General features: G+C 70.6%; 53 protein-coding genes and 1 tRNA gene (2 of these 54 only partly in view). 35 read left to right on the top strand and 19 right to left on the bottom strand.

Annotation, left to right across the window (positions count from 1 at the left end):
* The 4 genes from groES to F6J84_RS12150 form a co-directional block, all read left to right on the top strand.
* Positions 1-222: the 3' portion of a co-chaperone GroES gene (gene groES / locus F6J84_RS12165; RefSeq protein WP_047543013.1), read on the top strand. Its footprint begins 75 nt before the window's first position; only the last 222 of its 297 coding nucleotides appear in the window; its start codon lies beyond the left edge, outside the window; the stop codon is at positions 220-222.
* Between the two features lie 92 nt (positions 223-314).
* Positions 315-1268, top strand: coding sequence for an EamA family transporter RarD (gene rarD, locus F6J84_RS12160; RefSeq protein ID WP_150974104.1), 954 nt, complete (start codon positions 315-317; stop codon positions 1266-1268).
* 173 nt (positions 1269-1441) lie between these two features.
* Positions 1442-2716: an ABC transporter substrate-binding protein gene (locus F6J84_RS12155; protein WP_150974103.1), complete on the top strand. Its 1275-nt coding sequence runs from the start codon at positions 1442-1444 to the stop codon at positions 2714-2716.
* A 439-nt stretch (positions 2717-3155) separates the two neighbouring features.
* On the top strand, positions 3156-4019 hold the full coding sequence (locus tag F6J84_RS12150) for a hypothetical protein (protein ID WP_420846199.1): 864 nt from the start codon (positions 3156-3158) through the stop codon (positions 4017-4019).
* Positions 4020-4186: 167 nt separating this feature from the next.
* Here F6J84_RS12150 and F6J84_RS12145 read toward each other — a convergent pair whose 3' ends face one another.
* The 4 genes from F6J84_RS12145 to F6J84_RS12130 are packed head-to-tail and all read right to left on the bottom strand — an operon-like array spanning position 4187 to position 8218.
* Entirely contained in the window at positions 4187-4927 is a 741-nt protein-coding gene (locus F6J84_RS12145; protein ID WP_150974099.1) for an ABC transporter ATP-binding protein, read from the bottom strand.
* Positions 4924-5919 (bottom strand): ABC transporter ATP-binding protein, encoded by a 996-nt coding sequence (locus tag F6J84_RS12140; RefSeq protein WP_150974097.1) that lies wholly within the window; start codon positions 5917-5919, stop codon positions 4924-4926. Before F6J84_RS12140 ends, F6J84_RS12145 begins: the two co-directional genes overlap by 4 nt.
* A complete protein-coding gene (locus F6J84_RS12135; RefSeq protein WP_150892037.1) occupies positions 5909-6889 on the bottom strand; it encodes a branched-chain amino acid ABC transporter permease in 981 nt (326 codons plus the stop codon). Before F6J84_RS12135 ends, F6J84_RS12140 begins: the two co-directional genes overlap by 11 nt.
* A gap of 9 nt (positions 6890-6898) precedes the next feature.
* On the bottom strand, positions 6899-8218 hold the full coding sequence (locus tag F6J84_RS12130) for a branched-chain amino acid ABC transporter permease (protein ID WP_420846158.1): 1320 nt from the start codon (positions 8216-8218) through the stop codon (positions 6899-6901).
* A 259-nt stretch (positions 8219-8477) separates the two neighbouring features.
* Here F6J84_RS12130 and guaB point away from each other — a divergent pair, with 259 nt between their 5' ends.
* From guaB to guaA, 7 genes are all read left to right on the top strand, one after another.
* The gene (gene guaB / locus F6J84_RS12125; protein ID WP_150974096.1) at positions 8478-9980 is read left to right on the top strand and encodes an IMP dehydrogenase; all 1503 of its coding nucleotides are present in this window, start codon (positions 8478-8480) and stop codon (positions 9978-9980) included.
* A 95-nt stretch (positions 9981-10075) separates the two neighbouring features.
* Positions 10076-10723: a TMEM175 family protein gene (locus tag F6J84_RS12120; RefSeq protein ID WP_150974094.1), complete on the top strand. Its 648-nt coding sequence runs from the start codon at positions 10076-10078 to the stop codon at positions 10721-10723.
* A 25-nt stretch (positions 10724-10748) separates the two neighbouring features.
* Positions 10749-11027 carry a DUF2277 domain-containing protein gene (locus tag F6J84_RS12115; RefSeq protein WP_150974092.1) on the top strand — a complete coding sequence of 93 codons (279 nt, stop codon included), beginning with the start codon at positions 10749-10751 and terminating at the stop codon, positions 11025-11027.
* Positions 11028-11076: 49 nt separating this feature from the next.
* Complete coding sequence (locus F6J84_RS12110; RefSeq protein WP_150974804.1) at positions 11077-12192, top strand: GuaB3 family IMP dehydrogenase-related protein; 1116 nt, start codon at positions 11077-11079, stop codon at positions 12190-12192.
* Positions 12193-12280: 88 nt separating this feature from the next.
* Complete coding sequence (locus F6J84_RS12105; RefSeq protein ID WP_150974803.1) at positions 12281-13033, top strand: SURF1 family protein; 753 nt, start codon at positions 12281-12283, stop codon at positions 13031-13033.
* Positions 13034-13203: 170 nt separating this feature from the next.
* On the top strand, positions 13204-13686 hold the full coding sequence (locus F6J84_RS12100; RefSeq protein WP_150974090.1) for a DUF3817 domain-containing protein: 483 nt from the start codon (positions 13204-13206) through the stop codon (positions 13684-13686).
* A complete protein-coding gene (gene guaA, locus F6J84_RS12095) occupies positions 13683-15263 on the top strand; it encodes a glutamine-hydrolyzing GMP synthase (RefSeq protein ID WP_150974088.1) in 1581 nt (526 codons plus the stop codon). Before F6J84_RS12100 ends, guaA begins: the two co-directional genes overlap by 4 nt.
* Before the next feature lie 87 nt (positions 15264-15350).
* Here guaA and F6J84_RS12090 read toward each other — a convergent pair whose 3' ends face one another.
* On the bottom strand, positions 15351-16889 hold the full coding sequence (locus F6J84_RS12090) for an OmpA family protein (RefSeq protein WP_150974086.1): 1539 nt from the start codon (positions 16887-16889) through the stop codon (positions 15351-15353).
* A 177-nt stretch (positions 16890-17066) separates the two neighbouring features.
* On the opposite strand from F6J84_RS12090, the gene F6J84_RS12085 reads away from it, so the two are divergent.
* From F6J84_RS12085 to F6J84_RS15540, 4 genes are all read left to right on the top strand, one after another.
* Positions 17067-17516 (top strand): nitroreductase family deazaflavin-dependent oxidoreductase, encoded by a 450-nt coding sequence (locus tag F6J84_RS12085; protein WP_150974083.1) that lies wholly within the window; start codon positions 17067-17069, stop codon positions 17514-17516.
* Positions 17513-18901 carry a glycosyltransferase gene (locus tag F6J84_RS12080; protein WP_150974081.1) on the top strand — a complete coding sequence of 463 codons (1389 nt, stop codon included), beginning with the start codon at positions 17513-17515 and terminating at the stop codon, positions 18899-18901. The genes F6J84_RS12085 and F6J84_RS12080 overlap by 4 nt, the downstream gene beginning before the upstream one ends.
* Before the next feature lie 131 nt (positions 18902-19032).
* Positions 19033-20124, top strand: coding sequence for a hypothetical protein (locus F6J84_RS12075; protein ID WP_150974079.1), 1092 nt, complete (start codon positions 19033-19035; stop codon positions 20122-20124).
* Positions 20125-20130: 6 nt separating this feature from the next.
* A complete protein-coding gene (locus F6J84_RS15540) occupies positions 20131-20274 on the top strand; it encodes a hypothetical protein (RefSeq protein ID WP_191905657.1) in 144 nt (47 codons plus the stop codon).
* On the opposite strand, the gene ligD (F6J84_RS12070) is transcribed toward F6J84_RS15540, so the two are convergent.
* A complete protein-coding gene (gene ligD / locus F6J84_RS12070; RefSeq protein WP_150974078.1) occupies positions 20256-21470 on the bottom strand; it encodes a non-homologous end-joining DNA ligase in 1215 nt (404 codons plus the stop codon). The two genes, F6J84_RS15540 and ligD (F6J84_RS12070), sit on opposite strands and share 19 nt — an antisense overlap.
* 194 nt (positions 21471-21664) lie before the next feature.
* A complete protein-coding gene (locus F6J84_RS12065) occupies positions 21665-22570 on the bottom strand; it encodes a Bax inhibitor-1/YccA family protein (RefSeq protein WP_150974076.1) in 906 nt (301 codons plus the stop codon).
* 156 nt (positions 22571-22726) lie between these two features.
* On the opposite strand from F6J84_RS12065, the gene F6J84_RS12060 reads away from it, so the two are divergent.
* Genes F6J84_RS12060 through F6J84_RS12050 form a run of 3 tightly spaced genes read left to right on the top strand, consistent with a single transcriptional unit; the run spans position 22727 to position 25705 of the window.
* Positions 22727-23698, top strand: coding sequence for a glycerophosphodiester phosphodiesterase family protein (locus F6J84_RS12060; RefSeq protein WP_150974074.1), 972 nt, complete (start codon positions 22727-22729; stop codon positions 23696-23698).
* 37 nt (positions 23699-23735) lie between these two features.
* The gene (locus tag F6J84_RS12055) at positions 23736-24665 is read left to right on the top strand and encodes an ABC transporter ATP-binding protein (protein WP_150974072.1); all 930 of its coding nucleotides are present in this window, start codon (positions 23736-23738) and stop codon (positions 24663-24665) included.
* Positions 24662-25705, top strand: a complete 1044-nt coding sequence (locus F6J84_RS12050; protein ID WP_150974070.1) for an ABC transporter permease — start codon at positions 24662-24664, stop codon at positions 25703-25705. The genes F6J84_RS12055 and F6J84_RS12050 overlap by 4 nt, the downstream gene beginning before the upstream one ends.
* A gap of 49 nt (positions 25706-25754) precedes the next feature.
* On the opposite strand, the gene F6J84_RS12045 is transcribed toward F6J84_RS12050, so the two are convergent.
* Entirely contained in the window at positions 25755-26513 is a 759-nt protein-coding gene (locus F6J84_RS12045; protein WP_150974068.1) for an MBL fold metallo-hydrolase, read from the bottom strand.
* Between the two features lie 161 nt (positions 26514-26674).
* Here F6J84_RS12045 and F6J84_RS12040 point away from each other — a divergent pair, with 161 nt between their 5' ends.
* Positions 26675-27823, top strand: a complete 1149-nt coding sequence (locus F6J84_RS12040; RefSeq protein ID WP_150974066.1) for a zinc-dependent alcohol dehydrogenase — start codon at positions 26675-26677, stop codon at positions 27821-27823.
* 5 nt (positions 27824-27828) lie between these two features.
* A complete protein-coding gene (locus F6J84_RS12035; RefSeq protein WP_150974064.1) occupies positions 27829-28401 on the top strand; it encodes a hypothetical protein in 573 nt (190 codons plus the stop codon).
* A gap of 9 nt (positions 28402-28410) precedes the next feature.
* Here F6J84_RS12035 and F6J84_RS12030 read toward each other — a convergent pair whose 3' ends face one another.
* From F6J84_RS12030 to F6J84_RS12020, 3 genes are read right to left on the bottom strand one after another with little or no spacing between them, the layout of a single operon-like run.
* Positions 28411-28611, bottom strand: coding sequence for a CDGSH iron-sulfur domain-containing protein (locus tag F6J84_RS12030; RefSeq protein WP_150892021.1), 201 nt, complete (start codon positions 28609-28611; stop codon positions 28411-28413).
* Positions 28608-29615: a glycosyltransferase family 2 protein gene (locus F6J84_RS12025; RefSeq protein WP_150974062.1), complete on the bottom strand. Its 1008-nt coding sequence runs from the start codon at positions 29613-29615 to the stop codon at positions 28608-28610. The genes F6J84_RS12030 and F6J84_RS12025 overlap by 4 nt, the downstream gene beginning before the upstream one ends.
* On the bottom strand, positions 29615-30667 hold the full coding sequence (locus F6J84_RS12020; RefSeq protein ID WP_150974060.1) for an iron-containing redox enzyme family protein: 1053 nt from the start codon (positions 30665-30667) through the stop codon (positions 29615-29617). Before F6J84_RS12020 ends, F6J84_RS12025 begins: the two co-directional genes overlap by 1 nt.
* A 174-nt stretch (positions 30668-30841) precedes the next feature.
* Here F6J84_RS12020 and F6J84_RS12015 point away from each other — a divergent pair, with 174 nt between their 5' ends.
* The 3 genes from F6J84_RS12015 (at position 30842) to F6J84_RS12005 (ending at position 32722) form a co-directional block, all read left to right on the top strand.
* Positions 30842-31726 (top strand): SDR family oxidoreductase, encoded by an 885-nt coding sequence (locus F6J84_RS12015; RefSeq protein ID WP_150974058.1) that lies wholly within the window; start codon positions 30842-30844, stop codon positions 31724-31726.
* A 176-nt stretch (positions 31727-31902) separates the two neighbouring features.
* Positions 31903-32277 carry a DUF7882 family protein gene (locus F6J84_RS12010; protein ID WP_150974057.1) on the top strand — a complete coding sequence of 125 codons (375 nt, stop codon included), beginning with the start codon at positions 31903-31905 and terminating at the stop codon, positions 32275-32277.
* Between the two features lie 61 nt (positions 32278-32338).
* A complete protein-coding gene (locus F6J84_RS12005; RefSeq protein ID WP_150974055.1) occupies positions 32339-32722 on the top strand; it encodes a hypothetical protein in 384 nt (127 codons plus the stop codon).
* Positions 32723-32829: 107 nt separating this feature from the next.
* Here the strand turns inward: F6J84_RS12005 and F6J84_RS12000 are convergent, their stop codons facing one another.
* Entirely contained in the window at positions 32830-33132 is a 303-nt protein-coding gene (locus F6J84_RS12000; RefSeq protein WP_150974053.1) for a hypothetical protein, read from the bottom strand.
* Positions 33133-33214: 82 nt separating this feature from the next.
* Here F6J84_RS12000 and F6J84_RS11995 point away from each other — a divergent pair, with 82 nt between their 5' ends.
* Entirely contained in the window at positions 33215-36082 is a 2868-nt protein-coding gene (locus F6J84_RS11995; RefSeq protein WP_150974051.1) for a lamin tail domain-containing protein, read from the top strand.
* Positions 36083-36190: 108 nt separating this feature from the next.
* Here the strand turns inward: F6J84_RS11995 and F6J84_RS11990 are convergent, their stop codons facing one another.
* Both F6J84_RS11990 and F6J84_RS11980 read right to left on the bottom strand, forming a co-directional pair.
* Positions 36191-36400, bottom strand: a complete 210-nt coding sequence (locus F6J84_RS11990) for a hypothetical protein (RefSeq protein ID WP_150974049.1) — start codon at positions 36398-36400, stop codon at positions 36191-36193.
* 179 nt (positions 36401-36579) lie between these two features.
* Positions 36580-36652: transfer RNA gene (locus F6J84_RS11980), tRNA-Met, on the bottom strand.
* 163 nt (positions 36653-36815) lie between these two features.
* Between F6J84_RS11980 and F6J84_RS11975 the strand changes: the two genes are divergently transcribed.
* From F6J84_RS11975 to ligD (F6J84_RS11960), 4 genes are all read left to right on the top strand, one after another.
* Positions 36816-38540 (top strand): cation:proton antiporter, encoded by a 1725-nt coding sequence (locus F6J84_RS11975; protein WP_150974047.1) that lies wholly within the window; start codon positions 36816-36818, stop codon positions 38538-38540.
* Positions 38541-38628: 88 nt separating this feature from the next.
* Positions 38629-41067, top strand: coding sequence for an ATP-dependent helicase (locus F6J84_RS11970; RefSeq protein ID WP_150974046.1), 2439 nt, complete (start codon positions 38629-38631; stop codon positions 41065-41067).
* A 20-nt stretch (positions 41068-41087) separates the two neighbouring features.
* Complete coding sequence (locus F6J84_RS11965; RefSeq protein WP_150974044.1) at positions 41088-42125, top strand: SseB family protein; 1038 nt, start codon at positions 41088-41090, stop codon at positions 42123-42125.
* Between the two features lie 53 nt (positions 42126-42178).
* Positions 42179-43207: a non-homologous end-joining DNA ligase gene (gene ligD, locus F6J84_RS11960; protein WP_150974042.1), complete on the top strand. Its 1029-nt coding sequence runs from the start codon at positions 42179-42181 to the stop codon at positions 43205-43207.
* Between the two features lie 98 nt (positions 43208-43305).
* On the opposite strand, the gene F6J84_RS11955 is transcribed toward ligD (F6J84_RS11960), so the two are convergent.
* The 4 genes from F6J84_RS11955 to F6J84_RS11940 form a co-directional block, all read right to left on the bottom strand.
* Positions 43306-44337 (bottom strand): ATP-dependent DNA ligase, encoded by a 1032-nt coding sequence (locus F6J84_RS11955; protein ID WP_150974040.1) that lies wholly within the window; start codon positions 44335-44337, stop codon positions 43306-43308.
* A 188-nt stretch (positions 44338-44525) separates the two neighbouring features.
* Positions 44526-45680, bottom strand: coding sequence for an AI-2E family transporter (locus tag F6J84_RS11950; RefSeq protein WP_150974038.1), 1155 nt, complete (start codon positions 45678-45680; stop codon positions 44526-44528).
* A gap of 492 nt (positions 45681-46172) precedes the next feature.
* On the bottom strand, positions 46173-47414 hold the full coding sequence (locus F6J84_RS11945) for an acyl-CoA dehydrogenase family protein (RefSeq protein ID WP_150974036.1): 1242 nt from the start codon (positions 47412-47414) through the stop codon (positions 46173-46175).
* Between the two features lie 119 nt (positions 47415-47533).
* Entirely contained in the window at positions 47534-48202 is a 669-nt protein-coding gene (locus F6J84_RS11940) for a TetR/AcrR family transcriptional regulator (RefSeq protein ID WP_150892008.1), read from the bottom strand.
* 101 nt (positions 48203-48303) lie between these two features.
* Between F6J84_RS11940 and F6J84_RS11935 the strand changes: the two genes are divergently transcribed.
* From F6J84_RS11935 to F6J84_RS11920, 4 genes are all read left to right on the top strand, one after another.
* Positions 48304-49899, top strand: a complete 1596-nt coding sequence (locus F6J84_RS11935; RefSeq protein WP_150974034.1) for an FAD-dependent oxidoreductase — start codon at positions 48304-48306, stop codon at positions 49897-49899.
* Positions 49900-49984: 85 nt separating this feature from the next.
* Positions 49985-51148 carry an ADP-forming succinate--CoA ligase subunit beta gene (gene sucC / locus F6J84_RS11930; RefSeq protein ID WP_150974032.1) on the top strand — a complete coding sequence of 388 codons (1164 nt, stop codon included), beginning with the start codon at positions 49985-49987 and terminating at the stop codon, positions 51146-51148.
* Between the two features lie 25 nt (positions 51149-51173).
* A complete protein-coding gene (sucD, locus tag F6J84_RS11925; RefSeq protein WP_150974030.1) occupies positions 51174-52076 on the top strand; it encodes a succinate--CoA ligase subunit alpha in 903 nt (300 codons plus the stop codon).
* A gap of 140 nt (positions 52077-52216) precedes the next feature.
* Positions 52217-52657, top strand: a complete 441-nt coding sequence (locus F6J84_RS11920) for a nitroreductase family deazaflavin-dependent oxidoreductase (protein ID WP_150974028.1) — start codon at positions 52217-52219, stop codon at positions 52655-52657.
* A gap of 204 nt (positions 52658-52861) precedes the next feature.
* On the opposite strand, the gene F6J84_RS11915 is transcribed toward F6J84_RS11920, so the two are convergent.
* Positions 52862-54319: an NCS2 family permease gene (locus F6J84_RS11915; RefSeq protein WP_150974026.1), complete on the bottom strand. Its 1458-nt coding sequence runs from the start codon at positions 54317-54319 to the stop codon at positions 52862-52864.
* Positions 54320-54409: 90 nt separating this feature from the next.
* Here F6J84_RS11915 and F6J84_RS11910 point away from each other — a divergent pair, with 90 nt between their 5' ends.
* The 3 genes in view from F6J84_RS11910 to purH are tightly spaced (at most 40 nt apart) and all read left to right on the top strand, a layout consistent with a single transcriptional unit that may run on beyond the window.
* Positions 54410-55690: a cell division protein PerM gene (locus F6J84_RS11910; RefSeq protein WP_150974024.1), complete on the top strand. Its 1281-nt coding sequence runs from the start codon at positions 54410-54412 to the stop codon at positions 55688-55690.
* Between the two features lie 40 nt (positions 55691-55730).
* Positions 55731-56321 (top strand): phosphoribosylglycinamide formyltransferase, encoded by a 591-nt coding sequence (purN, locus tag F6J84_RS11905; RefSeq protein ID WP_150974021.1) that lies wholly within the window; start codon positions 55731-55733, stop codon positions 56319-56321.
* Positions 56322-56355: 34 nt separating this feature from the next.
* A protein-coding gene (gene purH, locus F6J84_RS11900; protein WP_150974019.1) for a bifunctional phosphoribosylaminoimidazolecarboxamide formyltransferase/IMP cyclohydrolase crosses the window boundary here: on the top strand, positions 56356-56401 show its 5' end (the start). It continues 1562 nt past the right edge of the window; only the first 46 of its 1608 coding nucleotides appear in the window; the start codon lies at positions 56356-56358; its stop codon lies off the right edge, out of view.

Raw genomic sequence — 56401 nt, 5'->3', positions numbered from 1 at the left:
GGCCTGGTCATCCCCGACACCGCCAAGGAGAAGCCCCAGGAGGGCGAGGTCGTGGCTGTCGGCCCCGGCCGCATCGACGACAACGGCAACCGCGTTCCGCTCGACGTCGCCGTCGGCGACCGCGTCATCTACAGCAAGTACGGCGGGACCGAGGTCAAGTTCGGCGCCGACGAGTACCTCGTGCTCTCGGCCCGCGACGTCCTCGCCGTCGTCGTTCGCTGACGAACTCGTCGAAGGGCCCGTCCACTCCGGTGGACGGGCCCTTCGTGGTTCCTGCGACCCGCGCGTGCGCCGGCCGGACCTAGGCTGGGCCGGTGACACCGACTCCTCCCGCCGAGCAGCGCACCGCCGGCGGCCTCTACGCCTTCGGCGCGTACGCACTCTGGGGCTTCCTCCCGCTGTACTTCGTCCTGCTGGCGCCGATCGGTCCGTTCGAGATCGTCGCCTGGCGGATCCTGCTTTCGCTCGTCTTCTGCGCGATCCTCATCGCCGTGACGCGCTCGTGGCGCCGGCTGGTCGCCATCCTGCGTCAGCCCCGTCTGGTCGGGCTGACCGTCCTCGCCGGGCTGCTGATCTACGTGAACTGGCAGGTGTACCTCGTCGGCGCCCTCACCGGGCACGTCATCGAGACGAGCCTCGGGTACTTCATCAACCCGATCGTGACCGTCCTGCTCGGTGTGCTGCTGCTGCGCGAGCGACTGCGCATCGCCCAGTGGGTCGCGATCTCCCTGGCGGCGGCCGCGGTCGTGGTCATCGTCGTCGGGTACGGCGCGTTCCCCTGGATCGCGCTCAGCCTCGCGTTCTCGTTCGCCTTCTACGGGCTGGTCAAGAAGAAGATCGGGCCGTCCGTCGACGCCGTGAGCGGACTGACCCTGGAGTCGCTCTGGTTGGCCCCCGTCGCCATCGTGCAGCTCGCCGTCGTGGCAGCGCTCGGCGGCCTGGCGTTCACCTCGGTGGGGGGCGGCAAGCTGCTCCTGCTCGCCTGCGCCGGCGTCGCCACCGCGGTTCCGCTGCTGATGTTCGCGTCGGCGGCCCGCCGGGCCTCGCTCACGACGCTCGGGATCATGCAGTTCGTCGCGCCGGTGCTCCAGTTCATCATCGGCGTCTGGCTGCTCGGCGAGCAGATGACGCTCGGCCGCTGGATCGGTTTCGCCATCGTCTGGGTCGCTCTGGTCATCCTGACCGTGGACTCCGTCGTCGCCGCCCGAGCCGCCCGGCGGACGCGTCGTGAGGCATCCCGCGTCCCGGACGTCCCGGACCTGGTCTGACGCGCGCCACGCGGCGTTCGTCGGGGACGGCGCGGAAGCCGTCACGGGACCGTGACCGGGATGTATCACATCGTTAACGCACCGCAACAATGCGGTGCGCTTGGTGTGACTAGTGTGAACACACTGGTCCGGCCCCGGCCTTCGGGGCCGCGTTTCACACATCAAGGAGCACTATGAACGTCTTGAATCGTTCGCGCTCGGGCAAGATCCTCGGCGGTATCGCCGTGGTCGGTGTCAGCGCGCTCTTTCTCGCCGGTTGCTCGGGCGGAGGCGGAAGCGAAAGCTCCTCGGACGCACCCGACGCAGGCGGCGAGCTCGCTCTGAAGATCGGCACCGCGCTGCCGCAGACGGGCAACCTCGCGTTCCTGGGCCCGCCGGAGGAAGCGGGCGTCCTGTTCGCCCAGTCGCAGATCAATGATGTCTCTGCGGACACCGGGCTGACCCTGGACGTCGTCTTCGGCGACTCCGGTGACACGGACAACAAGGCGTACGAGACCGAGATCCCGCGTCTGCTCGGCGAGAACGTCTCCGCCATCATCGGCGCAGCATCCTCGGGCACGTCGCTGCAGTTCATCGACCAGGTCGTGGGAGCCGGGGTCATCCAGTTCTCGCCCGCGAACACGTCGGACGCTTTCACCACGTACGAGGACAACGACCTGTACTTCCGTACGGCGCCCTCGGACGTGCTGCAGGGGGAGGTGCTGGGCAACCTCATCGCCGAGGACGGCAACCAGACCCTGGGGCTGCTGGTGCTCAACGACTCGTACGGCACGGGGCTCGCGAAGTACATCACGGAGTCCTTCGAGGCCGCCGGCGGCGAGGTCGTCGCCGCGCCGACCTACAACACCGGTGACACCACGTTCGACGCGCAGATCAGCGAGCTGCTCGCGGCCGACCCGGACGCGATCGCGCTGATCACGTTCGAAGAGGTCAAGACCATCCTGCCGACTCTGTTCGGGGCGTTCCCGGCAGAGGACCTGTACTTCGTCGACGGCAACCTCGCGCAGTTCGGCGAGGAGTTCCCGGCGGGTTCGCTCACCGGCGCGAAGGGGACCTTCCCGGGCACGAACGTCGACGACCTCGCCGCCTTCACGACCGACCTGAACGAGTTCTGGGTCAGCGAGGGCAACGACGAGCTCACCGAGTACACCTACGGTGCGGAGTCGTACGACGCCACTATCCTGATCGCGCTGGCGAGCCTCGCTGCCGGCTCGACGGAGGGTGCGGAGATCGCGGCGAAGCTGCAGGAGGTCTCCGGCGGCTCGGGTGACGGCGAGAAGTGCACGACGTACGCGGACTGCGCCGAGATCATCCTCGGTGGCGGCACGGCCGATTACGACGGCATCTCCGGACCGATCACGTTCGACGAGGTCGGCGACCCGACCGAGGCGACGATCGGCATCTACCAGTTCGGCGAAGACAACCGCTACAGCGCGTACGAGGGCTGATCCCTCCCCGCTGAGCAGACGACGGTCCCGGTCCTCGGACCGGGGCCGTCGTCGTTCCCAGGTGGTGGGTGGTGGGTGCGGGGTGCGGGGCGGTGCGTCCCGGACAACATTCCGGAATAGCTTCCGGTTGGCCCGGCTCACGGCGGACACCGCGGGGAGGGCCGTGGGTATTCCGGAGTGTTGACCACGTAGGAGGTCATGGTGCCTCTCCTCCCGGGGCGGGGGCCCAGTCGGCCCTACGCCGGGGTCACGGCGGATATGCCGGAACAACCCCGACGCAGCGCTACGCGCCGGCGTCCGGGCCCGGGCGCGGGTCCTTTGTCCCGGAATGCTGACCGCGGATCCGGCCTCCACAGCGGGACCATCGGGGTGTCTGTCCACCGCAGAGCCCTGCCGCCGTCGGAGGGTGAGGCTACCGCGGGATGCTGCCGTGGTGCTCATGCATCCCGACCGTGTGTACGCGCACGCCGACCTGAGGAGCTGGGGACTGTCCCAGCGGCGCATCACGCACCTCGTACGCTCGGGTGAACTGCTGCGGCCGCGCCAGGGTGTATACCTGCATCCCGCTTCCTCGTCCGCGGCGACTCTGGCCGCACACGTCGGCGGTCTCGTCGGCTGCACGACACTGCTCGCGGAACGGGGGGTGTTCGTCCTGGACCGCGGGCCGGTCCACGTGCAGGTCCCGGTGCACGCGACCCGCCTCCGTTCGGCCTCCTCGGTGCGCCTGCACTGGGCGCCGCTCCACCGCAGGCCCGATCCCCGTGCGATGCACGTAGACGTGTTCGACGCGCTCCTGCAGGCGACGTCGTGTCAGCCGGCACGTGCGGCGATCGCCACGCTCGACAGTGCGCTGCACCTCGGACTCGTGCGGGCGGATGAGGTGGACGAGATCTTCCACCTGCTCCCGCTGCGTCGCCGGGCGCTTGCGCCGCTGGTCGACGGCCGGGCGGAGGCGGGGTCGGAGACGTTCATCCGGCTGCTCCTGCGTTCGCTCGGCCTGCGTTTCGAGTGTCAGGTCTGGATCGACGGCGTGGGGCGCGTCGACTTCCTCGTGGAAGGGTGGCTCGTCATCGAGTGCGACAGCCGTGCGCACCACGGTGGGTGGGAGGCGCAGGTCGCCGACCGGCGACGTGACCTGCGACTCGCGGAGCGCGGCTACGCGTGCATCCGCCCGATCGCCGCGGACATCTTCGCCGATGCGCCGACCATCGGCCGGGCCGTCGTCGCGATGCTGGCCGGCCTCGGGCCGCGGACGGTCAGCACTCCGGACCTTCGGCGTCGCCGGAGGTCCGGACAGGGTTGAGCAGGGCGGAACGTGCGGTTCTTCCGGAAGGTTGTCCGGGCACCCGGCACGCCAACCCGAGCAGGCATCGCCCTGCCAGGGCGTCCCGCGGCGCGCGCCCCGGGCGCGCACACCGGGTCCGGCGCGCCCCGGGCACACACCGCGTCCGGCACCCGCGGGCGAGTGGGTCAGGTACCGAGGGTGCCCAGGTACAGCTCGGTGACCTTGGGATCTCCCAGCAGCTCCCGCCCGGTGCCGGTGTAGGCATCCCGTCCCTGGTCGAGGACGTATCCGCGGTCGCAGATCTGCAGGCAACGGCGGGCGTTCTGCTCGACCATGATGCAGGTGACGCCGGCCTTGTTGATCTCGGACACCCGGATGAAGGCCTCGTCCTGACGCACGGGGGAGAGGCCGGCGGACGGCTCGTCCAGGAGCAGGACCTTCGGGTCCATCATCAGGGCGCGGCTCATCGCGACCATCTGCCGTTCGCCGCCGGAGAGCGAGCCCGCACGCTGCTTGAGCCGCGCGCCCAGCTCGGAGAAGATCCCCGTCACGAACTCCAGGCGCTCCTTGTACGCGGACGGGCGCTGGTACAGCCCCATCTGCAGGTTCTCCTCGATCGTGAGACTGGGGAAGACGTTGTTGCTCTGCGGGATGAACCCGACCCCGCGTTTGACGAGCTTGTCCGGCTTCTGTCCGGTGATGTCGTCGCCCTCGAGCGACACCGTCCCCGAACGCACGTTCACCTGACCGAAGATGGCGCGCAGGAGCGTCGACTTACCGGCACCGTTGGGCCCGATGATGCCGATCAGCTCGCCCTGATGAGCGACCAGCGAACATCCGTTGAGGATGTTGACGCCGGGCAGGTACCCGGCGTGTACGTCGTCGACGAAGACCACGGGGGTCCCGGTCTGCACGGGAGCGCTCATTTCTCGGTCTCCTCTTCGGCGATGCCCTCATCCACCAGCTTTTCCGCGGAGGCGACGGCGGACTTCTCCGCATCCGTGGTGGGGTCCGCGTCGACCACATCGATCCTGCCGGTGACGACGCCGAGGTCCAGCTCCTGGTGCGCGCCCAGGTAGGCGTCGATCACCGCGGGGTTCCGCATCACGGTGTGCGGGTCGCCCTCGGCGACGATCCGGCCCTCCGCCATCACGATCACCCAGTCCGCGATGTGGCGCACCATGTGCATGTCGTGTTCGACGAACAGGACCGTCATGCCCTCGTCCTTCAGATCCAGGATCTTCTCGAGGAGGGACTGGGTGAGGGCGGGGTTCACCCCCGCCATCGGCTCGTCGAGCATGACGAGCGTCGGCTCGGTCATGAGGGCGCGGGCCATCTCCAGCAGCTTCCGCTGGCCGCCCGACAGGCTGGCCGCGAAATCCGCGGCCTTGGTGTCGAGCTTGAACTTGGCCAGCAACGCCATGGCGCGTTCCTCGATCTCGGCGTCCTGCTTGCGCCAGAGCGCCGGGAGCATCCCGGCCCAGAACCGCTCGCCCCGCTGACCGGTCGCGCCCAGCTTCATGTTGTCGAGCACCGTCAGCAGGCCCAGCGCCTTGGTGAGCTGGAACGTGCGCACGAGTCCCATACGCGCCACCTTGTAGGCGGGCATGTTCGAGAGTGAACGTCCTTCGAAGCTCCAGGTTCCGGCGTTGGGCTTGTCGAAGCCGGTGAGCAGGTTGAACAGGGTCGTCTTGCCGGCACCGTTGGGGCCGATCAGTGCGGTGATGGCGCCGCGCGGGATCTCGATGTGGTCGACGTCCACCGCGTTGATGCCGCCGAACGTGCGACGGACGTCGTCGGCGACGATGATCGGGTCGACCTTGGCGACGCCGGGCGCCGCCTCGCCGACGTGGAGGCCGGTGGTCTTCTCGCGCGGGGCGGGGACGACGACGGATTCGGCCGGGTTCTCACTTGACAAAGGTCAGCTCCTTCTTGTTGCCGAGCAGACCCTGTGGCATGAAGATGACCAGCAGCATCAGCGCGACGCCGACGAGGATGAACCGCAGCGTACCCGCCTGGATCTGCGACATGAAGGGGAGTACCCCGGCTTGCACCAGTGCGGGCAGCACGTTGGAGAGGAAGGTCTGCAGCACCCAGAAGATCAGCGAGCCCAGCAGCGGCCCGAAGACCGTCGCCGCACCGCCCAGCAGGAGGGCCGTCCAGACGAAGAAGGTCAGCGACGTCACGTAGACGCCGGGGCTGACCGCCGATGGCAGGGCGTACACGATGCCTCCGGCCGCGGCGAGCACCCCGCCGAGCACGAGCGACTGCATCTTGTACGCGTACACGTTCTTGCCGAGGGAGCGGACCGCATCCTCGTCCTCGCGGATGCCCTTGAGCGCGCGGCCCCAGGGGCTGCGCATCAGCATCCAGACGACGAGGACGGCGAACGCGAGGGTCAGCAGACCCATGATGCGCACCCACCACTGGTTCTCGTTGTATGTCCAGGGGCCGAGGCCGTACGTCCCTTCCGGCAGCGGGTTGGCTGCCCGGAAGCTGCCGTGGTAGCCGCTCAGCCCGTCGGCGGAACCGGTGACCTCGTCGAAGGCCGTCGTGAGGAAGAGCAGGCGCACGACCTCGGCGGCCGCGATCGTCACGATGGCGAGGTAGTCCCCGCGCAACCGCAGCGTCGGGATGCCGAGGATGAGGGCGAACAGCGCCGCCGCCACCAGGCCGATGATGGCACCGAGCCACCAGGGGAGTCCGAAGCTCAGGATGGAGATCGCGTAGCCGTAGGCGCCGATCGCCATGAAGCCGGCGATGCCCATGTTGATCAGGCCGGCGTAGCCGAAGTGCACCGCGAGTCCGAGGGCGGCCAGCGCGTAGCCGATGGTCGCCGGACTCAGGATGGAGGAGGCGGTGTTGGAGAAGATCTGAAGCCAGTCCATGGGTTCGCCCTAACCTATTCTCTCGCGGCGGCCGAGGATGCCCTGTGGTCGGAAGAGCAGGATGACGATGAGGACGAACAGCGCGCTCGCGTACTTGAGGTCGGACGGGATCCAGAGGCTGGACACCTCGACCAGGAGCCCCACGATGATCGCGCCGATCAGCGCACCGTACGCCGTGCCGAGCCCGCCGAGGATGACGGCGGCGAACATCAGCAGGAGGAGCTGCGCGCCCATGTCCCACTTGATGCCCGGACGGTAGTAGGCGTAAAGGATGCCGGCGAGACCGGCGAGTCCGCCGGCGACGATCCAGACCACCCGCACGACGTGGTCGACGTCGATGCCGGATGCCGCCGCGAGCGAGGAATTGTCCGAGATCGCCCGGGTCGCCTTCCCCAGCCGGGAGCGGGTCAGCCACAGGGCGAAGGCGACGATGACGACGATCGAGATCCCGATCGAGATCATGTCGATGATCCCCATCTGCACCGAGCCGAAGAGGTTGAACTTCGGCGCGGAGGCGTAGGGGAGCTGGATGGTGCCGCCGCCGATGAAGAACTGGTAGACGTAGCGCAGCGCGAGTGAGAGGCCGATGCTCACGATCATCAGCTGCACGACCCCCACCCGGCGCCGCCGGAGCGGGCGCCAGAGCAGGGCATCCAGGACGAACCCGAATCCGGCGCTCAGGATCACGGCCAGCGGATAGCCGAGCCACCAGGGGAGCGCGAAGCTCGCGGGGCCGACCAGGAGCAGGGCGACGATGGCGCCGAAGCTGACCATCTCGCCGTGCGCGAAGTTGGAGATACCGGTCGTGCCGTACACGAGGGTCAACCCGACGGCGGCGAGGGCCAGCATGAGCCCGAAGCTCAGGCCCTGGACGACGCGCTGGACGAGCTGGTCGGCGAAGCCGGTGACGTTGCGTTCCCCTTCGCCGATGAAGAAGTTGACCGTGACACGGCCGCCCGCCCCGACATCCACCTCCTTCTCGTTGGGGGTGTCCGATGCCTCGTCGACGACCGCGATACCCTCGGGCAGGGTGTCCTCGTCGAGGGTGACCGTGTACGTGTCGCGCTCGGGGACGCCGACGCGCCATTGGCCCTTCTCGTCGGTGGTCACGGTCTGTTCCCCGCCGGGGCCGTCGACGACGAGCTCGACTCCTTCGAGCGGTTGCCCGTCGAGCTGGACGTTGCCGCTGATCCGGTAGGGATCGTCTTCTGCGGCCAGGGCGGGACTGGGCAGAGCGAGGAGGCTGAGCAGCATCGCGATCGCCGCACCGAGCAGTGCGGTGAACAGGACGCGTCGCCTCGGGCGCTGCGCTGTGGTCGTGGGCCTCACTGATCCTCCAGGTGGCTCGGCCACCGTACGACGACATGTCCATCGGCAGTGACGAACACCGTACGAGCGTAGTGTGTCGAGGGTGTTTCGGGGCGGGAAACCGCGGAACTCGTTCGCGGCGGCCCCCTCTCCCTCGCGCGCGGGAATGAACACGGTCTCCGCGCGCTTAGAATCGGTGGACGGCGGGAGGATCGGCTCTCCCGCGCGCCGGTCGATGCCGTCCTGTTCGATGTGCACCGTCGGCAGGGGAGGAGAACTCATGGACAACCACGATCCGTTCGGCTTCGTCGGACTGACCTACGACGACGTCCTGCTGCTGCCCGGACATACCGACGTGATCCCCAGTGAGGCGGACACGTCCTCCCGGGTGACGCGGCGGATCACGGTCGCGACGCCGCTGATCGCCGCGGCGATGGACACGGTCACCGAGACCCGGATGGCGATCGCGATCGCCCGTGAGGGGGGTCTCGGCATCCTGCACCGGAACGTCTCGATCGCGGAGCAGGCCGCCATGGTCGACCGCGTCAAGCGCAGCGAGTCCGGGATGATCTCCGACCCGGTCACCACCACGGCCGACGCGACGATCGAAGAGGTCGACGCGCTCTGCGCCAAATACCGCATCTCCGGGCTCCCCGTCATCGACGACGATGGCCGTCTCATCGGCATCGTCACCAACCGCGACATCCGGTTCGTCTCCGGCTTCGAGCGCAAGAGCACGTACGTGCGCGACGTGATGACCCGCGAGGGCCTCATCACCGCGCCCGTCGGCGTCAGCGCCGGCGACGTCATCGCGGCGTTCGCGAAGCACCGCGTCGAGAAGCTGCCCCTGATCGACGACGACGGCAAGCTGGCCGGGCTCATCACCATCAAGGACTTCGACAAGAGCGAGAAGTATCCGCTCGCCACCAAGGACGACCAGGGCCGGCTCCGGGTCGGTGCCGCCATCGGGTTCTTCGGCGACGCGTTCGAGCGCGCGCAGGCCCTGCGCGACGCGGGCGTGGACGTGCTGGTCGTGGACACGGCCAACGGGCAGTCCGCGGGCGTCATCGACATGGTCCGCCGCCTGAAGGCCGACGACTCCTTCGCGCACATCGACATCATCGGCGGCAACGTCGCGACCCGTGAGGGTGCGCAGGCGCTCGTCGACGCCGGCGTCGACGCGGTGAAGGTCGGGGTCGGGCCGGGCTCCATCTGCACGACCCGTATCGTCGCCGGCGTAGGGGTCCCGCAGGTCACCGCCATCTACGAGGCGTACCAGGCCGCCCGCGAGGCCGGCGTCCCGGTCATCGCCGACGGCGGGCTCCAGTACTCCGGCGACATCGCCAAGGCGCTCGTGGCGGGCGCGGACACGGTGATGCTCGGGTCGCTGTTCGCCGGTACCGATGAGTCGCCCGGGGAGATCGTGTTCCAGGGCGGTAAGCAGTTCAAGCAGTACCGCGGCATGGGATCGCTCGGGGCGCTGCAGACGCGGGGCAAGAAGACCTCGTACTCCAAGGACCGGTACTTCCAGGCCGACGTCCCGAACGACGACAAGCTCATCCCCGAGGGGATCGAGGGGCAGGTGGCCTACCGCGGCCCGCTGTCGGCGGTCGCGTACCAGCTCGTCGGGGGCCTGCGTCAGTCGATGTTCTACGTCGGCGCGCGCACGATCGAGGAGCTGAAGGCCAAGGGCCGGTTCGTCCGCATCACGCCCGCCGGTCTCAAGGAGTCCCACCCGCACGACGTGCAGATCGTCGTGGAGGCCCCGAACTACAAGCGCTGAGCGCAGGCACCGCGAGCGGGCCCGCCGCGGCCCCGCTCGCGGTGCTCGCCCGCGCCGGGCCGCACCCGTGGCCCGCGCGCCGCTACAGTGTGCCCATGATCCGGCGACGTCACCCCGCAGCCGACCTGGCGACGACCCGGCTGGAGGCCTTCACCGACGGCATCTTCGCCATCGCGGCCACGCTGCTGGTCCTCGACCTCACGTCCCACACGGTCGGCGACGTCGGCTCCGACACCGAGCTCTGGGCGGCCCTCGGTCACATGTGGCCGCTGTTCCTGAACTTCTCCCTCAGCTTCGTCCTGTTGTGCCTGCTGTGGATGACGCACGTGCAGCAGTTCGAACACGTCGCCCGGGTCGACCCGGCGATGGTGTGGCTGAACAACGGTCGTCTCCTGTTCATCGTGCTCATCCCGTTCGCCACCGGGCTCACCACCGAGTACTCCTCGTACGTGGCCGGCCGGATGGCGGTGCCCGTCGCGTTCTTCTTCGCGATCCTGTTCAGCCGGCTGCAATGGGAATGGGCGGTTCGCCGTCGGTCGGTCATGCTCCCGGACCTCACGGACGAAGAGGCCCGCAGCTCCGGACGGGGTGCGCTGAGTGCCCTGATCATCGCCGCGGTCGTGGTCGCGCTCTCCCCGCTGGTCGGGTCCCTCGCCTTCCTGCTCTGGTTCGCCGACGGACTGCTGACCAGGCTGCTGCGCGGCGAGGGGATATCCCGCGAACCGCGGGGCGGTGACGACTGAGCGCGTGCGGCGTATCGTTCCGGGCATGTGCCGCAACATCCACACCCTGCACAACTTCGAGCCCGCCGCATCCGACGCCGAGGTCCACGCCGCCGCGCTGCAGTACGTGCGCAAGATCGCGGGGACCACGAAGCCGTCGAAGGCGAACCAGGAGGTCTTCGACCGTGCCGTGCATGAGATCGCCCACGCCACGCAGCACCTGCTGGCGGGCCTCGTGAGCACGGCCCCGCCGAAGAACCGCGAGGAGGAGGCGGAGAAGGCGCGCGACCGCGCCGTCAGATCGGGCCGATACGCGCAGGTCTGATCCGCCGGGCGTGCTCGCAGGGAGCCCCGACTAGGCTGGAGGGGTGACGATGGAGATCGAGATCGGCCGCGCCAAGCGCGCCCGCCGCGCATACACGTTCGACGACATCGCTGTCGTACCCTCCCGGCGGACCCGCAACCCCGAGGATGTGTCGACCGCCTGGTCGATCGACGCGTTCAGCTTCGACATCCCGGTCCTCGGCGCACCCATGGACTCTGTCGTGTCGCCCCGCACGGCGATCATGCTCGGCCAGCTCGGCGGCCTCGGCGTCCTCGACCTGGAAGGTCTGTGGACCCGGTACGACGACCCCGAGCCGCTCCTCGCCGAGATCGCCGGACTGCCCGATGACGAGGCGACGCTGCGGATGCAGCAGCTCTACAGCGAGCCGATCAAGCCCGAGCTCGTCCGGGACCGGCTGGCGGAGATCCGTGCCGCCGGCGTCACCGTGGCAGGTGCCCTCACCCCGCAGCGCACGCAGGACCTCTACGAGACGGTCGTCGCTGCCGGTGTCGACCTGTTCGTCATCCGGGGCACCACCGTGTCGGCGGAGCACGTGTCCTCGGTCGCCGCGCCGCTGAACCTGAAGAAGTTCATCTACGACCTCGACGTGCCGGTCATCGTGGGCGGCGCCGCGACCTACACGGCGGCGCTGCACCTGATGCGCACCGGCGCTGCAGGCGTCCTCGTCGGCTTCGGCGGCGGAGCCGCCTCGACCACCCGCGCAACGCTGGGGCTGCACGCCCCGATGGCGACGGCGGTGGCGGATGTCGCCGGCGCGCGGCGCGACTACCTGGACGAGTCCGGCGGGCGTTACGTGCACGTCATCGCCGACGGCGGCGTGGGCACGTCCGGCGACATCGTCAAGGCGCTCGCGATGGGCGCCGACGCGGTCATGCTGGGCGTGGCGCTCGCTCGGGCCACCGACGCGCCCGGCCACGGTTTCCACTGGGGTCCCGAGGCGCACCACTCCCGCCTGCCGCGCGGTCGCCGCGTGCACGTCGACCAGGTCGGCACGCTGGAGGAGGTCCTGTACGGTCCCGCCCCGGTGGCGGACGGCACGGCCAACCTGATCGGCGCGGTGCGCAAGTCCATGGCCACGACCGGGTACTCCGACCTCAAGGAGTTCCAGCGGGTCGAGGTCGTCGTCGCGCCGTACAGCCGGTGACCACGTTCTCCGGCGGTGTGATCCGGTGAACGATCAGCCCGTCCCCGCATCCGAGCCCGAGGTCTTCCCGCCGACGCTGCGCGAGGTGATGCTGCGTCCGCAGTGGATCCTGATGCTCCTGCTGTGCCTGGTGGTCGCCGGCATCTTCGCCTGGCTCGGCCAGTGGCAGCTCGGCCGGGCGGTCGACACCGCGCCGCGGGAAGAAGGCGCGACGGAGCAGGTGATGCCGATCGAGGATGTCGTGGAACCGGGCTCCTACCTGACCGATCCCCTCGTCGGACAGCGCGTCGTCGCGACCGGCGCCTTCGTGCCGGACGATTTCATCGTCGTCTCCTCGCGCTTCAACGACGGGGAGCAGGGCTACTGGGTGACCGGTCAGTTCCGCATCGACGCCCCGACGCCGACCTCCGTCGCCGTCGCGCTGGGGTGGGCGGAGACCCTCGACGAGGCCGAGGCCGCGGCATCCGCGCTCGCCGCCGAAGCGGGGGAGACCCTCGAGGTGACCGGACGTCTCATCCCGGATGAAGGCATCCTCCCGCCGGGCCCCGGCGTCGACCCGTTCGAGCTCACGCGGATGTCTCCCGCGGCCCTGCTCGGTCGCTGGCACGACGTCACGGACCTCGACGTGTACCGGCAGTTCATCGTGTCCGACGAACCCGCGGCCGGGCTGGTCACCATCCATTCCCCGGCGCCGGATTCCGGGACGACGGTGAACTGGCTGAACATCTTCTACGCCGCCGAGTGGGTGATCTTCGCCGGCTTCGCCTTCTACCTCTGGTATCGGCTGGCCAAGGACGCCTGGGAGAAGGAGATCGAGGACCTCGAAGAGGCCTCTGCCTGACCCCCGCCTTTCTCGCGAGACTGCACGTGATCCACGAGACGGACGCTGGTTACGTCCGTCTCGTGCGGGGTATGCAGTCTCGCGGGAAGTGGGGCCGTCGCGCGCCGCAGGAGCCCTCGGTAGCGCCCCGCGCGGGGGAGGCGCCCAGGCGCCGCGGGTAGGATGGAGGCATGCCCCAGCCCAAACTCGCCTCCTTCCCGGCGATCCGTGGGGCGCTGCGCTTCTACCAGATCTGCTCGGTCATCACGGGTATCGGTCTGCTGCTCCTGGTCGCGGAGATGATCCTCAAGTACACGCCGCTCGCGGTGGAGGTCTTCGCCGGCGGCTCGGGCGGATTCCTGTGGCTGGCGCCCGTCGTCCCCGGTCCCGAGGGGGAGCTGCTCTCCACCGGCGACGGACTGAACCTCTCGCTCGGCATCCTCGTCGTCCACGGCTGGTTCTACGTCGTGTACCTCTTCGCATGCTTCCGCATCTGGAGCCTGATGCGGTGGCCGCTCTGGCGCCTGCTGCTGCTGGCCGCCGGTGGCATCGTCCCCTTCCTGTCGTTCGTCATGGAGGCCATCGTGGCCCGTGACATCAAGACGTACCTCGCCGCGCGTGAAGCGGCCGAGGCCGTTCCCGCACCCGCAGCCGCAACAGAGAGCCCCCGGTGACAGAGCAGACCGAAACCTCCCAGCGTCCCGTCCTGGTCGTCGACTTCGGCGCGCAGTACGCGCAGCTGATCGCCCGACGCGTCCGTGAGGCGGGCGTGTACAGCGAGATCGTCCCGCACACCGCCACCGCAGAGGAGATCTCGGCCAAGAACCCGGTCGGGATCATCCTGTCCGGCGGCCCGTCCTCCGTGTACGAGCCGGGTGCTCCCAGCCTCGACGCCGGCGTCTTCGACCTCGGCGTCCCGACCCTCGGCATCTGCTACGGCTTCCAGGTCATGGCCAAGACCCTGGGCGGCGAGGTCGCCAACACGGGCCTGCGCGAATACGGCGCGACGGATGCCACGATCATCACCGACAACGTCCTCCTCGACGGCCAGCCGGTCGAGCAGAACGTGTGGATGAGCCACGGCGACCAGGTCGCCGAAGCCCCCCCCGGCTTCCAGGTGCTCGCCCGCACCGCGGCCACGCCGGTCGCCGCGTTCGGCGACGACGTCCGCAAGTTCTACGGCGTGCAGTGGCACCCCGAGGTGAAGCACTCCGACCACGGTCAGGCGGTGCTCGAGAACTTCCTCCACCGCGCCGCGGGTCTTCCCTCGGACTGGAACAGCGGCAACGTGATCGCCGAGCAGGTGGAGAAGATCCGCGCGCAGATCGGCAGCAGCCGGGTGATCTCCGCCCTGTCCGGTGGCGTGGACTCCGCGGTCTCCACCGCGCTCGTGCACAAGGCGGTCGGCGACCAGCTGACGGCCGTGTTCATCGATCACGGGCTCCTGCGCAAGGGTGAGCGCGAGCAGGTCGAGAACGACTACGTCGCCTCGACCGGCGTCCGGCTCATCACGGTCGACGCGCGGGAGACCTTCCTGAACGCGCTGGCCGGTGTCAGCGACCCGGAACAGAAGCGCAAGATCATCGGGCGCGAGTTCATCCGCGCGTTCGAGAAGGTGCAGTCCGACCTCATCGCCGAGGCGGCGGCGGAGGGCGACCCCATCCGCTTCCTCGTGCAGGGCACGCTCTACCCCGACGTCGTGGAATCCGGTGGCGGCACCGGTACGGCGAACATCAAGAGCCACCACAACGTGGGCGGTCTCCCCGAGGACATGCAGTTCGAGCTCGTCGAGCCGCTGCGGACCCTCTTCAAGGACGAGGTGCGCGCGATCGGCCGCGAGCTGGGGCTGCCCGAGGCCATCGTCGGCCGCCAGCCGTTTCCGGGGCCCGGCCTCGGCATCCGGATCGTGGGCGAGGTCACCGCTGATCGTCTCGAGATCCTGCGTGACGCCGACGCCATCGCCCGCGCCGAGCTGACCAAGGCCGGTCTCGACAACGAGATCTGGCAGTGCCCGGTGGTGCTGCTCGCGGACGTCCGTTCGGTGGGCGTGCAGGGCGACGGCCGCACGTACGGTCACCCGATCGTGCTGCGTCCGGTCTCGTCCGAGGACGCGATGACCGCCGACTGGACGCGTCTGCCGTACGACGTACTCTCCAAGATCTCGAACCGCATCACGAACGAGGTGCGCGACATCAACCGCGTGGTGCTCGATGTGACCTCGAAGCCCCCGGGGACCATCGAGTGGGAGTGATGTGAGGGATGCCCCGGGCCGTGCGCCCGGGGCATCCGTCGTACGCGGGGTCACGTCGGGTGGCCGACGCGTGGGATGCCGCGCCGCTCACTCGATCGGGATGTCGGTGAGGCGGTAGGTCGTCGACCACGCCGACCCGCCGTCGGTCTCCAGCGTCAGGGTCTCGGCATCCGGTACGTCGGGGAAGAGAGCGAGGAAGCGCAGCGTCTGTCCGCCCGAGGCGCCGTCACGCCCCTCGGTCTGGCCGGCCAGGCGCCACTGGACGTCCGATCCCCTCGCGCCGATCGGGTAGTCCAGCGGATACAGCGCGCTCGTGCCGACCACGAGACGCGGTGCGAACGGGTAGAGCCGCGTGCCGGCACCCTCTCCGCGGTAGCTCCACGGCCCGGGCGAGAGGTTCGCGACCGTGCCCACACGGTACGCGCCGTCGTCGGTGCGCGTCGCTTCGACCACGACCGACAGCATCCCGTCCACCCTTCGCGCCGAAGGCACCGCGACCTGGAAGGTGCCCGCGGCGCCCAGGTCCAGCTCCACGCCCTCGGGACCGGGGGCGATCGGCCCGTCTTCGAACGGCGGCAACTGGCCCTCGGCAGCGACCTCGGTCTGGCTCAACCGGGTGGTGGTGAGGGTGAGGGACACGCGTCGATTCAGCTGCCGGTTCGCGTCGGAGTCGTTGGCAGCCACCGGCGCGCTCTCGCCCCGGCCCGATGGGCGCAGCTCGAACTCGTCCGATTCCAGGAGGCTGCCGAGGGCGTCGGCGACGGCCGCGGCCCGCGCCTCCGACAGTGCCTGGTTCGACGCATCGTCGCCGACGTCGTCGGTGTGGCCCACGATGTCGACCACGCCGGCTTCACGAGTGCCGAGGGTCTCGACGACGCTGCCCAGGATCGTCGCGGCATCCGCGCCGAGTTCGGCCGACCCGAAGGCGAACAGCACGTCGCCGCTGAGGCTGATCTGCAGCGTTTCGCTCGACTGCGTGACCTGCACCGCCCCGTCCAGCTCGCGCGTGGTGCTCTCCAGCGGCACCACCGGGGCCTGGTCGATGTCGTCCAGGGCCAGGTCATCCTCGGTTTCCGGCGGCTCCCCGTCGACGACCGGGAACGCATCGAGGTAGGCGCCGGGGAGCACGAGCCCCATCGCGGCATCCGCCTCTTCGGGGGCGGCGAAGACCCGCTGCAGCCGTACGGGTTCGGCCCTCACGGTCAGCGACCGTGTGACCACGCTGCCGATCGGGGCGCCGGCCGCATCGACGGCGGGAAGATGGATGCTTCCTGAGGTCGCGTCGATCAGCCGCAGGGCGCCGCCGGCCACCGGTACGCCGGGTATCGTCTCCAGGTCGAACCATGCACTGGGGGAGATGAACTCCTCGCCTTCGGGAAGCTCGACCGCGGTGATATCGGCCGTGAGGACGAGGTGGTCATCGATCCGGACGAGGGGATGGAGCGCGACCTCGATCTCTCCGCCGGAACCGGTCACGGTGACCGTTTCGACGACCTCGACGACCTCGTCGGTCGCGGCCGGGGTATCGGCGGGGTCGGGGTCGGGGGCGGGCGCCGCGGCGCATCCGGTGAGCACGAGGGCCAGTGCCAGTGCCGCGCCGTATGCCGATCGTTGTGCCGTACCCATACTGTTTCCCCCCTGTCGTCGCCGCGGTACCCGTGCCCGCGGTGGTGTGTCCGAGCGTATCGACGCGGACCGCGCGGGCACTTTGCGATTGACAAAACACCGCCCGAGCCTCTCTGCTCCGCCGGCGCGGATGCCGGCGCGGATGCCGACGCGTGGCGGACGCGGCAGGATGGGGGTATGAGCGATCGGTTCGTGCGGCCCACGGCGGTGGACGCGGTGGTGAACCGCGTCGTCGGATTCCTCACCCGCATCGGTCTGCCGCTCGCGGGCAGCCGCGTGCTCGCGGTGCGCGGACGCACGAGCGGGGAGTGGCGCACGACGCCGGTCAATCCGCTGCGGGTCGGCGGGGGCGTCTATCTCGTCGCGCCCCGGGGTCATGCGCAGTGGGTGCGGAACCTCCGCGTGGCCGGCGCAGGAGAGCTGCGCGTGCGGGGACGGGCGACCGCGTTCCGCGCCATCGAGGTGCGCGATGACGACAAGCCTCCGATCCTGCGCGCGTATCTGAAGTCCTGGGCGTGGGAGGTGGGCCGCTTCTTCGAGAACGTCGACGCGGGGTCGCCCGACGAGCGACTGCGCGAGGTCGCGCCGGGGTTCCCGGTGTTCCGGATCGAGCAGGTGGCGGGGTGACCGACTTCCCCGACGCGTGGTACGTGAGCCTGTCGAGCCGGCTCGTCCCCGACCTCGACGGCGGCTTCACGATCGCAGCGCTCCGGCGCGCTCGGCACATGGCCGACGCTGGCGTGGACGGCGGGCGGGGGCCCGTGCTGCTCACCGTCGATCCGGGCACGCACGCGGATCACGACGCGCATCGTGCGGAGTTCGTGCGGAGAGGGCTGCTGGAGGACCCCGCGCGGCTGCGCAACCTGTTCGACGAGGCGGCCGATCCGCACGGCGGCGCCGCCGCGTGGCTGCGGGCGGCCGCGCACGCCGGCGAACCGGATCCGGCGTTGACGTACCGCGAGATCCCCGGTGCGGACGGTCGCGCGGTGCTCGAACTGCCGGTGCTCGCGGGCGATCCGGATTGGCACATCAGCACGGCACCCGTCGTCGTGCGCGCACGCGGCGGCGCGGTCGCGGGCGTCCTGGACGGCTTCGGTGCGCTGTACCGCGCGTGGCTGGACACGGTCGTCGCGGGCCTGCGCGCGCTCGCGGACAAGCCGGTCGCTGTGGTGTGCGAGTCGCGTCAGCTCGGCGAACTGCTCGTCGGGTGGGCGGATCCGGACGTGCGCCTCATACACGCGATCCACACGATCCACCTCGAGCCGCCGTACACGCCCGACGCGGGGCTGAACCCGTTGTGGACGCGCTGGTTCCCGCTCGCCGAGCGCTTCGACGCCGTGCTGTGGCCCACCGCCGCGCAGCACCGCGACGTGAGCGCGCGTTTCGGCGCGTCGGACGTGCATGTCGTGGCTCCGCACGGCGTCGCCGCCGCGGCATCCGTCGTCCCCGCGCGCGCGCGGGACGCGGGCCGCGTCGTGATGCTCGGCCGCCTCGCGCCGGGCAAGCGCGTGGATGCCGCGATCCGTGCGTTCGCGCGCGTCGTGGCGGCCGTGCCGCATGCGCGCCTCGACGTGTACGGCGAGGGCGCCGAGCGCGACCGCCTGCAAGCCCTCATCGAGGAGCGCGGCCTCGCCGCGCACGTCGCGCTGCGTGGCGCGACGCTGGATCCGCGTCGTGTGCTCGACGAGGCGTCGGTGTATCTGCAGACCTCGGCGTTCGAGGGGCAGGGGCTCGCGCTCGCGGAGGCACTCGCACACGGGTGCCCCGCCGTCGTGTTCGACATCCGCTACGGGCCGCGCGACCTGCTCGCGCACGGCGGCGGGATCCTCGTTCCCGACGGCGATGAGGACGCGCTCGCGGCCGCGCTCATCGACGTCCTCACGGATGCCGCACGGCGCGCGCGCCTCGCGCGCGACGCGGTCGCGGTATCCCGTGCGGTGGATGCCGAGCACGCGATGAGCGCACTCGCGTCGGCCGTGGCGGACGTGCTCGCGCGTCCGCGGCGCACCTGATCCGGCAGGGTCAGACCGCTGATTCCGCGGAGACACGGCGCGGCCGCGATCGGCGGCAGCGGCGTTTTGGCGCGGCATAGCCGGATCTATAGGCTCGGCTGAAGAGGACGAATACCGGGGGGAAGCGGACCTTGCCAATGCTGTCGGACGAGCTCGCGGGTGAGTCGTCTCGCATCGACCTTGAGCGCGCCGTCACCCTGGACGACGTGACGGGAGCGCTCGAGCGGCTCCGGCTCGGCTGCGGGGCCGTCTCATACGCGACGCTGGCGGCGAGGATCGGGGATCGCCGCGCCGGGTCGGGCCTGTCGCCCGCAGCGGCCCGCGTCCCGCGCTCCACGGTCTACGACGCGTTCCGCGCCGGCCGCACGCGGATCAATCCGGCGCTCATCGGCGAGATCGTCCTCGCGCTGACCGACGACGCGGATGAGGCGAGGCGCTGGCGCGAGCGCGCTGTCGACGTCATGGCGGGGGTTCCGCCGACGCCGCTGCGACCGCCCGTTCCCGAGGTGCGCGTCACCCCCGACGCCGGCCACGCGCTCGTCGCCGCGACGCAGGCGAAGCAGCATCGGCGTCCCCTGGTCGCGCTCCTCATCGTGGTCGCGGCCTTCGCGCTGAACAACCTCGGCGGGCAGTTCGTCGCCGACATCGGCGTCCCGCTTTTCCTCGACATGACGGGCACCGCGGTCGCTGCGCTCGTCCTCGGCCCGTGGTACGGCGTCGCGGCGGCGCTCGCGAACAACATGCTGGGCTCGCTGCTGGAGGGCGATCCGAACACGCTCTGGTTCGCACTCGTGAACGTGGCCGGCGCGCTGATCTGGGGGTACGGGGTGCGCGCGTGGGGGATGGGCAAGACTGCGCTGCGCTTCCTCCTGCTCAATGCGATCGTCTCCGTCGCGTGCTCGATCGTCGCCGTGCCGATCCTCGTGCTCGTGTTCGGCGGTTCGACCGGGCACACCGGGGAGGATGCCCTGGGTGCGCTCGTCGCCGCGCTCGGCGCTGGGCTGTGGACGGCCGTCTTCTCGACGAACCTCGTCCTCTCCCTCGTCGACAAGCTCATCAGCGGCTACCTCGGTCTGCTGGGCGTCTGGCTCTTCGCGCGGTACGGGGATATCCGGCCCGCCTTCGGCAAGGACTGGGTCCCGGGGGCCGACCCCCGGGACCCGGTCCCACCTCCGAGCCCGCAGCGTGAGAGCGGGAGCAGCCGCTCGAAGTCGGCGCCGTAGGTCGTGATGTCGGTCACGGCGTGGGTGACGGGGGTCGCGTCGATGGAACTGCTCGGCGCGTTCCGCCTCGGCGGCAGCGTCGACGACGCGGTCGAATGGGGCCTCGCCCACATCGTGTCGAGTCTCGCGCCTCACGCCCACGGATCGTAGGACGCGAGCAGCTCGCCCTGCGCGGGCCGCGACTCCTCCGGCACGTGCTGCAGATTGACCCGCACGCGGTACCACAGCGAGCTCGAGCCGCGCATGCCGTCGACGAGCACGTCGGCCGGATGCAGCATCCCCGCGACCTCCGGATGCTCCGCCTTCCACCGGTCGAGCAGCTCGAGGGCCTCGGGCTTGGTCTGCGTGCGGGCGATCTCGATGAGCGGCATCGTGGAGGCCCGCCGGCCCGAGCCGTCCGATCCGCGGGGCGGCTTCTCGGCGGGGCCGAGCTGTTCGGCGAGGCGCAGCAGGCCGTCCAGCGTGCCGACGGCGTCGTCGATGCCGCGGTGCGGGTCGCCGATCGCCGCGAACCGCTCGAGCACGCTCGGCACGGTGAACTCCTCCGGCCGCCGCTCGCGCACCTCATCCCACGTGAGCGGGGTCGACACCCGCGCATCCGCGAGCGGACGGATGGAGTAGGCGGATGCGACCGTGCGGTCCTTCGCGTTCTGGTTGAAGTCGACGAACACGCTCTCGCCGCGCTCCTCCTTCCACCACCGCGCGGTGGCCAGGCCCGGGGCGCGGTTCTCGACTTCGCGCGCGAGGGTCTCCGCCGCCAGGCGCAGTTGGCGGAAGCCCCACTGCGGTGCGATCCGGACGAGGATGTGCAGGCCGCGCGATCCGCTCGTCTTCGGCCACCCCGTCAGGCCGTACTCGTCGAGCACGTCGCGGGCGATGAAGGCGACGTCGACGATCTGCGACCAGTCCACGCCGGGCATGGGGTCGAGGTCCACGCGGAGTTCGTCGGGGTGGTCGAGGTCTTCGGCGCGCACCGGGTGCGGGTTCAGGTCGAGGCAGCCGAGGTTCGCGATCCAGGCGAGCCCGGCCGCATCCCGGACGACGGTCTCCTCGGCCGACGTCCCGCTCGCATAGTGCAGGGTGGCGGTGCCGATGAAGTCCGGATGCTGCTCCGGGACCCGCTTCTGGAAGAAGGCCTCCTGCTCGATGCCCTTCACGAAGCGCTTGAGTACCATGGGACGTCCGCCCGCGCCGCGCAGCGCGCCGTCCGCCACGGAGACGTAGTAGCGGGCGATGTCGAGCTTGGTGAGGCCGACATCGGGGAAGACGACGCGGTCGGGGCTCGTGATGCGCACTTCGTGCCCGTCGACCTCGAGCATGTGCGCAGGCGTCTTCGCAGCACTCATGCCCGCGAGGGTAGCCCCGCGTCCCGCTCGCCCGCAGCCCCTTGCGCCCGGTGCACCCCCCGTCGACTCGCCAGGTTCTGCGGATCGGAGAGCCCTCGAACCCGCAGAAGCTGGCGAGTCGACCGAGGGAGGACGGGGGAAAGACGAAGGGGCCGTCCGGAACGGACGACCCCTTCGTGGTGGTGCGGGTGCGGTCAGTCGTTGCCGCGGAGGATGGCGAGGATCCGCAGGATCTCCAGGTACAGCCAGACGACCGTGACCATGATCCCGAAGCCGCCCATCCAGCCGTAGACACGGGGAGCGCCGTTGCGCACGCCCTGCTGGATCGAGTCGAAGTCGAGCACCAGCGAGTACGCGGCCATGATGACCACGAGCACGCCGATGATGAGGCCGAGCGGGATGCCGAAGATCTCCTGGCTGCGCAGACCGAAGGCGCCACCGGCCAGCGGCACATTGAACAGCATGAGACCGACGTTGATCAGCGAGAAGACCAGGTAGCCGATCATCGCGATCATGAAGACCTTCGTGGCCTTCTTCGACGCGCGCACCTTGCCGCTGGCGAACAGGGCGAGGGTCACACCCACGACCGCGAGGGTCGCGAGCGTCGCCTGCACGACGATGCCGGGCCACAGGAACTCGAAGAACGCGGAGATACCGCCGACGAAGAGACCCTCGAACGCCGCGTAGGCGAAGATCAGGCCGGGACGGATCTTCTTGCGGGAGCCGAAGATGACGACCATCGACAGGACGAACCCGACGAGCGCGCCGATGAGCATGGGCGCCATCGAGGGGTTCGGGTTGATGGCGGTGACGCCCGCCATCGTCCACATCCAGCCGGCCACGGCGCCGACGACGAGGATGCCGAACAGGGCCAGGGTCTTGTGGACGGTGTCCTCGACGGTCATCCGGCCGGTCTGGGCGGCGCCGGCCGGCGGCGCGGCGAAGGCACCCTCGATGCGTGCCTGGGCGGCGACATCGACGCCCTGCTGCGGTGCGGGCGGAGGAACGAGACCGGCGGCACGGGCTCCGCCGGGGTACGACTGGGCGGCGTTCCGGTCTTGGAACGCCGGGTTGTTGAACGCGGGGTTGGACGAAGCCATCGGCAGGGTCACACTCCAGAGTCAGGTGGCGGCACGGTGCCGCACCCCCACGATATCCCAGTGTTTATGCGGGAAGGGAGGGTTCCCACTGTGAGTGGGCTATGAGGCGGCGACGCGCGCGCTGAGGCGCCGTGCCGACGGGATAGCCTGGCCGCGATGCCCCCGCTCGTGATCGGCCACCGCGGTGCCCCCGGCTACCGTCCGGAGCACACCCGTTCCTCGTACGAACTCGCGATCGCGAGCGGTGTGGATGCGGTCGAGCCGGACGTGGTCGCGACGAAGGACGGCGTGCTCGTCGTCCGCCACGAGAACGAGATATCGGGCACGACGGACGTCGCCGCCCATCCCGAGTTCGCCGATCGGCATCGCACCAAGCGATTCGCCGGGCACACGCTGACCGGCTGGTTCACGGAGGACTTCACCTGGCCGGAACTGGCCACGCTCCGCGCCCGCGAGCGGCTGCCGGAGATCCGCCCGGGAAGTGCAGCGCACGACGGCCGGGAGCCCATCCTGCGCCTGTCCGATCTGCTCGCTCTCCTGGCCGCGGCGGGGCGGCCGGTGGGACTGGTCCTCGAGATCAAGCATGCGGCGTACTTCGCGGCGATCGGTCTCGACCTCGTGCCCATGATCGAGCGGGACCTCGCCGCATCCGGGTGGACGGATGCGGACGCACCCCTGATCGTGGAGTCCTTCGAACCCACCGTGCTCGCGCGGCTCCGCGAGCGGGGACTTCCCGGCACCTACGTCCAGCTGATCGAGGCCGCCGGCTCGCCGGACGACCTGGTGCTCGCGCAGGGAGCGGCCGCGCCGACGTATCGCGAGATGGTGTCACCGGCGGGTCTGGACCGCCTCGTCGGCCCCGCCGACGGCATCAGCGTGGACAAGAAGCTCATCCTCGGGAAGGACGGGGGAGGGGCCGCTCTCGTCGCCGCGGCGCACGACCGCGGCCTCCAGGTCTTCACCTGGACGTGCCGGCCGGAGAACCGCTTCCTGTCGCGCCGGTTCCGTGCCGGCGGCGATCCCGCGGCCCGCGGCGACTTCGTGGCGGAATGGACGGTCCTGCGCGAAGCGGGCGTCGACGGGGTCTTCGTGGACCACCCCGACCTCGGCGTCGGGCTCTTCCGCTGAGCTTCCCCCGGGGGGACCGTTCTGCCAGGGTGGAGCGGTGACCCACGCCGGAATCGACGTCGTCGACGTACGCCGTTCCTTCGGGCCGGTGGAGGCGGTGCGCGGGGTGACCCTCACGGCGCAGCCCGGCCGGGTGACCGGGCTGGTCGGACCGAACGGCGCCGGAAAGACCACGCTGCTGCTGATGCTCGCGTCCCTGCTGCAGCCGGATGCGGGCGCCATCCGGATCGCCGGGGTGGACCCCATCGCCGACCCGGCCGCCGCGCGCCGGATGATCGGATGGATGCCGGACGCCCTCGGCGCCTGGCCCGCGCTCACCGCACGCGAAACGGTGGCCGTCTCGGCCCGGCTGTACGGGATGACCCGGGCACAGGCCGCGGAACGGGCGGCGGCACTGCTCGCGCACGTGGGTCTCATGGAACTCGCCGATGCCCCCGCACGGGTGCTCTCCCGCGGTCAGAAGCAGCGCCTGGGCCTGGCCAGGGCCCTGGTGCACGACCCTCAGGTGCTCCTCCTCGACGAGCCGGCCTCCGGTCTGGACCCGCAGGCGCGCATCGACCTGCGCCTGCTGCTACGGGGTTTCGCCGCCGCGGGACGCACCGTGCTCGTCTCCAGCCACGTGCTGGCCGAGCTCGACGAACTGGTCGACGACGCGGCGTTCCTCGTGGCCGGCCGATCGGTCGCCCGACCGGACGAGCAATCGGCGCGCGCACGCGCCTGGCGGATGCGGGTCGCCGGGCCCCCCGTCTCCCTCGTCGGCATCGCCGGTGCCCTCGGCCGCAGGCCGGAAGAGGTGACGGTCGACCGCGGCACCTTCCTGCTCGCGTTCGAGGGGGACGACGCCGCCGCCGAGGGACTGCGCGCGCTCGTCGGGGCGGGACTCCCCGTCGTGGAGTTCGCCCCGGCGGTGGGCCGCCTGGAACAGGCCTTCCTGGATCTGGGAAACTCGCCGGAGGAGCGCGCATGAACTCCTCGCGGCTGTGGACCATCGTGACGCTGGAGCTGATGCAGCGGGTGCGTTCGGTCGCCTGGTACGTGCTCCTCGGGGTGTTCGCGGCGATCCTCGTCGGCGTCACCGCACTGTCCTTCCTCGCGTTCAGCGGGTTCAGCGGCTGGTCGAACGGCGCGGGCAGCGCCATCTACTCGGTCATCGTCTACGTGGTGCTCCTGCTGGTCGTCCTCGTCTCGCCGACCCTCGCCGGGAACTCCGTGAATGGGGACCGCGAGCAGGCCACCCTCGCTCCGGTGCAGGTCACGCTCGCGACGACCGGGGAGATCATCGTCGGAAAGCTCCTGGCCGCCTGGATCTCCGGGTTGGCCTTCGTGGCCGTCGCCGTGCCGTTCCTCATCGTCGCGACGGTCGCGGGGGGTGTGACGCCTGCCGGACTCCTCGTCCCGCTCGCGGTGCTCATCGCGGAGATCGGCGTGTTCTCCGCCATCGGTGTGGGGCTGAGCGCGCTGATCGCCCGCCCGCTGTTCTCGATCGCCGCCACGTATCTCGTCGTGGCGGCCTTCGTGATCGGCACGCTGATCGTCTTCGGGCTCGGCGGCGGTGCGACCCGGTCCGAGACGACGACGCACAGCCGTTACGTGGAGTACACCGGGGACGGTCGCGAGCTCGGCTGCACCGACTGGGAGACGCAGACCAGCGAGGTCCCGCGGTTCGACCGCGTCTGGTGGGTGCTCGCCGCGAACCCCTTCGTCATCGTCGCGGATGCGACGCCCACCACGTATGACCGGTACGGTTACCCGATCGATCTCTTCGGCCAGATCGCATCGGCCGTGCGATACGCGCAGATCCCGCCGGAGACCGACACCTGGTGGGACGGTTGCCTGACGACGACTCCGGACAGCGACAGCACCCGGGAGGCCACCGAGGGCCTCGCGCCGAGCTGGTTCGTCGGCCTGGCCGTACAGCTAGTCGTGGCGGGCGGACTGCTGTGGGGCGGGTGGGCGCGGACCCGCACACCGGCCCGGACGCTACCGCCGGGGACGCGCGTGGCCTGACGGCCGCTCCGCTCGCGGGACGGTCCGGTGAAGTCCGAAGTGGCCCCGCTCAGGCGAGTTCTTCTGCACGGGCTGCGCGCGCGGCGGCGACCACCCCGTCGGCGTAGGCGTCTCCGTGTCCCGGCAGGACGAGGTGCGCGCGGGTGTCCTCGAGCGCGGAGAGGGAGCGGCGGGCCGCGTCGCCGTCCGCCGTGGCGGCGCGGGCCACGAGCCGGGGACCGGTGCGTCCGGTGTAGGGGTCGAGCGTCACGAGGGCGTCCCCGGAGAACAGGATGCCCCGGTGTGGGAGCAGGAAACCGCAGTGCCCGAAGGTGTGGCCGGGGGAGCCCACGGCGACCAGGCCCGTCATCCCGGGGAGCGCCGCACCGGGACGGACGTCGGGGCGCGCCGTCACGCCCTTGACCCACAGCGCGCCCGCGGCGGTCATCCTGCCGAGGATCGGTATCGCCGCGGGGTAGCGGAACGGGTAACGGAGCCGGGGCGATTCGTGCGCGTAGCGGTACGGGTGCCGGGCGAGGTGCGCGTCCTTCTCGTGGATGTGCACGGGGACGTGGTGCTCATCCACCAGCCGGTCGCACATCCCCACGTGATCGAAGTGCCCGTGCGTGAGCAGCACAGCGGAGATGTCCGACGGACGCGCCCCCGCCTCACCGAGCGCCTGCAGCAGCAGCGGCCACATCCGGGGGAGTCCGCCGTCGATCAGGACGATCTCGTCACGTTCGATGACGAGGTAACAGTTCACATGGGCGCGGCTGAGCCGGAGGACGCCGTCGGCCACGACGGTGATGCCGTCGGTGGAGGGGATCATGCCCCTACCATCGGCGCTCGACCGGCCGTCCGTGGACAGGCTTGCCGTCCCGGCGCGCCGCTGCTACCGCCGAACCACATCCGCCCCGCGGACGCAAGGGCCTGCGTGCGTCCAGGGGGCCCCGACACAATGGCCGTCCCCCTAGGAGATGGAGGCAGATTGTGCGAGCGATGACGTATCGCGGTCCCTACAAGGTCCGGGTGGAGGAGAAACCCGAGCCGACCATCGAGCATCCCAATGACGCGATCGTGCGGGTCACCAGGGCCGCCATCTGTGGGTCGGACCTGCATCTCTACCACGGGCTGATGCCGGACACCCGGATCGGTCACACGTTCGGACACGAGATCATCGGCGTGGTCGAAGAGGTCGGCCCCTCGGTGCAGAACCTCTCGCCGGGGGACCGCGTCATGGTCCCGTTCAACATCTACTGCGGAAGCTGCTTCTTCTGCTCGCGCGGCCTCTACTCGAACTGTCACAACGTCAACCCGAATGCCACGGCCGCCGGCGGCATCTACGGCTACTCCCACACCACCGGCGGTTACGACGGCGGTCAGGCGGAGTTCGTGCGCGTGCCCTTCGCCGACGTCGGGCCGTCCGTCATCCCGGACTGGCTCGACGACGACGACGCCCTCATGCTGACGGATGCGTTCTCGACCGGCTATTTCGGCGCACAGCTCGGGGACATCTCCGAAGGCGACACGGTCGTCGTATTCGGAGCGGGACCCGTCGGTCTCGCAGCGGCACGATCCGCATGGTTCATGGGCGCCGGCCGCGTCATCGTGATCGACCATCTGGACTACCGGCTGGAGAAGGCCCGGACCTTCGCGTTCGCGGAGACCCTGGCGCTGTCCGAGCACAAGGACATCGTGGTCGCGGTGAAGAAGGCGACCGAGTACCTCGGCGCGGACGTGGTCATCGACGCCGTCGGCGCCGAGGCCGACGGCAGTGTCGTGCAGCACGTGACCGGCGCGAAGCTGAAGCTGCAGGGTGGGTCGCCCGTCGCTCTGAACTGGGCCATCGACTCCGCCCGGAAAGGCGGCACGGTATCGGTCCTCGGGGCGTACGGTCCCATCCACACCGCCGTCAAGTTCGGGGATGTCGTGAACAAGGGCCTCACCCTGCGCTCGAACCAGGCCCCGGTCAAGCGCCAGTGGCCGCGGCTGCTGGAACACATCCAGGCCGGCCACGTCCGCCCCGGTGAGCTGCTCTCGCACCGCATCCCGCTCGAGTACATCGCGGAGGGGTACCACCTCTTCTCCGCCAAGCTCGACGACTGCATCAAACCCGCCATCCTCATGGGAACGGAGTGACGACCATGCCCTACACCGCAGACAAGCCCGACCGCGGAGCCTCCTCCGACGAGTTGCGCGCCCGCATCCCCGGATGGGGCACGGACCTCGACCCCGCCCAGCGACCCTCCGTCCCGCGGGAACGAACGGATCTGGTCAGCGGGGCCCACTGGGACTTCCCGGACCGGCAGCCCGACGACCCCCGGCGGGAACGCTCCATCGAGCACCGCATGCTCACGCCCGTGTACGGCACCGCTCAGCCCCTGCACGGCGTCTCCGGCGCGATCCGCCGGTACGCCTACGCGAAGTTCAGCGAGGGGAGGGCGGCACACTGGCTGCTGCTCATCGCCGGCGACCGTGTGGACTCGGCCGGGGCGCACCTGAAGTCGCTGTTCACCACCAACCCCGACAACCCGATCACGGAGAGCGGCGTGCTGTCCGAGTTCGGGAATCACCCGGTCGGCTCCCGCCGCGGACGCGGCCGGATCGACGGCAGGCACACGTGGATGGACCCCATCCTCGTACTCGGCCCCTGGCTCGCCGCCGTCGGCGGCGCGGTCTATCTGCTCGGCAGAGTGGTGCGTCCGCGGCGGGGATGAACGGACCGGTCAGCCGACCGGCGGATGGACGAGCTTGTGCGAACCGTCGCACCAGGGCTTGATGGCCGAGGCGCCGCAGCGGCACAGCGCCACCGTCCGCCGGTTCGGCACGATCGGCCGACCGTCCTCATCGCGCAGATCCATCCTCCCGCGCACCAGGAGCGGGCCGTTCTCGCACACCGTGATGGTCGTGTCCTCGTCGGTGGTCATCGTGCGCTCCTCGGCTCCTGCGGTTCGGGTGGGGGGATGCGGTGTAGACCGGCGCGCAGCGCGGCGGGGGAGCTGGCGGCGTCCCGGAGGCGTGTGCCGCTGTAGCGGACCCCGCCCCGCAGCCGCACGAACAGCGCGAGCCAGACGGTGATCATGCGCTCGCCTACCCAGCCGAGCGCCCACAGCGGCCCGTCCGCGGGAAAGTGGGCGGCCCCCGCATCCACCCGCCGGCCATGGGAGGCGATGGCCAGGATCACGGCGATCACGGCGCCGAGGAGCGGTCGGCGCCGTCGCGCCAGTGCCAGCGCGAGGACCAGGGGGAGGATGGCTGCCTCGGTCACCAAGCGCACCGGCTGAGCGAGATCGTCGTAAGCCTGACGCACGCGTTGACCGAGGAAGTGGCGGAGCGTGGGCGGCCGCCGCGTGACGAGCAGGTCCCTGGGAACGCGGACGGAGCCGCCGGCGGCGGCCACGGTCCGCTCCAGCTCGAGGTTCTCGAAGAGCACGTCGGTGCGGTACCCGCCCGTCCGCAGTGCGACGCTCCGGCGCAGACCGACCGTGCCGCCGTAGTCGCCGCCGAACGCCCGGTTGAGCAGGATCCGCCCGGTGTCCCAGCGAGCCCACCAGGTCAGCGGGGCGTAGTGGTTCTGCACCCGCACGAACGCCGCCGTCCGGAGCTCCCGGCACACGCGCTCGAGGGTCGTCCGCGTGTAGCGGATGTCGTCGTCGGCGATCACTACCCGTGTGTGCCGGGCGGTGAGGATCCCGGTCATCGCCCCGCGGGCCTTTCCGTTCCGGCCGGGCACGGTCGGGGTCAGATGGCGGATCCCGGTGTCGCTGAGCGCTGTGCCGAGGGCGGCGTAGGGGCCCGCCGCGGACCCGTCCACGACCGTCACGTCGATCCAGTCCGACAGTCGGTGCAGATACGCGCGCAGATCCGGGTCGACCGCCGACTGCGCCCGCCGGATCGGCAGGACGTACTCCGCATCCAGCCTTCCGTCCATCACCGCTCCGTGCGCAGGGCGCTCCGTCCGGCCGCCCATGCCGTCCGCACGTGATCCGCGACGAGATCATCCATCAGCAGGCAGGCCGCGGCGCCGAAGACGATGTCGGAGACGAGATCCGGCTGCTGCTCGGCGAGCCCTCCGGCGAGGTCGCGTCCGGCGATCTGCTCGTGCACCGCATCCGCCTCCACGTGCTCGTCGAAGTAGGCGGTGACCGTCTCGTCGAACCCGACCCGGCGCATGCCATCGGCATAGCGGCGGTTGGGCAGCGAGGAGGTCATCTCGAAGGCGGCGAGATGGCCGACGACCGCACCCAGGAGGCGGCGGTTCATCCCGAACATGGACATGAGGTTCTGGGACGCGAGGGTCACTGCCGGCACCCGGTCCACGTAGTGCGCGTAGCGGTCGTCGAGTCCTGCGCCGCGCATGGCGTCGGCGTACATGACGGAATGCATCCGTTCCGGGCGGCCGCCGCCGTACTCATCGGACTGGATCTCGACGAGCGCGGCCTTCGGCCGGCCGGTCAGGCGCGGGATGGCCCACGAGTGCGGGTCGGCCTCGCGCAGGGTGTAGATGCTGCGGAGGATGAGGAGCTCTCGCACCTGCTCCCGCGTGGCGGTCTTCTCCACGTCGCGGGCGAGCCCCGGTCCCGGTTGCGGAGCGGTGAGGGCGAAGAGCGCATCGGCGACGGAGGCCGCGGTCACCGGAGACGGCGCCGGCGGAGCATCCACCCGGTCCCGCACCGCGGCTTCGAAGGCCGCCTCCAGACGGGTGCGGACGCGCAGCAGGGTGGGATCCCATTCCAGCTCCGCGCCGACGCGGCCGAAGGAACCGTACGCCGTGCCGTACAGGAGGAACAGGCTGAGCTGGACGTCGTCGTCGAGGACGGCGTCCCGCGTCAGATCCAGGACGTCGTGCGCGACGACGTCGAGTCCGTCGTCGGGATGTGAGGTGGCGAGCATCCGCATGATGCGGCGGCTGAGGGGGCCACGGTCGTGGAAGGAGAAGGCGGGTTCTCCCGTCGCAGGGGGATGGTCCACGAGAACGGTCATCCTCCTATTCAGGCGTCTCGCGGAAGCGAACCGCCCGGGCTTGCCGGTGACGGATGCGGGGTGGTAGCGCAGTGGCGGCTGTGTTCTGCGGAGGGGTGTGTGCGTGTCAAGGGCCCTCGGCATCCGGGACCGAGCGGGGAGGCTGGAGGGGACCACGGACGAAAGGACCGACTGATGTCTGACACGAACTCCGATCCGCGCCGCAGTCCGACCGAGGGGGGTTTTCCCGGGCAGGAGCAGCGGTCGCCCGGCACCGTCGAGGAGATGACCCCCGATCCCGACCACGGCGAACACAGCTACACCGGCGCCGGCAGGCTGACGGGCCGACGCGCACTCATCACAGGCGGCGACTCCGGCATCGGCCGGGCCGTCGCCATCGCCTTCGCCAGGGAGGGCGCGGATGTCGCCATCACGCATATGCCGGAGGAGGACTCCGATGCGGCCGAGACCGCGGAGTGGATCGAGCAGGCGGGGCGCCGGGCGCTCCTGCTGTCCGTGGACCTGCGGGACCTGGAGGCCTCCGCAGGCATCGTGGAGCAGACGGTGGCGGAGCTGGGCGGTCTCGACATCCTCGTGCTCAACGCCGGCTACCAGACCGACCGGCCCGACTTCGCCGAGCTACCGCTGGACGACATGGACCGTGTCTTCCGTACGAACCTCTACAGCCTCGTGGCGACCGCGCGCGCGGCCGTCCCGAAGCTCGAGGCCGGTGCGTCCATCATCGTGACCAGCTCCATCCAGGCCTTCGACCCGTCTCCCGGCCTGATCGACTACGCGATGACGAAGGCGGCGCAGGTCGCCTTCGTGAAGGCGCTCGCGCAGGAGCTCGGACCCCAGGGGATCCGGGTGAACGCCGTCGCGCCGGGCCCGGTGTGGACGCCGCTCATCGTCGCGACGGGCTGGGACGACGAGAAGATCGAGTCCTTCGGAACGGACACCCCCCTCGGACGGGCGGCGATGCCGGCCGAGCTGGCCGGTGCCTACGTGTATCTGGCTTCGGATGCGGCCGCCTACGTCACCGGGGCCGTGCTTCCGGTCACCGGCGGCAAACCGCTCTGATCCGCGTCCGGGGCGGGTGCCCACCGCATTCGCCCTCGGGCTTGGGCGGAGACCGCCGAAGTCAACCCCCTCTCACTGCGTCGTCGGATCCCCGTAGCGTGACCGCGCCGCGATACGGACCCGCCGGGAACCGGGCGCCTCAGGGCGCGCGTAGCGAGGATCAGGGAGGCAGCGGGATGGGCAGGTTCATCTACAACACCGGGGAGTTCTCTATCCCCATCGACGACCGGCCCCTCGCACACTTCCGGATCGTGTTCATGACCAAGCTCCGCCGTGGAGAGCCGTTCATGTTCCAGGTGCCGGATCCGACCGGCGTCGGCACCCGCAGCCTCTGGGTGGACCCGGCCGTCCCGGTGACCTTCGCGTTCTCCGGTGCCCGCACGCCGGCCCTGGACATGGAGTGGATCGACGAGCTGATGCACGAGGCCAGCAGCGCGAACGGACTCACCTTCGCCCTGGAACCGGCCCGCCGTGGCGAATCGCTCCCAAAAGGGCGTCGCGGGGATCCCGCTTTGCGCGGCGCCTCGACATCGGCACATGCCCGTGCATAACCGAAGACTCGCGAAAAAAGAAGGGACCGCGGATCGCAGGTCCGCGCAGTACACCTAGATCATGGACAGGATTCACTACGCGGGAGACGCCATCCTGACCGGGACCGAGATCGCGCGTGCCCTGCTGGATTACGCCCAGGCGCTCGCGCAGGCCGGGACCTCGGCCACGGTCGACATCCCCACCGTCAACGCCGACGGTTCACCGGGCCGTTCGGAAGTGCTGGTCGGCCCGGCGAGCCAGCTCATCTCCGATTCGGAGGAGTCCCCCCACCCGGACCCCGTCGACGAGGACCTCGTGGCGCGGCTGGGTGCGGAGTCGCGTCGACTGCGCAGCTACGGGCTCGCCCGGCCGGAAGCAGTGGTCCCGCCGGGAACCACCGCCCCCACCCGTCGGCGATCGGACGGGGACGACGTCCCGGAGGACTGGTCGGAGTACGGGGTCTGAGCTGCCGTTCCCGCGAGACCGCATGCTGCGCACGAGACTGCGCGTGGCGGAGTCCGTCTCGTGGTTCGCGTGCAGTCTCGCGGGGAGATGACGCGGAGGGTCGGTGATCAGGAAGATCGTCCCTCCGATGCCGCGTAACCGTTGAAGAGGGCCGCCTGGTAGTCCTCGTCCGCCTGCGGATCGTGCCAGAACTCCGGCTCGGCCTCATCCATGGCGGCGGCGTTCGCCATCGCCGCATGCAGGTCTTCGGACACCGCGACGAAGTACCGCTGGTCGTACTGCGCCTGGGCGAGCGGCTCGCCGGCGTCCATGCCGACCTGCAGGAGCGCCAGCTGATGGATCGTCTGCGCGTCCAGCACGAACTGCTGGTTGCTCCCGGCCGGTGGGCGATTCCGACGATCCGCGTTCACCCGGCCGTCACCACGACGGCGGATGCCGGTAACCCGGTGCCGATGATCTGGACGAGCCCGTTCCTTCTACCGAGGAGTCCCCATGTCCCGTCTCATGCGCATGCTCGCCGCAGTCGCGGTGTGCGCCGCCGGTGCGGCCGCCGGTGCCGCGCTTCCCACGGCGGCTTCCGCCGCTTCCCCCTCTCCGGACCGTCCAGCCGCGCCGCCGTCCGCGTCTCCCGCGGTGGTGGTGAACGAGATCATCTACGACGAGGCGTCCGGATACACCGACAGGGTCGAGCTGTACAACGCCGGGCCGGATGCGGTGGAGCTCACCGGATGGCGGATGTCGGACGACAAGCGGGACCGCTTCGGCGACGTCCCCGCCGGCACCGTGCTCGAACCGGGCGGGTTCTTCGTCCTGGAGAGTGACGTGCACTTCACGTTCGGGCTCGGAAAGAACGACGAGGTCGTGCTCTACGATGCCTCGGGCGCCGAGGTGGATGCGTTCCGCTACGACAACACGGCGCCGCTCGCGGTATGGGCGCGCTGCCCGGACGGCACCGGCGGGTGGGCGCACGCGACGGCGCCCACCCCCGGCGCAGCCAACATCTGCACACCGCCGAGCGTCGCCGGTTCGATCGTGATCAACGAGGTGGACTCCCAGCCCGCGGACTGGGTCGAGTTCCACAACCCCGGCACCGAGGCGTTCGACGTCTCCGGGTACGAGATCAGGGACAACTCGGACGATCACCGGTGGCGGTTCCCCGCGGGGGCCACGATCCCCGCCGGCGGCTTCCTCGTGGTGGACGAGGCCACGGAGGGACTGGTGGACGGCGCGACCGACCGGTTCGGCGCGGCGATCGGCGTCGGCAGCGCCGACCGCATCCGGCTCTTCGACCCCCGTGGGGAGCGGGTCGACGACACGGAGCCCTGGGAGGGGCACGCCGCGATCGACGGGGACGCGGCCGCGGCGACGCTCGCGCGCTGCCCGGACGGAGAGGGGCTGTTCGTGCTTGCGCGGGCGACGCCCGGTGCCGCCAACGAGTGCGTGATGCACGCCGTCGCGATCAACGAGATCGAGTCCAACGGTGACGCGACCGACTGGGTGGAGATCATGAACACCGGCGCGACGGCCGTGGACATCTCCGGCTGGACCGTGATGGACAACGATCCCGTCGGCCACGCGGCGGAGGCGACACCGCTTCCCGCGGGAACGCTGCTCGCGCCCGGCGCATTCTTCGTGTTCGATCAGCCGACCGAATTCGTCTTCGGGCTGGGCAACGGTGACACGGTGACCGTGCGGGACGCGCGGGGCAACGTCGTGGCCGAGCACGTCTACGCGGCCCATGCGGATGGCGTGTGGGCGCGCTGCGCGGACGGTGCCGGGCCGTTCTCGGATGTCGCGGTCTCGACGAAGGGGCTCCGCAACGCGTGCGGCAATCCGGTCCGGATCAACGAGGTGGAATCCGACGGCGGCGACCCCGACGACTGGATCGAGCTGGTCAACCCCACCGCGGCGGCTCTCGACGTCTCGGGGATCGTGGTGAAGGACGACGACGACTCCCACGCGTACACGATCCCCGCCGGCACGGGCATCGCCGCCGGTGGGTACCTCGTCATCTCCCGTGCGGAGCTCGGCTTCGGGCTCGGTGGCGGTGACGCGGTGCGCGTCTTCGACGGCGACCTGGTGGTCGACGACACCACCTGGGGAGCCGGGCACGCGGCGGTCACCTGGGGGCGCTGCCCGGACACGACCGGTTCCTTCGCGGTCACGGCCGAGTCCACCCCCGGTGCGGCGAACGTCTGCGCGGGGGAGGTCCCGCTCGGTCTCTGGCCCGGTGCGGCCGCGGTGACCCCGCTCGACGCCATGCCCATGTTCCTCGCGGACAGCTCGGGCCTCGACGTGCAGGTGGGCGAGGACGGCGTCTTCCTCTGGGCGGTCGACAACGGGACCGGCCGCTTCTGGAAGCTCGCGGTGGCCGCCGACGGGACGACCACCTTCGCCGAGGGGTGGGAGAACGGCAAGCGCGCGCGGTTCCAGAAGGATGCGGACGCGCCGCGGGCGGCGGGTCCGGATGCCGAGGGCATCACGGTGGCGGGCGACGGATTCGTCTACCTGGCCTCCGAGCGCGACAACAGCGCGAAGGGTGTGAATCGGAACACGGTGCTCAAGATCGACCCGTCCGCCCCGGGACCGGATGTCGTGGCGTCGCAGGAATGGGACCTCACCGGCCATCTGCCCGCCGTCGGTGCGAACCTCGGGGTCGAGGCGGTCGAGTGGATCCCGGACACGGTCCTCGCCGGGGCGTTGTTCGACGACACCAGCGGTGCGGTCTACGACCCGGCCGGCTACCCGGGTCACGGCGACGGGCTGTTCTTCGTCGGTGTCGAGGACACCGGTGACGTGTACGCCTTCGCGCTGAACGCGGACGGATCGGCCGAGCTGGTGGCGACGATCGACCCCGGGCTCGCCGGGGTGATGGCCCTCGATCACGACAGTGTCCTGGGCGTGCTCTGGGCGGTCTGCGACGACGGCTGCGGCGGCACCGCCGCACAGATCGTCCTCAACGGCACCGACCGGCCGGAGATCTCCCTTGCGGCACGCCCCGGCGAGATGCCGAACGTCAACAACGAGGGCTTCGCGACCGCCCCCGCATCCCTGACGCGCGACGGTCAGCGACCCGCCTGGTGGTTCCAGGACGGGGTGACCAGCGGGTCGCTCCGGATGGGCGGGCTGACGGCTGCCGATGTCGTGGATCCGGCTGATCCTGCGGTGCCCGGTGTCCCGGCAGTGCCCGGGACGACGACGCCGCCCGTGACGGATGCCGGCGCGACCACGCCGGTCGCGGAAGGGCTCGCGGCGACCGGGAGCTCCCCGGCCGCGGCGCTCGCCGCCCTCGCCGCGGGGATGCTGCTGCTGGGCTCTGCGATGACGATCCTGCGTCGCCGGATGCAGCGCATCGGCTGATCCCCACCGTCTTCGTCCCGGGTCGCCGGTCGCGACCCGGGACGAAGACCGTCTCGGCGCCTCCGGAGATCAGGCCACGTGCCGGCCGAGCCGCCACCCGACGGCGGGTCAGGGACGGTGGGGCGTCGAGCGTTCGTTGCCGCGCTTGTAATTCCCGGTGACCCGCGCCATGACGTGCTGCGGGTCGCCGCGCTCCACATCATCGAGGAAGGCGACCGCCGCCGCCTTGCGGAGCGTGGCGGCCAGGCGCCCGTGGTGGCGGATCTCCACGCGGTCGCCGTGCTGGACGTATTCGAAGCCGTGGGGTACACCTGCCATGCCGTCGAGCATGCCGCATCAGGGCATGCCTCGTGGGCGTCAGTCCCCTCCGGCGAACGCCCCGCCGGGGGCGAACACGTGCTCGGCGAAGCGTCGTCCGATGAGGTGGTGCGTCCGCGCGTCGGGGTGGAGCCCGTCCGGCAGCGGCAGGGCGCCCGCATCCGCGGGGCCGTATCTCGACGCGACGGCGGGAGTCGAACCCGCAACGCATCCGGGTATGAACCGGTGCCCGGGACCACCCGGACCGCCGCGATGACTCGACGCTAACGCGCCCCACGCGGCATCCGGTCATCCGTGACACGCAGTGTCCGTCCGTGACGCTCCGTGACGACCGCGGGCGGCGAGGACGGCAGTGGCGGCGCGGACGGCACGATTCCGAGCCTGCCCCAGGAGGGCGAGGAATATCCTGATGGGGATGGAACTCGGCCTGTACGCAATCGTCGCTGTCGCCGTCATCGTCGCCGTCGCCGCCTTCTCGAAGAAGCTCGGTGTCGCGGCCCCCATCATCCTCGTCGTGGTCGGTGTGGGGCTGTCCTATCTGCCCGGCGTGCCCGACATCGAGGTCCCCCACGAGATCATCCTCGACGGGCTCCTCCCACCGATCCTCTACGCGGCCGCCGTCAGCGTGCCGGTCATGGACTTCCGGCGGAACCTCGGATCGATCGCGAGCCTCTCGGTCGTGCTCGTCATCGTGACCGCCTTCGCCACCGGCTTCCTCCTCTACACGCTGCTGCCGGACCTGAACTTCGCCGCCGCCGTGGCGCTGGGGGCGATCATCAGCCCGCCGGATGCGGTCGCCGCGACCTCGGTCGGCAGACGGCTGGGCCTGCCGCCCCGGCTGCTCACGCTGCTCGAGGGGGAGGGGCTCGTCAACGACGCCACCGCGCTCGTGCTGCTGCGCTCCGCCGTCGCGGCGGCGGCCGGGGGTCTCGCCTCGCCCTGGGAGGGTGTCGCTGACTTCTTCTACGCCGTCATCGTGGCGGTGCTGATCGGTCTCGTCGCCGGCGGCGTGACGGTGTGGGTGCGAGCCAAGCTCACCGATCCGGTCCTCGACACGGCACTGTCGATCGCGGTGCCGTTCGTCGCCTTCGTGCCGGCCGAGTACCTCGGCGCATCCGGGGTCCTGGCGGTGGTCGTCGCGGGGCTCTACACCGGACACGCCTCTCCCCGCCACTTCTCCCCGCAGTCGCGCATCAGCGACCGGATCAACTGGCGCACCATCCAGTTCCTGCTCGAGAACGGGGTCTTCCTGCTCATCGGGCTCGAGATCCGCACGCTCATCGACCACGTCGATCCCACGGTGCTGGGGGCGGGGCAATCCATCATGATCGGGCTGCTCGCCACCCTGGCGCTGATCGTCATCCGTTACCTGTGGGTCGGGCCCATGGTGTTCTCGCTCGGACGTCGCGAGATGCGCGCGGAGAAACGCACCTATCATGCGCTCCTCGCGCTGTACTACTACCGCACCCATCCGGTCGCGACCAAGCGGCAGGCGCGCATCCGGAATCGCCTGGAACGGGACTACGAGCGACGCCGGGCCGACCTCGACCAGCAGCGCAACGAGCGGATCGACTGGCGCGGTGGCGTCGTACTGGGATGGTCGGGGATGCGGGGCGTCGTCACCCTCGCGGCAGCGCAGTCGCTGCCGGAGGACACCCCGTATCGGCCGCAGCTCATCCTGATCGCCTTCACCGTCGCGGTCGTGAGCATCGTGCTCCAGGGTGGAACGCTGCCCTGGCTCATCCGGCTGCTGGGCATCCGCGGCATCGACGATCACGAGGACCGCAAGGACCTGGCGCAATTGCTCGAGACGATCAGCAACGCCGGCCTGGAAGCGCTCGACGAACACGTCGGCGAACGGGGTGACGAACCCGACCCGGACGTCATCGAGCGCGCCCGGCAGACGTCCTTCATCCGGACGGAGTCCGCATGGGAGCGGGCTGGCCGGCGCACGCGGGACGAGATGCCGCACACCCGGTTCCGCGAACTGCGCCTCACGATCGTCGCGGCCGAGCGGGAGAAGCTGCTCCAGGTGCGGGCCACCGGCTCCTATCCCTCCCGCATCCTGGCCGAGGCGCAGGCCCTGCTCGATCTGGAGGAGACGCGCCTCCAGCGGCGCCCCGGCGGCGGCGCGCACTGACGCAGCGCGCGGCGCGGGCGGGCCGGTGCATCGGCCGCACCGACGCAGGGGAGTGGACGTCGGAGGGCGCGCCTAGACTTGAGGGGCAATGACCGACGCATCCACTCCTCTCATCGTCGGCGGCGATCGCGGCCCGCAGGCGGACTCCGCCCCGCGGCCGGACGCCGATCTGCTCGACGGCCTCAACCCGCCCCAGCGCGAAGCGGTGACCTACCGCGGCCCCGCGCTGCTCATCGTCGCGGGCGCCGGCTCGGGCAAGACGCGCGTGCTGACGCACCGCATCGCCTCGCTCCTGCGCAATCGAGAAGCCTGGCCGAGTCAGATCCTGGCCATCACCTTCACCAACAAGGCCGCCGGCGAGATGCGCGAGCGCGTCGGACAGCTGGTCGGCGAGAGTGCGCGGGGGATGTGGATCGCGACGTTCCACTCCGCGTGCGTGCGGATCCTCCGCCGCGAGGCGCAGCAGTTCGGGTTCACGACCGCGTTCACGATCTACGACTCCGGCGACTCCCGAGCGCTCATCAAGCGGCTCGTCAAGGAGCACGAGGGGGACGCCTACGGGCTCACTCCGGCCGCGGTGCAGGGCAAGATCTCCAAGCTCAAGAACGAGCTGGCCGACGCCGAGTCCTACGCCCGTCAGGCGAACATGAGCGATCCCGCCGAGCGGGTGTTCACCGCCATCTTCGGGGACTACCAGCGGGCGCTGCAGCGGGCGAACGCCTTCGACTTCGACGACCTGATCGCCCAGACCGTCTACCTCTTCCGGGCGTTCCCGCACGTCGCCGACGTGTACCGTCGCCGCTTCCGGCACATCCTCGTCGACGAGTACCAGGACACGAACCACGCGCAGTACGCGCTCATCCACGAGCTCACCCGGCCGGTCAGCGGGGCATCGTCCGCCGAGCCGTATTCCGCCGGCGGCATGATGATCTTCGAGCCGGAGAAGGCCCCCGAGCTCGAAGGCGCTTCCCTCACGGTGGTGGGCGACTCGGATCAGTCCATCTACGCCTTCCGCGGCGCGGACATCCGCAACATCAGCGAGTTCGAGCGGGACTTCCCCGGGGCCCGGGTCGTGCTGCTCGAGCAGAACTACCGCTCCACCCAGAACATCCTGTCCGCCGCGAACGCGGTCATCAGCAACAACTTCGACCGCAAGGACAAGAAGCTCTGGACGGATGTCGGGGCGGGTGAGCCGATCGTCGGCTTCACGGGGTACTCGCAGCACGACGAGGCGCAGTTCATCGCGGACGAGATCGAGAAGCTGCACCGCGCGGGCGTCGCGTACTCCGACGTGGCCGTGTTCTACCGCACCAACTCGCAGTCCCGGGCGCTGGAGGAGATCTTCATCCGTTCCGCGCTGCCCTACAAGATCATGGGCGGCACCAAGTTCTACGAGCGGGCCGAGATCAAGGACGCTCTCGCGTACCTCGTCTCGGTCGCGAACCCGGCCGACGAGATGGCGGTCCGCCGCATCCTGAACAAGCCCAAGCGCGGCATCGGCGACGTCACCGAGACGGCGATCGCCCGGTTCGCCGAAGACAACCAGCTGACCTTCCGCGACGCCCTGGCCTCCTCCGACGCGCTCGGCGTCGGACCGAAGGTGCAGGCGGCCATCGCGCACCTGGACAAGGTCCTGGCCGAGGCGACGGCGCTCATGCTCCCCGCCTCCGGCGAGCTCGCGCCGCCGACCGCGGTCGCCGAGGGGCTCACACTGCTGCTGCAGAAGTCCGGCTACCTGGACGCCCTCCGCGCCAGCCGCGATCCGCAGGACGAAGCGCGCCTCGAGAACCTCGACGAACTCGTCGCGGTCGCGCGCGAGTTCGCCCGCAACAACCCCGACGGCACACTGATCGACTTCCTGACCGAGGTGGCGCTCGTCGCCGACGCGGACGACCTCGACGACGCCTCCGGATCGGTGTCGCTCATGACGATGCACACCGCCAAGGGGCTCGAGTTCGACACGGTGTTCGTGACCGGTGTGGAAGAGGACCTCATCCCGCACCGGATCTCCGCGGGCGAGCCCGGGGGGCCGTCCGAGGAGCGACGGCTGTTCTACGTGGGGGTGACGCGTGCCAGGAAGCGGCTGTACCTCACCCTCGCGATGACGCGCGCGCAGTTCGGTGAGGTGTCCGTGGCGATGCCGAGTCGATTCCTGCAGGAGATCCCGGCGGAGCTGATCGAGTGGCGGCAGTCGCCGGGAGACGTCAACTCCCGCGGCGGCTCGGGATCGCGGGCGCTGAACGCACGCCGTCCCGGCGGCGGTTGGGGCGGCCGGAAGGACGACCCGCCTGCCCTCGCGCCGCGGTCGACGTCGCTGGACCGGTTCCCGAACAAGATCCCGGCGAAGGTCCGCGACAACAGTGAGATGGAACTCGCGGCAGGCGACCGCATCCGGCACGAGGACTTCGGCGAGGGGCGTATCGACGCCGTCACCGGCGAGGGAGCGAAGCGGATCGCGCACGTGCGGTTCGACTCGGCGGGCGCGAAGAAGCTGCTGATCAAGATCGCCCCGATCGAGAAGCTCTGAGCGCCCCGTAGGCTGGCACGATGGCACTGTTCTCGCGCCGACCGAAGAAGTCCGACGACGACCCCTCCGCCGAGGCGCTGACCTCCGCAGCGGATGATCCGCGCAGCCCGGATGCGGAGACCGCAGCTCCGGCTGAGCAGGTGCCGCACGTCTCTATCTCGATGTCGACCTACGGCCGGCCGCGGTCCGGGGCCGAGCAGGCAGCCCCCGCACCGACGCCTCCGGCCGATGTGCCGGCGCATCTCGCCGCGGCCACCGCGGAGGCCTCGACCCGCATCGAGACGGTCCCCGGACTCCGCGACAACGTGCTGCTGCGGGACGCGCTGGCCGTGCTCCCGGAGAAGGCGCAGCCGACCGAGCTGATCAACGTCGCGCGGCAGCTGCTGCAGGGCCACGTCTACATCCGGGTGCAGGGCGACGCGCGTGAGCTCCTCGCGCAGGGCAAGGGTCTGCCGACATCCATGGTCACCTACAAGGACGAGAAGTACATGCTCGTCTACTCCGGCGGCGCCGCGCTGCAGGATGCGGTGCGCGCCGACGGCGACGCCGGCACGTCCGCCCTCGCCCAGCCCACGATCGGGCTGCTGCGTCAGGTGGTCTCCGGGCTCATGGGCGGGATCGCGGTGGACCAGGCCTCCCGTCCCGGATCCGCGCTGCTGCCCAAAGCGCTTCTGGAGAAGGCGCTGGCCGACATCGACCCGGAGCTGCGGATCAAGTCGCTCCTGGCCGCACCGCGCACGCCCGAGATCGTCGAGCGGGTCGTGGAGGCGCTCACCGTCGCGCCGCTGTGGATCGCCGCGCGGAAGACCGAGACCGGCCAGGTCGGCATCGCCGAGCTCCGCGCCCCGGACGGGACCCGCATGCTCGAGCTCTTCTCCCACCCCCTCGAGCTCCTCGCTCTCGGTCGCGGCGACCAACCGGTCAAGGTCGCGGCGGCACAGCTGGCGACGGCCCTGCGCGCCGACCCCGGTCTCGCCGGGGTGGTCGTGGATCCTGCGGGGCCCTGGCTGCGTCTGCGCCGCGACCAACTGCACCCGCTGCTCGCGATCGGCGCCTGAGCGACCGGCCCGCGGGTCTACCGGCCTCCGGGGCGGCCCCCTAGGGTCGGAGCATGGCGAGCGAACGCATCACCCTCACCGTTCCCGGCGGGGGGACGTATGAGGACCGCGAGGTCACGTTGTCGAGTCCCGATCGACTGGTCTGGCCGGAGCCCGGCATCTCGAAGCGGGAGCTCGCCGAGTACGCGATCACCGTCGCGGATCCCTTCCTGCGCGCCAACGGGAACCGCCCCGTGTCGCTCGAGCGGTTCCGCGACGGGGTCGATGGCGAGAGTTTCTTCTCCAAGAACCCGCCCAAGGGCACGCCCGACTACGTGGACGCCGTCACCGTCGGCTACAACAGCGGCAGGCGCCATCCGCAGGTCGTGCTGACCGAGCCCGCCGCCGTGGTGTGGGCCGTGCAGATGAACACCGTCGTCTTCCACCCCTGGGCGTCGCTCGCCGCCGACCCCGATCGGCCGGTCGAGCTGCGCATAGACCTCGACCCGCAGCCGGGGACGGACTTCGCGGATGCGGCGGCGGTCGCGCCGCTCCTGCGTGAGGTGCTGAGCGAGGCGGGACTCGAGTCGTGGATCAAGACGAGCGGCAACCGCGGCATCCACCTCTTCTGCCCGATAGAGCCGACCCACGAGTTCCTCGACGTCCGTCACGCGGTGATCGCGGCGGGCCGGGAGCTCGCGCGCCGGGAGCCGGAGCGCGTGACCATGAACTGGTGGAAAGAGGAGCGCGGCGAACGCGTCTTCATCGACTTCAACCAGGCCAACCGCGACCGGACGATGGCGGGCGCCTACAGTCCGCGCTCGCTACCGGGGGCGACCGTCTCCACCCCGATCACCTGGGACGAGCTGCCGGACGTCGACCCGCTGGCCTTCACGGTGCGCAGCATCCCGGATCGGCTGGCGACCATCGGCGACCCGTGGGCGGACTTCGCCGCCCGACCCGGCCGGATCGACACGCTGCTGGAATGGTGGGAGCGCGACCTCGCAGAAGGGCTGGGCGAGCTGCCGTTCCCGCCGGACTTCCCGAAGATGCCGGGGGAGCCGTCGCGGGTGCAGCCGAGTCGTGCCCGGGCGCCGCAGTGATCACGTCTTCTCGGGCCCGGTCCCGCGGGCCAGGGTCGCTCAGCCGAGACCTCCGGCCCGAGGGCCCCGTCAGCCGATGAGCCAGGTGGGGAGCCCGGTCAGCCGATGACGTCGGCCAGATCGTAGGCGGCCACCTGCTCCAGCTGCGCGAAGGTGCACGAGCGCGGCTCGCGATCCGGGCGCCACCGCTCGAACTGCACGGTGTGCCGGAAACGGGTGCCCTCCAGCTGGTCGTAACGCACCTCCAGGACGCGCTCCGGGCGCAGACGAACGAACGACACGTCCTTCGCGCCGGAGAAACGCGATCGGTCGGTCTCGCCCGTGACCGCGGCGCCGTCGGCATCCCGCTCCACGTACGGCTCGAACTCCTCGACGAGCTCCGCGCGACGCGTGTCCGTGAACGCGGAGACGCCGCCGACGTTGCGCAGGTTCCCGTCCGCGTCGTACAGGCCCACCAGGATCGAGCCGACGCCGGAGCCGCTCTTGTGCACCCGGTATCCGAGGGCCACGACGTCCGCCGTCCGGGCATGCTTGATCTTCAGCATGGTCCTCTTGCCGGGCGAGTACGGCTCGCTCAGCCGCTTCGCCACGATCCCGTCCAGACCCGCCCCCTCGAACTCGGCCAGCCAGCGGCGCGCGAGCTCGGGATCGTCGGTCGTGCGGGTGAGGTGCACGGGCGGCGCGACGCCGGCGAGCAGGTCCTCGAGCTCGGCGCGGCGCTCCGCGAAGGGTGCGGACTGCAGGTCGCGATCGCCGCGGGCGAGCAGGTCGAAGGCGACGAGGAGGGCGGGGGTCCGGGCGGAGAGGGTCGCCACGCGGGAGGCGGCCGGATGGATGCGCTGGCTCAGGGCCTCCCAGTCCAGCCGTTGGGCTCCCGGCTCGCCGACCGGGATGACGATCTCGCCGTCGATGAGGCAGGGTTCCGGCAGGACGCGGGGGAGCGCGTCCACGAGTTCCGGGAAGTAGCGCGTGAGGGGCTTGGCGCCGCGGGAACCGAGTTCCACGCTCTCGCCGTCCCAGGCGGCGAGCACCCGGAACCCGTCCCACTTCGGCTCGAAGCGGAACCCCTCCGCATCCGGGACGGTCGGCACCGCCTTCGCGAGCATGGGCGCGGGGATCTCGTATCGCATGGCCTCATCCTGCCGTCCGGCGCGTCCACGGGGAAGGAGGCCCATCACCCGGCATGAGCGGGCATGCTCCTGGGCGACCTGGTCGGCCCGGCGATGCACAGTCGGCCCGGCGATGTCTGTTCAGCCCGGCGATGCACGTCGGCGCCGGTGACGGAGTCGAGGGCGCCGGGCTGATGCGCTCGTCCCTCCTACGCGCGTAGCTCGGTCCGCTTCGGCCGGGCCCATCGCGCCGGGGTGTTCGGCCCGTCCCAGACCTGCACGATGCCCCACGCGGTCGCCGTGATCGGGACGGCCAGCACAGCCCCGACGATACCGCCCAGCACCGCGCCCACGGTCAGCGCGACCAGGATGACGAAGGCGTGCAGCTTCATCGACCGGCCCATGAGGAACGGCTGGAGGAAGTTGCCCTCGAGCTGGTTGACGAGCACGACCACCCCGACGACGAACAGTGCGTTCACCCAGCCGTTCGCGACCAGGGCGACCAGCGCGGCCAGGATCCCAGCGACGGTCGCGCCCACGATCGGGATGAAGGCGAGCAGGAACACGAGGACGGCGAGGGGGATCGCGAGCGGCACCTGCAGGATGAGCAGACCGATGAGGATGCCGACCGCATCCACGAGCGCCACCGTGGCGGTCCCGCGCACGTACGACCCGAGGACGGTCACGGTCTTGTCGCCGATGCGGCGACCGCGCTCGTAGTGGGAGCCGCGGAACGGCCGCAGCAGGAACTCCCACATCCGGGGCCCGTCCTTGAGGAAGAAGAACAGGATCGTGACCAGGAGTACGAAACCGGTGACGAAGTTCGCCACCGCTCCGACGCCCGCGAGCGCTCCCGAACCGAACTGGGAGCTCGTCACGAAGTCGCCGGCGGCCTTCAGCCAGTCATCGATCTGGTCCGGGGTCGGCGCGAACGGCAGGGTGTTGACCCATGCCAGGAACTCCCGGACGCCTCCTTCGGCCTGCGAGTACAGATCGCTCCATTGATCCTGCACCGCCCAGACGATCAGCCATCCGACCGCGCCGAGCAGCACGACGATCACGAGCAGCGTCACGACCGTGGCGAGGAGATCGGGGACCCCGTGGCGCCGCATCCAGCGCATGGCCGGGGCGAACGCCGAGGCGAGGATGAGAGCGATGACCAGGGGAATCGTCACGAGGGTGAGCGAGTGGATCGCCAGGAAGATGCCCGCGGCGACCGCGACGACCACGATGATCTGGAGCGCACGGATGGCCAGGCGCCCGAAGGGGTCGGCCCAGAGGCTCCAGGGTGCTCGTTTCGCGGTGAGGTCGACGTCACGCGTGGTCAGTTGCACCTCGTGGACCGAGCGACGGAACAATCCCATGCAGGCACCGTACCCTGCCCGATTCGGCAGACGGGCCGCTTGACGAGCGGCGGTCGGCGTGAGCAGGCCCGGTTGGCAGGTGGTGTCGCACATCACAACTCCGGCAGACCGGGGTGTGCGGCGGTCGAGGTGCCTGGCCGGGCGCGGGATTGCCGGAGTTGTGGGGGAGCGGGGGCGGAATCCCCGCCGCGGGGCTGCGGCCCGTGCGGCGCCGAGACCCGGAGCGGGCCCTCACGGCACAACTCCTGCAGAACGGCGCGGGGCGGGGGGAACGGGCAGCCGAAGGGGCGGGATCGCCGGAGTTGTGTCGGGGAGGTGCCCGATCCGGGGCTGCCGCGTGCGCGGCACGCCGCGCACGCTCCCGACGCCGTGCCCCGCGCACAACTCCTGCAAACCGGGGGTGGGCCGGCTTCGGTGCCGTGGTTCGGCCGGGATTGCCGGAGTTGCGCGGCGCGGGTTGTGCGGCGCGGCGCGGCGGTGCGGGGCGGGGGCTCAGGCGAAGGCGCTCATGCCGGTGATGTCTCGGCCGATCAGCAACGCCTGGACGCTCTCGGTGCCCTCGTAGGTGTGAATCGCCTCGATGTCGACCATGTGCTGCATCACGCCGTTGCGGAGGAGGATGCCGTTGCCGCCCAGCAGATCGCGCGCGGTCTGTGCGATCCTTCGCGCGGCGCGCGTGTTGTGGAACTTCGCCAGCGAGGCCTGCGTCGGCCGCAGCGCGCCGGCCGTCTCGAGGTCCGCCATCCAGCGGCAGTACAGCTGCATCGCAGTGAGGTCCTCGAGCATCTGCGCGAGCCGCTCCTGCACCATCTGGAACTTCGCCAGGGGCTTCCCGAACTGCACCCGCTGCTGCGCGTACGCGAGGGCCGCTTCGTAGCAGGCGGTGGCATGGCCGAGGGCGGACCAGGCCACCCCGGAACGCGTGGAGTACAGCACGGTCGAGGCGTCCTTGAAGCTCTTCGCCCCCGGCAGCACGGCGTCGAGCGGGACGCGCACGTCGTCGAGGAGGATGTGGGCCTGATGGATGCCGCGGAGCGAGGCCTTGCCGGTGATGACGCTTCCCGTGTATCCGGGGGTGTCCTGCTCGACGAGGAAGCACCGCACCGCACCGTGCTCGGCCGCATCGGGGTCGTCCACGCGCGCCCAGACGAACGTGACCCCGCCGGATGCGCCGTTCCCGATCCACTTCTTCGCGCCGCGGAGCACCCAGGCATCGCCGTCACGGCGCGCGATCGTCTCGAGCGACACGGAGTCGGAGCCGTGGTCGGGCTCGGTGAGCGCGAAGGAGCCGAGGACCTCGCCCCGGGCGATGGGTACGAGCCACCGGTCCTGCTGCTCGGCGCTGCCGAAGAGGGCGAGGGTGCGCAGGGCCAGGCCGCCTTGGACGGCGATCACCGTGCCCAGCGAGCCGTCGCCGCGGGAGATCTCCATGTTGACGAGCCCCGCTGCGAGGGGCGAGAACGGAGTCAGACGCGGATGACGGATGCCGTCGTTGAACAGGTCGAGTTCGCCCAGGCGGGCGGCGAGGTCGAGCGGGTACTCCGCCTCGTCCCAGGCCTGCACCATCCGGTCGCCGACCTCGTCGATGTACGCCTTCGCGCGGTCCCATACGGCGCGGTCATCGGCTGGGATGTCCGCGAAGACGGCGTAGTAGTCCGTGTCGCGGCGGGCGAGGACGTCGTAGTCGCTCACGCTCTCGCCGGGGAAGGCCGGGTCGGTCGTCGGGGTGCTCATGGTGCTCCTGGATGCTGCGGGCCGCCCGCGTGCGACCCGCGCCCAGAGTACTCTCGCGGCACCCGGTTCCGCGACCCGTGAGACGCAGTGCCACGCCTGGCGCGGCGGAGAGGAGCGGGTCAGAGCTCGGACTGCAGGCGCCGGGCGAGTTCGGCGGGCGGCATCCGGCGGGGGAAGACCGCCACGACCAGGTCGTCGTCAGCCTCCTCGTGTGCGCCGTTGTCGACCCCGAACCGTACGAGCGCGTCATCGAGCGCCCGCCGCAGCACGCTCGCCGGCACCTTCTTCGGGCCCCGCAGCAACTGACGGAGGACATGGTTGTGCACCGCGGTCACCAGTGCGGCGAACCCCACCGCGTCGAGCGGATCGAGGCCGGGCAACGCACTGCGCAGGTACTCGTCGAACAGCCGCTCGTAGCGGAAGACCGTGACGATCTCGCGGTCCCGCAGAGCCGGGACGCCGCGGACCACCGCGTAACGCCGCCGGGCGAGCTCGGGGTCGGCCGCGAAGTGGCGATACACCTGCATCGAGGCCTCGCACACCGCCTCCCACGGATTCGCGTGCTCGCCGGCCAGGTACTCGCGCAGCTGGTCGAGCAGCACCTCGTGGTCGGCGAAGACCACGTCGTCCTTCCCGCCGAACTGCCGGAAGAACGTCGAACGCGATATCCCCGCGGCCTGGGCGATTTGATCGACGGATGTCGACTCGAAGCCCTGGCGGGCGAACAGGTCGAGCGCCGCGGCGACGACGGCGTTGCGCGCGGAGGACGGGGAGGAAGTCTCGCTCATGTCGACAGAAGCCTAGACCCGCACCGGGGTGTCCGCGTGCGGAGGGGGTCCCGGCTGTCAACCCCTGGGACGCGGGACTGCCCACGGGTTTGACTGCCCGCATGAGAGCTCTGTGGAAGACGGATCGTCCGGCCGTGGAAGGAACCGAGTTCGCATCGGGGGCGCATGACGTCGTGATCGTCGGTGCGGGACTCACCGGGCTGGCGACGGCGCTGATGCTCGTGCAGGACGGCTTGGACGTCGCCGTGCTGGAGGCCGGGGAGGTCGCCAACCTCACGTCCGGCGCGAACACGGGCAAGATGTCGCTCCTGCAGGGGACGCGGCTCTCGCACCTGCGTGCGCACCATCCGGCATCCCTCGTCCGCGCCTACGTCGATGCGAACCGGGACGGCATGGAGTGGCTTCGGGGATTCGCGGATGCTGCCGGGGTGACCCGGTCGTCCCGCACCGCCTACACCTACGCACAGACCACGGCCGGACGGGAGTCCATCGACCGCGAACTCGCGGCGGCACGGGAGGCGGGACTCCCGGTACGGCGCGGCCACCCGGACGAACTCGCCGGTCTGCCCTTCCCCGTGACGGCGGCGGTGGCCCTGGACGGCCAGGTGGCGATCGACCCGGATGCGGTGACCACGGCGCTCGCGCAGGCCTTCGTCGGCGCGGGCGGAACGCTGCACACGAACGTCCGCGTCACGGGCGTGTCCGCCTTCCCGCGTGCGCGCGTCCGGACGGACCAGGGGGAGATGGGCGCGGGCCGGATCGTGCTGGCGACCGGCATGCCGATCGCGGATCGAGGTCTGTACTGGGCGAAGGTGAGCGGCTCGCGGTCGCTGTGCATCGCGTTCGACGTGCCCGGCGCGGTGCCGGACGGGCTGCTCCTGTCCGCCGACAGCCCGAGTCGGTCGCTGCGCTCGGTGACCGCTCTGGACGGACCGGTGGGTGCGGGCAATCGGCTGATCGTCGGCGGCAACGGCTACCCGGTCGGGCGCACCGACTCGGAAGCGGCGGGGTTCGCGGATCTCGTGGCGTGGACCGAGCGGTTCTTCCCGGGCAGCGTCGAGACGTGCCGCTGGGCGGCGCAGGACTACGAATCCCACAACGGCGTGCCCTTCGTGGGGGCGATGCCGCGAGGGTTCGGACGCATCCGGCTGGCCACCGGTTACGCGAAGTGGGGGCTGACGAACGCGCCCGCGGCCGCGCTCCGGCTGACCGCCGAGATCCGGGGGGACAAGCCCAAGAGCCGGCCGCGCTGGATGACGCAGCTCGGCACGCGGCTGACGATGCCCGGGGACATCGCCCGCGGACTGGGCGAGAACGCGAAGGTCGGCGGCGCGGCGGTTGCGGGGTGGCTGAGCGCCGAACGGACCGCGGTGCCCGTGCCCCGTCCCGCCGAGGGGGAGGGTGTCGTGGCGCAGCGGAACGGGAAGCCCGTCGGGATCTCGACCGTGGAGGGAGAGACCCGCGCCGTGAGTGCGGTCTGCCCGCACCTGGGTGGCGTGCTGTCGTGGAACGATGCGGAGTGCACCTGGGACTGCCCGTTGCACGCGAGCCGCTTCCAGGCGGACGGCACGCGCATCGAGGGCCCGGCGCTGAGCGACCTGGAGCGGCTGCCGCGCGCCAGGGGCCGGCATCCTCAGGGTGACGACGGCGCAGCGTCGGCCGGGTCCGTTCCGGCAGGAGCAGGGCCGCAGCGGTAGTAGGCTGGGGCATCGGTCGATATCTCGACATCAAGACGTTTTTCTACGTCAGCACACCACATTCGCCCCACCGAAGGACTGCACTGTGGATCTCTACGAGTACCAGGCACGTGATCTGTTTGAGAAGTATGAGGTGCCGGTGCTCGCCGGCATCGTCGCCGACACCCCCGAGGAGGTGAAGGCAGCGGCCGAGAAGATCGGCGGCGTCGTGGTCGTGAAGGCTCAGGTGAAGACCGGCGGTCGCGGTAAGGCCGGCGGCGTCAAGGTCGCCAAGACCCCCGACGAGGCGTATGAGGCCGCGAAGGCCATCCTCGGACTCGACATCAAGGGCCACGTCGTCAAGCGCGTCATGGTCGCCGGTGGCGCCCGTATCGCCCGGGAGTTCTACTTCTCGGTGCTGCTGGACCGCGCCAACCGCTCGTACCTGTCGCTGTCCAGCGTCGAGGGCGGCATGGAGATCGAGGAGCTCGCGGTCGAGCGTCCCGAGGCGCTCGCGCGCATCGAGGTCGACCCGCTCGAGGGCATCACACCCGCGAAGGCTCTCGAGATCGCAAAGGCCGCGAACTTCGAGGACGGACTGGCCGAGAAGGTCGCCGACGTCTTCGTCAAGCTCTACAACGTCTACAAGGGCGAGGACGCGACGCTCGTCGAGGTGAACCCCCTCGTCGAGACCGAGGAGGGCGACATCATCGCCCTGGACGGCAAGGTCTCGCTCGACGAGAACGCCGGCTTCCGCCACCCCGAGCACGAGGCGCTCGAGGACAAGGATGCGGCTGACCCGCTTGAGGCCAAGGCCAAGGCGCACGACCTGAACTACGTCAAGCTCGACGGTCAGGTCGGCATCATCGGCAACGGTGCGGGCCTGGTCATGTCGACCCTGGATGTCGTCGCGTACGCCGGCGAGAACCACGGCGGCGTCAAGCCCGCCAACTTCCTCGACATCGGCGGCGGCGCTTCGGCGACCATCATGGCCGCGGGTCTGGACGTCATCCTGGGTGACGAGCAGGTCAAGAGCGTGTTCGTGAACGTCTTCGGTGGCATCACCTCCTGCGTGGCCGTGGCGGAGGGCATCGTCAAGGCGCTCGAGATCCTCGGTGACGCGGCGTCGAAGCCGCTGGTCGTGCGTCTGGACGGCAACCAGGTCGAAGAGGGACGTCAGATCCTCGCGGCCGCCAACCACCCGCTCGTGACCCTCGCCGCAGGTATGGACGAGGGCGCCGACAAGGCCGCCGCGCTGGCGAACGCCTGAGCCTGAGATTGAAGAAGGACTAGACATGTCGATCTACCTCAACAAGGACTCCAAGGTCATCGTCCAGGGCATCACCGGCGGCGAGGGCACCAAGCACACCGCGCTGATGCTGAAGGCCGGGACCCAGGTCGTCGGCGGCGTCAACGCCCGCAAGGCCGGCACCACCGTCTCCCACACCGACAAGGACGGCGCAGCCGTCGAGCTCCCCGTGTACGCATCGGTCGCCGAGGCGATCGAGAAGACCGGCGCCGACGTGTCCATCGCGTTCGTGCCGCCGGCGTTCACGAAGGACGCGATGATCGAGGCGATCGACGCCGAGGTCCCGCTGCTCGTGGTCATCACCGAGGGTGTGCCGGTCGGCGACTCCGCGGAGGCATGGGCCTACGCGAAGTCGAAGGGCAACAAGACCCGCATCATCGGTCCGAACTGCCCCGGCATCATCACCCCCGGCGAGGCGCTCGTGGGCATCACCCCGGCGAACATCACCGGCAAGGGCCCGATCGGTCTCGTCTCCAAGTCGGGCACCCTGACGTACCAGATGATGTTCGAGCTGCGCGACCTCGGCTTCTCGACCGCCATCGGCATCGGTGGCGACCCGATCATCGGCACCACCCACATCGACGCCCTCGAGGCGTTCGAGGCGGACCCGGAGACCAAGGCCATCGTCATGATCGGTGAGATCGGTGGCGATGCCGAAGAGCGTGCCGCCGACTACATCAAGGCCAACGTCACCAAGCCCGTCGTCGGCTACGTCGCCGGGTTCACCGCTCCCGAGGGCAAGACGATGGGCCACGCCGGCGCCATCGTCTCCGGTTCCGCGGGCACGGCGCAGGCGAAGAAGGAGGCCCTCGAGGCCGCCGGGGTCAAGGTCGGCAAGACGCCGTCCGAGACCGCCGCGCTCATGCGCGAGATCATCGCGAGCCTGTAGCAGGCACGCCCGGAGGGGCGGATGCGGGACCCGGCGCGACAGCGTGGGCACCGCATCCGCCCCTCCGTCTTACGTGCCGGGAGCATGCGCCGTCTCGCGTGCGCGGCCCGCACCGGGTTGAGCCCGGGTAGCCTGGGCGCATGCCGCTGACCGGAGAGTACAAGCCGAGCACGTCCGAGTGGGCCCGCACGCAGGCCGAACGCTACGAGGCCTCCGGCGGCACCGAGGCGAACGAGTTGCGCGGGGTGCCGATCATCGTGCTGACCACCGTCGGGGCGAAGTCCGGCGCGTTGCGAAAGACCGCCCTGATGCGCGTCGAGCATGACGGGCGCTATCTGGTCGTCGCCTCGAAGGGCGGGGACCCGGACGAGCCGGCGTGGGGCGGGAACATCCGCAAGCATCCGCACGTGGAGCTCCAGGATGGTGCGGTCCGCCGCGACTACCGGGCGCGTGAGCTCGACGGCGCCGAGCGTGACGAGTGGTGGGCGCGAGCGGTCGCGGTCTGGCCCGACTACGACGAGTACCAGAAGAGGACCGATCGCCGGATCGCGATCTTCCTGCTGGAGCCGTTCGACGCCTGACGCCGTCCCCGGCCTGCGCTGACCGCTGCGGGGTAGGCCCGTGCCGGTCATGGCCGTGCACGACAGCACGGATCGTCCGCGACACCCCGGCTGTCCGCATCCGGAGCGGCGCGTCAGCGTCGATCTGTGCCGTTGTGCACGCGGAGGCGGGATGCCCCGGCGGGGCCCCGGCGGGGCATCCCGCCGCGGCGCGGCGCGCGAGGCTCAGGCCAGAAGCATCTCGATCGGCCCACGGGCGAAGAACACCACGAATCCGGCCCCGACCACCCACAGGAGCGGGCTGATCTCCCGGGCCTTCCCGGACAGGCTCCGGATGACGACCCAGCTGACGAACCCCGCGCCGATGCCGTTGGCGATCGAGTAGGTGAGCGGCATCACGGTCACGGTGAGGAACACCGGGATGAGCACGGTGAAGTCGCTCAGGTCCACGTGGCGGATCTGCGCCATCATCATCCCGCCGACGATGACCAGCGCGGCCGCGGCGATCTCGCTGGGCACGATCGAGGTGAGCGGGGTGAGGAACATCGCCAGGAGGAACAGGATGCCCGTGACGAGGTTCGCGACACCCGTGCGCGCGCCCTCCCCGATGCCCGATCCGGACTCGACGAAGACGGTGCTCGAGGACGAGGAGGTCAGTCCGCCGGCGACGGCGCCGACGCCCTCCACCACGAGCGCGGAACGCAGACGCGGGAAGTTGCCCTGCTGATCGGCCAGGCCGGTCTCCCGGGAGAGACCGGTGAAGGTGCCCATCGCATCGAAGAAGTTCGTGAACAGCAGGGTGAAGACCAGCATCGTCGCGGCGAGGACGCCGATCCGGTCGAACGATCCGAAGCTGATCTGGCCGATGAGGCTGAGGTCAGGCAGGCTCACCACGGATGAGGGGAGCGCGGGCACCTGGAGGCTCCAGCCGCCCGGGTTGACCGTCCCGTCGTCACCGATCTGCGGGCCGATCTTCCAGATCGCCTCGATGATCACGGCGGCGACGGTTCCCGTGACGAGGCCGATGAGGATGGCGCCCTTGACCTTCCGGGCGAGGAGGACCGCGATGAGCAGGACGGTCAGGACGAACAGGACCGCCGGGACGGTCGCGACGGAGCCTTCGATCCCGAGTCCGATGGGCGGGGAGTTCGCGCCGGTGGCGGTGACGAAGCCGCCGTTGACGAAGCCGATGAAGGCGATGAACAGGCCGATGCCGACCGTGATCGCGGTCTTCAGCGCCACGGGCACGGCATCGAAGATGAGCCGGCGCAGGCCGGTGGCGGCCAGCAGCACGATGAGGAGACCGTTGATCACGACCAGGCCCATCGCCTCCGGCCAGGTCACCTGGCCGACCACGGCGACCGCGAGGAAGGAGTTGATGCCGAGCCCGGCGGCGAAAGCGAACGGCATCCGCGCGACGAGGCCGAAGAGGATCGTCATGACCCCGGCCGTCAGTGCGGTCGTGGCCGCCACCTGGGCGAACCCGAGCTGCTGCCCGTCGACGTCGACCCCGCTGGAGAGGATGATCGGGTTCAGGATGACGATGTACGCCATCGCGACGAAGGTCACGACGCCCCCGCGCACTTCGCCGCCGAGAGTCGCCCCGCGGCGGGTGATCTCGAAGAAACGGTCGAAGCCGTTCCGGGGTTGGGGCTGGACGTCGGTCTCTACGTGTGCGGTCATGATTCCTCCAGCGTTACAGGCTACGCCGCCCGGCACCCCTCTGCGTGCCGGGCCGGGCCTGCGGTGACCCGTGGGTAGGGTCGAGGAGGCATGCACCGCGTCCTCGTCTCCCTCCTCTCCGCGCTCGACTCCCTCGTCGCCGCGGCCGTCGGCGTCGCCGTGGCGGTCGCGCCCCTCACCATCCTGTGGATCGTCGTCTTCGGCGCCCTGGATCTCGGCGCCGTCTGGCAGACGTCGGCCGCGATCTGGCAGCTCGGACACGCGGTCCCCCTGCACGTCACGCTGCCCGACCTGTACCTCGCGCAGACCGGGATCGATCCCGCACTGGCCGGCTTCGCGGTCTCCCTGCCCCCGCTCGGCTTCGCGGCGTTCACGTTCCTGTTCGCGGCGCGTTCCGGCGCGCGCGCAGCCCGTTCCGGTGCCTGGGTGACCGGCGTGGTGACCGGCCTCCTCGTGTTCACGGCGTTCGCGACGCTGGTGGCGATCACCGGCGCCGCGGCTCTCGTGCGGGTCGAACTGTGGCAGGCGATCCTCTTCCCCTCCGCCTTCTACGGGGTCGGGGTGCTCGGCGGTGCCGTCCGGGTCGCCTGGTCGGACGGCGACGACGGGATCATCGACGAGCTGCGCACACGTCTGGACACCCGGCCGGGTGCCTGGCCCGAGTTCCCGAGCCTCGCGGCGCGCGGTGGCGCCATCGTCCTCACCTCCCTGAGCGGCATCGCCGCTCTCGCCCTCGCGGTCGTGCTCGTCGTCCGCGGTCCCCAGATCGTCGCCCTCTCGCAGTCCGCCAACCTCGACGGACTCGGAGCGGTGGTCATGGGGCTCGGCCAGATCCTGTACCTGCCGACCCTGATCGTCTGGGCGCTCGCGTTCGTCGCCGGTCCCGGAGTGGCCCTCGGCGCGGGAGCCGTCGTGGCACCGGGCGGTACCCAGCTGGGGATCCTGCCCGGCATCCCCATCCTCGGTGTCCTCCCGGAGAGCACCTCCCCGTGGCTGCTCGCGCTCGTCCTGCTCCCGGTGGCGGCCGGAGCGTTCGCCGGATGGGCCGTGCGGTCGCGCCTGTCCCCGCGCGGCGGCCAGGCGGACGCGGAGTCCACCGGTCTGCTCATCGCGCTCACGGCGACGATCGGCGTGCTCGCGGCGCTCGGCGCGGCACTGCTCGCCGTGCTCGCATCGGGCGCGCTCGGTCCCGGACGCCTCGGCGAGGTCGGGCCCGACCCGGCCGCGCTCGCCCTGGCGATCGGGATCGAGGTGGGCCTCGGCGCCGGCATCCTGCTGCTCGCCCCACGCCGGCGTCCGGGTGAGGAGACGACACCGACTCCGGATGCCGCGACCCCCGGCCGAGACGGGTGGTCCGACGAGGCTCCGTAACGGCCCGGAGGAAGACCGGCCGCGTGGCTAGACTTGCCTCGTGCTCACGGTCGCCGTCCTCATCTCCGGCACAGGCTCGAATCTCCGAGCCCTCCTGGAGGCGGCGGCGTCCCCTGAATTCCCCGCCCGAGTGATCGTCGTCGGCGCGGACCGGGAAGCCGACGGCCTCGCCCATGCGGAGGAGTTCGGTATCCCGAGCTTCGTCGTCCCGTGGCGCGGCGCCGCCGAGCGCGAGGAGTGGGGCGAGGAGCTCGACCGTCAGCTCCAGGTGTGGGCCCCCGACCTCGTCGTCCTGTCCGGGCTGATGCGGCTGCTGCCCGCCGCTGTCGTGGCGCGCTGGTCTCCCCGCCTGATCAACACCCACCCCGCATACCTTCCGGAGTTCCCCGGGGCGCACGGCGTCCGCGACGCGCTCGCGGCCGGGGCCACCCAAACCGGGGCCAGCGTCATCGTCGTCGACGACGGTGTGGACACCGGCCCGATCCTCGCGCAGGAGCGCGTCCCGATCCTCCCTGGCGACGACGAGCACAGCCTGCACGACCGCATCAAGCCGGTCGAACGCCGTCTGCTCATCGACGTCGTCCGGCGCATCGCCACCGGCGAGCTCGACCTCGCCGCATCCGCCATCTGACCAGACCAGCACCACCCCTGAACCGAGGAGTCCCATGGCCGGGCCCAGTCACGATCCGTCCCTCTACCGTCACCGCGACA

The sequence above is a fragment of the Microbacterium caowuchunii genome (genome assembly GCF_008727755.1).
Lineage (GTDB): Bacteria > Actinomycetota > Actinomycetes > Actinomycetales > Microbacteriaceae > Microbacterium > Microbacterium caowuchunii.
This window is presented reverse-complemented; position numbering and strand designations above follow the sequence as displayed.

Bases quoted from the DNA above. Each gene is read 5' to 3' on its own strand.
- F6J84_RS11950 (WP_150974038.1), bottom strand. From the start codon at position 45,680: ATGGGATTGTTCCGTCGCTCGGTCCACGAGGTGCAACTGACCACGCGT.
- F6J84_RS11975 (WP_150974047.1), top strand. From the start codon at position 36,816: ATGGAACTCGGCCTGTACGCAATCGTCGCTGTCGCCGTCATCGTCGCC.
- F6J84_RS11915 (WP_150974026.1), bottom strand. From the start codon at position 54,319: ATGACCGCACACGTAGAGACCGACGTCCAGCCCCAACCCCGGAACGGC.
- F6J84_RS12030 (WP_150892021.1), bottom strand. From the start codon at position 28,611: ATGACCACCGACGAGGACACGACCATCACGGTGTGCGAGAACGGCCCG.
- F6J84_RS15540 (WP_191905657.1), top strand. From the start codon at position 20,131: ATGTCGGTCACGGCGTGGGTGACGGGGGTCGCGTCGATGGAACTGCTC.
- F6J84_RS12025 (WP_150974062.1), bottom strand. From the start codon at position 29,615: ATGGACGGAAGGCTGGATGCGGAGTACGTCCTGCCGATCCGGCGGGCG.
- F6J84_RS12110 (WP_150974804.1), top strand. From the start codon at position 11,077: ATGGAGATCGAGATCGGCCGCGCCAAGCGCGCCCGCCGCGCATACACG.
- F6J84_RS11990 (WP_150974049.1), bottom strand. From the start codon at position 36,400: ATGGCAGGTGTACCCCACGGCTTCGAATACGTCCAGCACGGCGACCGC.
- F6J84_RS11940 (WP_150892008.1), bottom strand. From the start codon at position 48,202: ATGAGCGAGACTTCCTCCCCGTCCTCCGCGCGCAACGCCGTCGTCGCC.
- F6J84_RS12090 (WP_150974086.1), bottom strand. From the start codon at position 16,889: ATGGGTACGGCACAACGATCGGCATACGGCGCGGCACTGGCACTGGCC.
- F6J84_RS12060 (WP_150974074.1), top strand. From the start codon at position 22,727: ATGCCCCCGCTCGTGATCGGCCACCGCGGTGCCCCCGGCTACCGTCCG.
- F6J84_RS11995 (WP_150974051.1), top strand. From the start codon at position 33,215: ATGTCCCGTCTCATGCGCATGCTCGCCGCAGTCGCGGTGTGCGCCGCC.
- F6J84_RS12100 (WP_150974090.1), top strand. From the start codon at position 13,204: ATGCCCCAGCCCAAACTCGCCTCCTTCCCGGCGATCCGTGGGGCGCTG.
- F6J84_RS12020 (WP_150974060.1), bottom strand. From the start codon at position 30,667: ATGACCGTTCTCGTGGACCATCCCCCTGCGACGGGAGAACCCGCCTTC.
- F6J84_RS11965 (WP_150974044.1), top strand. From the start codon at position 41,088: ATGGCACTGTTCTCGCGCCGACCGAAGAAGTCCGACGACGACCCCTCC.
- ligD (WP_150974078.1), bottom strand. From the start codon at position 21,470: ATGAGTGCTGCGAAGACGCCTGCGCACATGCTCGAGGTCGACGGGCAC.
- F6J84_RS12085 (WP_150974083.1), top strand. From the start codon at position 17,067: ATGAGCGATCGGTTCGTGCGGCCCACGGCGGTGGACGCGGTGGTGAAC.
- F6J84_RS12150 (WP_420846199.1), top strand. From the start codon at position 3,156: ATGCATCCCGACCGTGTGTACGCGCACGCCGACCTGAGGAGCTGGGGA.
- F6J84_RS12005 (WP_150974055.1), top strand. From the start codon at position 32,339: ATGGACAGGATTCACTACGCGGGAGACGCCATCCTGACCGGGACCGAG.
- F6J84_RS12145 (WP_150974099.1), bottom strand. From the start codon at position 4,927: ATGAGCGCTCCCGTGCAGACCGGGACCCCCGTGGTCTTCGTCGACGAC.
- F6J84_RS12105 (WP_150974803.1), top strand. From the start codon at position 12,281: ATGCTGCGTCCGCAGTGGATCCTGATGCTCCTGCTGTGCCTGGTGGTC.
- F6J84_RS12120 (WP_150974094.1), top strand. From the start codon at position 10,076: ATGATCCGGCGACGTCACCCCGCAGCCGACCTGGCGACGACCCGGCTG.
- F6J84_RS12045 (WP_150974068.1), bottom strand. From the start codon at position 26,513: ATGATCCCCTCCACCGACGGCATCACCGTCGTGGCCGACGGCGTCCTC.
- F6J84_RS12065 (WP_150974076.1), bottom strand. From the start codon at position 22,570: ATGGCTTCGTCCAACCCCGCGTTCAACAACCCGGCGTTCCAAGACCGG.
- F6J84_RS11920 (WP_150974028.1), top strand. From the start codon at position 52,217: ATGCCGCTGACCGGAGAGTACAAGCCGAGCACGTCCGAGTGGGCCCGC.
- sucD (WP_150974030.1), top strand. From the start codon at position 51,174: ATGTCGATCTACCTCAACAAGGACTCCAAGGTCATCGTCCAGGGCATC.
- F6J84_RS11945 (WP_150974036.1), bottom strand. From the start codon at position 47,414: ATGAGCACCCCGACGACCGACCCGGCCTTCCCCGGCGAGAGCGTGAGC.
- ligD (WP_150974042.1), top strand. From the start codon at position 42,179: ATGGCGAGCGAACGCATCACCCTCACCGTTCCCGGCGGGGGGACGTAT.
- F6J84_RS12035 (WP_150974064.1), top strand. From the start codon at position 27,829: ATGCCCTACACCGCAGACAAGCCCGACCGCGGAGCCTCCTCCGACGAG.
- F6J84_RS12015 (WP_150974058.1), top strand. From the start codon at position 30,842: ATGTCTGACACGAACTCCGATCCGCGCCGCAGTCCGACCGAGGGGGGT.
- F6J84_RS11910 (WP_150974024.1), top strand. From the start codon at position 54,410: ATGCACCGCGTCCTCGTCTCCCTCCTCTCCGCGCTCGACTCCCTCGTC.
- F6J84_RS11955 (WP_150974040.1), bottom strand. From the start codon at position 44,337: ATGCGATACGAGATCCCCGCGCCCATGCTCGCGAAGGCGGTGCCGACC.
- F6J84_RS11935 (WP_150974034.1), top strand. From the start codon at position 48,304: ATGAGAGCTCTGTGGAAGACGGATCGTCCGGCCGTGGAAGGAACCGAG.
- F6J84_RS12135 (WP_150892037.1), bottom strand. From the start codon at position 6,889: ATGGACTGGCTTCAGATCTTCTCCAACACCGCCTCCTCCATCCTGAGT.
- F6J84_RS12010 (WP_150974057.1), top strand. From the start codon at position 31,903: ATGGGCAGGTTCATCTACAACACCGGGGAGTTCTCTATCCCCATCGAC.
- guaB (WP_150974096.1), top strand. From the start codon at position 8,478: ATGGACAACCACGATCCGTTCGGCTTCGTCGGACTGACCTACGACGAC.
- F6J84_RS11970 (WP_150974046.1), top strand. From the start codon at position 38,629: ATGACCGACGCATCCACTCCTCTCATCGTCGGCGGCGATCGCGGCCCG.
- F6J84_RS12050 (WP_150974070.1), top strand. From the start codon at position 24,662: ATGAACTCCTCGCGGCTGTGGACCATCGTGACGCTGGAGCTGATGCAG.
- F6J84_RS12115 (WP_150974092.1), top strand. From the start codon at position 10,749: ATGTGCCGCAACATCCACACCCTGCACAACTTCGAGCCCGCCGCATCC.
- F6J84_RS12155 (WP_150974103.1), top strand. From the start codon at position 1,442: ATGAACGTCTTGAATCGTTCGCGCTCGGGCAAGATCCTCGGCGGTATC.